This window comes from Pseudoteredinibacter isoporae (assembly GCF_040372805.1).
Lineage (GTDB): Bacteria > Pseudomonadota > Gammaproteobacteria > Pseudomonadales > Cellvibrionaceae > Pseudoteredinibacter > Pseudoteredinibacter isoporae_A.
In genome coordinates this window covers 1-55429 of sequence record NZ_BAABWJ010000011.1, presented here as the reverse complement: position 1 = coordinate 55429, position 55429 = coordinate 1, and the positions used below count along the sequence as shown (strand labels likewise).

The 55429-nt window shown below is 50.8% G+C and carries 67 protein-coding genes, 1 other RNA gene and 1 pseudogene (1 of these 69 cut by a window edge); 29 read left to right on the top strand and 40 right to left on the bottom strand.

Translation table 11 applies throughout. From position 1 onward, the window contains the following. Both ABWW03_RS17855 and ssrA read right to left on the bottom strand, forming a co-directional pair. Positions 1 to 1902: the start of an LCCL domain-containing protein gene (locus ABWW03_RS17855; protein ID WP_353410639.1), read on the bottom strand. Its footprint begins 4125 nt before the window's first position; only the first 1902 of its 6027 coding nucleotides appear in the window; it begins with the start codon at positions 1900 to 1902; the stop codon falls past the left edge of the window. A gap of 282 nt (positions 1903 to 2184) precedes the next feature. Continuing rightward, positions 2185 to 2541, bottom strand: a transfer-messenger RNA (tmRNA) gene (gene ssrA / locus ABWW03_RS17850). Positions 2542 to 2762: 221 nt separating this feature from the next. Here ssrA and ABWW03_RS17845 point away from each other — a divergent pair. Further along, positions 2763 to 3374, top strand: a complete 612-nt coding sequence (locus tag ABWW03_RS17845) for a thiol:disulfide interchange protein DsbA/DsbL (RefSeq protein ID WP_353410637.1) — start codon at positions 2763 to 2765, stop codon at positions 3372 to 3374. 124 nt (positions 3375 to 3498) lie between these two features. Here ABWW03_RS17845 and ABWW03_RS17840 read toward each other — a convergent pair whose 3' ends face one another. Genes ABWW03_RS17840 through pomA form a run of 3 tightly spaced genes read right to left on the bottom strand, consistent with a single transcriptional unit; the run spans position 3499 to position 5928 of the window. After that, positions 3499 to 4104, bottom strand: coding sequence for a PilZ domain-containing protein (locus ABWW03_RS17840; RefSeq protein ID WP_353410635.1), 606 nt, complete (start codon positions 4102 to 4104; stop codon positions 3499 to 3501). A 41-nt stretch (positions 4105 to 4145) separates the two neighbouring features. Beyond that, positions 4146 to 5159: a MotB family protein gene (locus ABWW03_RS17835; protein ID WP_353410633.1), complete on the bottom strand. Its 1014-nt coding sequence runs from the start codon at positions 5157 to 5159 to the stop codon at positions 4146 to 4148. 13 nt (positions 5160 to 5172) lie between these two features. Continuing rightward, the gene (gene pomA / locus ABWW03_RS17830) at positions 5173 to 5928 is read right to left on the bottom strand and encodes a flagellar motor protein PomA (protein ID WP_353410631.1); all 756 of its coding nucleotides are present in this window, start codon (positions 5926 to 5928) and stop codon (positions 5173 to 5175) included. A gap of 239 nt (positions 5929 to 6167) precedes the next feature. Between pomA and ABWW03_RS17825 the strand changes: the two genes are divergently transcribed. The 5 genes from ABWW03_RS17825 (at position 6168) to ABWW03_RS17805 (ending at position 11243) form a co-directional block, all read left to right on the top strand. Further along, positions 6168 to 6413: an exodeoxyribonuclease VII small subunit gene (locus tag ABWW03_RS17825; protein WP_353410629.1), complete on the top strand. Its 246-nt coding sequence runs from the start codon at positions 6168 to 6170 to the stop codon at positions 6411 to 6413. Between the two features lie 24 nt (positions 6414 to 6437). Then, positions 6438 to 7331, top strand: a complete 894-nt coding sequence (gene ispA, locus ABWW03_RS17820; protein WP_353410627.1) for a (2E,6E)-farnesyl diphosphate synthase — start codon at positions 6438 to 6440, stop codon at positions 7329 to 7331. Between the two features lie 158 nt (positions 7332 to 7489). Further along, a complete protein-coding gene (dxs, locus tag ABWW03_RS17815) occupies positions 7490 to 9442 on the top strand; it encodes a 1-deoxy-D-xylulose-5-phosphate synthase (protein WP_353410625.1) in 1953 nt (650 codons plus the stop codon). Positions 9443 to 9489: 47 nt separating this feature from the next. Next, a complete protein-coding gene (locus ABWW03_RS17810; RefSeq protein WP_353410623.1) occupies positions 9490 to 10326 on the top strand; it encodes a hypothetical protein in 837 nt (278 codons plus the stop codon). Further along, entirely contained in the window at positions 10323 to 11243 is a 921-nt protein-coding gene (locus ABWW03_RS17805; RefSeq protein ID WP_353410621.1) for an ABC transporter ATP-binding protein, read from the top strand. Before ABWW03_RS17810 ends, ABWW03_RS17805 begins: the two co-directional genes overlap by 4 nt. 70 nt (positions 11244 to 11313) lie before the next feature. Here the strand turns inward: ABWW03_RS17805 and ABWW03_RS17800 are convergent, their stop codons facing one another. Then, the gene (locus ABWW03_RS17800; RefSeq protein WP_353410619.1) at positions 11314 to 11865 is read right to left on the bottom strand and encodes a winged helix DNA-binding protein; all 552 of its coding nucleotides are present in this window, start codon (positions 11863 to 11865) and stop codon (positions 11314 to 11316) included. A 148-nt stretch (positions 11866 to 12013) separates the two neighbouring features. Then, on the bottom strand, positions 12014 to 13126 hold the full coding sequence (locus ABWW03_RS17795) for an LLM class flavin-dependent oxidoreductase (protein ID WP_353410617.1): 1113 nt from the start codon (positions 13124 to 13126) through the stop codon (positions 12014 to 12016). A 386-nt stretch (positions 13127 to 13512) separates the two neighbouring features. Here ABWW03_RS17795 and ABWW03_RS17790 point away from each other — a divergent pair, with 386 nt between their 5' ends. Beyond that, positions 13513 to 14763 (top strand): DUF819 domain-containing protein, encoded by a 1251-nt coding sequence (locus ABWW03_RS17790; RefSeq protein ID WP_353410615.1) that lies wholly within the window; start codon positions 13513 to 13515, stop codon positions 14761 to 14763. Between the two features lie 61 nt (positions 14764 to 14824). Here ABWW03_RS17790 and ABWW03_RS17785 read toward each other — a convergent pair whose 3' ends face one another. From ABWW03_RS17785 to rpsJ, 29 genes are all read right to left on the bottom strand, one after another. Then, positions 14825 to 16450, bottom strand: a complete 1626-nt coding sequence (locus ABWW03_RS17785) for a methyl-accepting chemotaxis protein (RefSeq protein WP_353410613.1) — start codon at positions 16448 to 16450, stop codon at positions 14825 to 14827. A 194-nt stretch (positions 16451 to 16644) separates the two neighbouring features. Continuing rightward, positions 16645 to 17031, bottom strand: a complete 387-nt coding sequence (gene rplQ / locus ABWW03_RS17780; protein WP_166843514.1) for a 50S ribosomal protein L17 — start codon at positions 17029 to 17031, stop codon at positions 16645 to 16647. A 108-nt stretch (positions 17032 to 17139) separates the two neighbouring features. Next, complete coding sequence (locus tag ABWW03_RS17775; protein ID WP_166843513.1) at positions 17140 to 18129, bottom strand: DNA-directed RNA polymerase subunit alpha; 990 nt, start codon at positions 18127 to 18129, stop codon at positions 17140 to 17142. Positions 18130 to 18151: 22 nt separating this feature from the next. Next, on the bottom strand, positions 18152 to 18772 hold the full coding sequence (rpsD, locus tag ABWW03_RS17770) for a 30S ribosomal protein S4 (RefSeq protein ID WP_353410610.1): 621 nt from the start codon (positions 18770 to 18772) through the stop codon (positions 18152 to 18154). A 15-nt stretch (positions 18773 to 18787) separates the two neighbouring features. Continuing rightward, positions 18788 to 19177, bottom strand: coding sequence for a 30S ribosomal protein S11 (rpsK, locus tag ABWW03_RS17765; protein WP_166843511.1), 390 nt, complete (start codon positions 19175 to 19177; stop codon positions 18788 to 18790). A gap of 17 nt (positions 19178 to 19194) precedes the next feature. Further along, entirely contained in the window at positions 19195 to 19551 is a 357-nt protein-coding gene (gene rpsM / locus ABWW03_RS17760; protein WP_166843510.1) for a 30S ribosomal protein S13, read from the bottom strand. A 175-nt stretch (positions 19552 to 19726) separates the two neighbouring features. Continuing rightward, the gene (gene rpmJ, locus ABWW03_RS17755) at positions 19727 to 19843 is read right to left on the bottom strand and encodes a 50S ribosomal protein L36 (RefSeq protein WP_166843509.1); all 117 of its coding nucleotides are present in this window, start codon (positions 19841 to 19843) and stop codon (positions 19727 to 19729) included. Between the two features lie 33 nt (positions 19844 to 19876). After that, the gene (secY, locus tag ABWW03_RS17750; RefSeq protein ID WP_353410607.1) at positions 19877 to 21199 is read right to left on the bottom strand and encodes a preprotein translocase subunit SecY; all 1323 of its coding nucleotides are present in this window, start codon (positions 21197 to 21199) and stop codon (positions 19877 to 19879) included. A 33-nt stretch (positions 21200 to 21232) separates the two neighbouring features. Continuing rightward, entirely contained in the window at positions 21233 to 21667 is a 435-nt protein-coding gene (gene rplO / locus ABWW03_RS17745; RefSeq protein ID WP_166843507.1) for a 50S ribosomal protein L15, read from the bottom strand. A 4-nt stretch (positions 21668 to 21671) separates the two neighbouring features. Beyond that, positions 21672 to 21857, bottom strand: coding sequence for a 50S ribosomal protein L30 (gene rpmD / locus ABWW03_RS17740; RefSeq protein ID WP_166843506.1), 186 nt, complete (start codon positions 21855 to 21857; stop codon positions 21672 to 21674). Between the two features lie 37 nt (positions 21858 to 21894). Then, a complete protein-coding gene (gene rpsE / locus ABWW03_RS17735) occupies positions 21895 to 22404 on the bottom strand; it encodes a 30S ribosomal protein S5 (RefSeq protein ID WP_166843505.1) in 510 nt (169 codons plus the stop codon). A 10-nt stretch (positions 22405 to 22414) separates the two neighbouring features. Continuing rightward, entirely contained in the window at positions 22415 to 22765 is a 351-nt protein-coding gene (gene rplR / locus ABWW03_RS17730) for a 50S ribosomal protein L18 (protein WP_166843504.1), read from the bottom strand. 10 nt (positions 22766 to 22775) lie between these two features. Continuing rightward, positions 22776 to 23309: a 50S ribosomal protein L6 gene (gene rplF / locus ABWW03_RS17725; protein WP_353410603.1), complete on the bottom strand. Its 534-nt coding sequence runs from the start codon at positions 23307 to 23309 to the stop codon at positions 22776 to 22778. A 35-nt stretch (positions 23310 to 23344) separates the two neighbouring features. Continuing rightward, positions 23345 to 23737 (bottom strand): 30S ribosomal protein S8, encoded by a 393-nt coding sequence (gene rpsH / locus ABWW03_RS17720; RefSeq protein ID WP_353410601.1) that lies wholly within the window; start codon positions 23735 to 23737, stop codon positions 23345 to 23347. Between the two features lie 31 nt (positions 23738 to 23768). Then, entirely contained in the window at positions 23769 to 24074 is a 306-nt protein-coding gene (rpsN, locus tag ABWW03_RS17715; RefSeq protein ID WP_353410598.1) for a 30S ribosomal protein S14, read from the bottom strand. Positions 24075 to 24083: 9 nt separating this feature from the next. Continuing rightward, positions 24084 to 24623, bottom strand: a complete 540-nt coding sequence (gene rplE / locus ABWW03_RS17710; protein ID WP_166843500.1) for a 50S ribosomal protein L5 — start codon at positions 24621 to 24623, stop codon at positions 24084 to 24086. A 17-nt stretch (positions 24624 to 24640) separates the two neighbouring features. Then, positions 24641 to 24958 (bottom strand): 50S ribosomal protein L24, encoded by a 318-nt coding sequence (gene rplX, locus ABWW03_RS17705; RefSeq protein WP_353410596.1) that lies wholly within the window; start codon positions 24956 to 24958, stop codon positions 24641 to 24643. Between the two features lie 33 nt (positions 24959 to 24991). After that, complete coding sequence (rplN, locus tag ABWW03_RS17700) at positions 24992 to 25360, bottom strand: 50S ribosomal protein L14 (protein ID WP_166843498.1); 369 nt, start codon at positions 25358 to 25360, stop codon at positions 24992 to 24994. Positions 25361 to 25395: 35 nt separating this feature from the next. Next, the gene (rpsQ, locus tag ABWW03_RS17695) at positions 25396 to 25662 is read right to left on the bottom strand and encodes a 30S ribosomal protein S17 (protein ID WP_166843497.1); all 267 of its coding nucleotides are present in this window, start codon (positions 25660 to 25662) and stop codon (positions 25396 to 25398) included. Between the two features lie 2 nt (positions 25663 to 25664). Beyond that, entirely contained in the window at positions 25665 to 25856 is a 192-nt protein-coding gene (rpmC, locus tag ABWW03_RS17690) for a 50S ribosomal protein L29 (RefSeq protein ID WP_166843496.1), read from the bottom strand. Beyond that, positions 25856 to 26269, bottom strand: coding sequence for a 50S ribosomal protein L16 (rplP, locus tag ABWW03_RS17685; protein ID WP_166843495.1), 414 nt, complete (start codon positions 26267 to 26269; stop codon positions 25856 to 25858). Before rplP ends, rpmC begins: the two co-directional genes overlap by 1 nt. Positions 26270 to 26281: 12 nt before the next feature. Further along, on the bottom strand, positions 26282 to 26971 hold the full coding sequence (gene rpsC, locus ABWW03_RS17680) for a 30S ribosomal protein S3 (RefSeq protein WP_166843494.1): 690 nt from the start codon (positions 26969 to 26971) through the stop codon (positions 26282 to 26284). Positions 26972 to 26984: 13 nt separating this feature from the next. Beyond that, positions 26985 to 27317 (bottom strand): 50S ribosomal protein L22, encoded by a 333-nt coding sequence (rplV, locus tag ABWW03_RS17675; RefSeq protein WP_353410592.1) that lies wholly within the window; start codon positions 27315 to 27317, stop codon positions 26985 to 26987. Between the two features lie 12 nt (positions 27318 to 27329). After that, entirely contained in the window at positions 27330 to 27608 is a 279-nt protein-coding gene (gene rpsS / locus ABWW03_RS17670) for a 30S ribosomal protein S19 (protein ID WP_166843492.1), read from the bottom strand. A 38-nt stretch (positions 27609 to 27646) separates the two neighbouring features. Further along, a complete protein-coding gene (rplB, locus tag ABWW03_RS17665; protein WP_353410589.1) occupies positions 27647 to 28474 on the bottom strand; it encodes a 50S ribosomal protein L2 in 828 nt (275 codons plus the stop codon). A 13-nt stretch (positions 28475 to 28487) separates the two neighbouring features. Next, positions 28488 to 28784: a 50S ribosomal protein L23 gene (gene rplW, locus ABWW03_RS17660; protein WP_353410587.1), complete on the bottom strand. Its 297-nt coding sequence runs from the start codon at positions 28782 to 28784 to the stop codon at positions 28488 to 28490. Next, complete coding sequence (rplD, locus tag ABWW03_RS17655) at positions 28781 to 29395, bottom strand: 50S ribosomal protein L4 (RefSeq protein ID WP_353410585.1); 615 nt, start codon at positions 29393 to 29395, stop codon at positions 28781 to 28783. Before rplD ends, rplW begins: the two co-directional genes overlap by 4 nt. A gap of 20 nt (positions 29396 to 29415) precedes the next feature. Then, complete coding sequence (gene rplC, locus ABWW03_RS17650; protein WP_353410583.1) at positions 29416 to 30060, bottom strand: 50S ribosomal protein L3; 645 nt, start codon at positions 30058 to 30060, stop codon at positions 29416 to 29418. A 107-nt stretch (positions 30061 to 30167) separates the two neighbouring features. Continuing rightward, complete coding sequence (rpsJ, locus tag ABWW03_RS17645; RefSeq protein WP_166843487.1) at positions 30168 to 30479, bottom strand: 30S ribosomal protein S10; 312 nt, start codon at positions 30477 to 30479, stop codon at positions 30168 to 30170. 255 nt (positions 30480 to 30734) lie between these two features. Here rpsJ and ABWW03_RS17640 point away from each other — a divergent pair, with 255 nt between their 5' ends. The 4 genes from ABWW03_RS17640 to fusA all read left to right on the top strand — a co-directional run bounded on the left by ABWW03_RS17640 (position 30735) and on the right by fusA (position 37577). After that, positions 30735 to 31304, top strand: a complete 570-nt coding sequence (locus ABWW03_RS17640; protein ID WP_353410580.1) for an RNA polymerase sigma factor — start codon at positions 30735 to 30737, stop codon at positions 31302 to 31304. Continuing rightward, positions 31301 to 32308 (top strand): FecR family protein, encoded by a 1008-nt coding sequence (locus ABWW03_RS17635; protein ID WP_353410578.1) that lies wholly within the window; start codon positions 31301 to 31303, stop codon positions 32306 to 32308. The genes ABWW03_RS17640 and ABWW03_RS17635 overlap by 4 nt, the downstream gene beginning before the upstream one ends. A 123-nt stretch (positions 32309 to 32431) precedes the next feature. Further along, a complete protein-coding gene (locus ABWW03_RS17630; RefSeq protein ID WP_353410576.1) occupies positions 32432 to 35293 on the top strand; it encodes a TonB-dependent receptor plug domain-containing protein in 2862 nt (953 codons plus the stop codon). 196 nt (positions 35294 to 35489) lie between these two features. Further along, the gene (gene fusA, locus ABWW03_RS17625) at positions 35490 to 37577 is read left to right on the top strand and encodes an elongation factor G (RefSeq protein ID WP_353410574.1); all 2088 of its coding nucleotides are present in this window, start codon (positions 35490 to 35492) and stop codon (positions 37575 to 37577) included. A gap of 80 nt (positions 37578 to 37657) precedes the next feature. Here fusA and ABWW03_RS17620 read toward each other — a convergent pair whose 3' ends face one another. After that, complete coding sequence (locus ABWW03_RS17620) at positions 37658 to 38377, bottom strand: 4'-phosphopantetheinyl transferase family protein (RefSeq protein ID WP_353410572.1); 720 nt, start codon at positions 38375 to 38377, stop codon at positions 37658 to 37660. Next, the gene (locus ABWW03_RS17615) at positions 38377 to 38811 is read right to left on the bottom strand and encodes an excinuclease ATPase subunit (RefSeq protein WP_353410570.1); all 435 of its coding nucleotides are present in this window, start codon (positions 38809 to 38811) and stop codon (positions 38377 to 38379) included. The genes ABWW03_RS17620 and ABWW03_RS17615 overlap by 1 nt, the downstream gene beginning before the upstream one ends. Positions 38812 to 39126: 315 nt before the next feature. On the opposite strand from ABWW03_RS17615, the pseudogene ABWW03_RS17610 reads away from it, so the two are divergent. The 18 genes and pseudogenes from ABWW03_RS17610 to ABWW03_RS17525 form a co-directional block, all read left to right on the top strand. Beyond that, positions 39127 to 39729, top strand: a pseudogene (locus ABWW03_RS17610) (beta-ketoacyl synthase chain length factor); the annotation flags it as partial. Position 39730: 1 nt separating this feature from the next. Next, positions 39731 to 40492, top strand: a complete 762-nt coding sequence (locus tag ABWW03_RS17605) for a lysophospholipid acyltransferase family protein (RefSeq protein WP_353410568.1) — start codon at positions 39731 to 39733, stop codon at positions 40490 to 40492. Further along, positions 40485 to 40742, top strand: a complete 258-nt coding sequence (locus ABWW03_RS17600; protein ID WP_353410566.1) for a phosphopantetheine-binding protein — start codon at positions 40485 to 40487, stop codon at positions 40740 to 40742. The genes ABWW03_RS17605 and ABWW03_RS17600 overlap by 8 nt, the downstream gene beginning before the upstream one ends. Positions 40743 to 40751: 9 nt before the next feature. Then, positions 40752 to 41006, top strand: a complete 255-nt coding sequence (locus ABWW03_RS17595; protein ID WP_353410564.1) for an acyl carrier protein — start codon at positions 40752 to 40754, stop codon at positions 41004 to 41006. Between the two features lie 3 nt (positions 41007 to 41009). Beyond that, on the top strand, positions 41010 to 41576 hold the full coding sequence (locus ABWW03_RS17590) for a hypothetical protein (RefSeq protein ID WP_353410562.1): 567 nt from the start codon (positions 41010 to 41012) through the stop codon (positions 41574 to 41576). After that, the gene (locus ABWW03_RS17585; RefSeq protein WP_353410560.1) at positions 41560 to 42918 is read left to right on the top strand and encodes an AMP-binding protein; all 1359 of its coding nucleotides are present in this window, start codon (positions 41560 to 41562) and stop codon (positions 42916 to 42918) included. Before ABWW03_RS17590 ends, ABWW03_RS17585 begins: the two co-directional genes overlap by 17 nt. Beyond that, positions 42915 to 43301 carry a 3-hydroxyacyl-ACP dehydratase FabZ family protein gene (locus ABWW03_RS17580; protein WP_353410558.1) on the top strand — a complete coding sequence of 129 codons (387 nt, stop codon included), beginning with the start codon at positions 42915 to 42917 and terminating at the stop codon, positions 43299 to 43301. Before ABWW03_RS17585 ends, ABWW03_RS17580 begins: the two co-directional genes overlap by 4 nt. After that, on the top strand, positions 43294 to 44046 hold the full coding sequence (locus ABWW03_RS17575; RefSeq protein ID WP_353410556.1) for a glycosyltransferase family 2 protein: 753 nt from the start codon (positions 43294 to 43296) through the stop codon (positions 44044 to 44046). Before ABWW03_RS17580 ends, ABWW03_RS17575 begins: the two co-directional genes overlap by 8 nt. Then, the gene (locus ABWW03_RS17570) at positions 44039 to 45025 is read left to right on the top strand and encodes a hypothetical protein (RefSeq protein ID WP_353410554.1); all 987 of its coding nucleotides are present in this window, start codon (positions 44039 to 44041) and stop codon (positions 45023 to 45025) included. The genes ABWW03_RS17575 and ABWW03_RS17570 overlap by 8 nt, the downstream gene beginning before the upstream one ends. A gap of 12 nt (positions 45026 to 45037) precedes the next feature. Beyond that, positions 45038 to 45445: an acyl-CoA thioesterase gene (locus ABWW03_RS17565; RefSeq protein ID WP_353410552.1), complete on the top strand. Its 408-nt coding sequence runs from the start codon at positions 45038 to 45040 to the stop codon at positions 45443 to 45445. After that, positions 45442 to 46011: a LolA family protein gene (locus tag ABWW03_RS17560; protein WP_353410550.1), complete on the top strand. Its 570-nt coding sequence runs from the start codon at positions 45442 to 45444 to the stop codon at positions 46009 to 46011. Before ABWW03_RS17565 ends, ABWW03_RS17560 begins: the two co-directional genes overlap by 4 nt. Next, positions 45998 to 48313 (top strand): MMPL family transporter, encoded by a 2316-nt coding sequence (locus ABWW03_RS17555; RefSeq protein WP_353410548.1) that lies wholly within the window; start codon positions 45998 to 46000, stop codon positions 48311 to 48313. The genes ABWW03_RS17560 and ABWW03_RS17555 overlap by 14 nt, the downstream gene beginning before the upstream one ends. Then, positions 48310 to 49548 (top strand): NAD(P)/FAD-dependent oxidoreductase, encoded by a 1239-nt coding sequence (locus ABWW03_RS17550; protein WP_353410546.1) that lies wholly within the window; start codon positions 48310 to 48312, stop codon positions 49546 to 49548. The genes ABWW03_RS17555 and ABWW03_RS17550 overlap by 4 nt, the downstream gene beginning before the upstream one ends. After that, positions 49514 to 50095 carry a DUF3261 domain-containing protein gene (locus ABWW03_RS17545; RefSeq protein ID WP_353410544.1) on the top strand — a complete coding sequence of 194 codons (582 nt, stop codon included), beginning with the start codon at positions 49514 to 49516 and terminating at the stop codon, positions 50093 to 50095. Before ABWW03_RS17550 ends, ABWW03_RS17545 begins: the two co-directional genes overlap by 35 nt. After that, positions 50092 to 51276, top strand: a complete 1185-nt coding sequence (locus ABWW03_RS17540) for a beta-ketoacyl-[acyl-carrier-protein] synthase family protein (RefSeq protein WP_353410542.1) — start codon at positions 50092 to 50094, stop codon at positions 51274 to 51276. Before ABWW03_RS17545 ends, ABWW03_RS17540 begins: the two co-directional genes overlap by 4 nt. Positions 51277 to 51292: 16 nt before the next feature. Beyond that, on the top strand, positions 51293 to 51748 hold the full coding sequence (locus tag ABWW03_RS17535) for an ApeP family dehydratase (protein WP_353410540.1): 456 nt from the start codon (positions 51293 to 51295) through the stop codon (positions 51746 to 51748). Further along, the gene (locus tag ABWW03_RS17530) at positions 51745 to 52470 is read left to right on the top strand and encodes a 3-ketoacyl-ACP reductase FabG2 (RefSeq protein WP_353410538.1); all 726 of its coding nucleotides are present in this window, start codon (positions 51745 to 51747) and stop codon (positions 52468 to 52470) included. Before ABWW03_RS17535 ends, ABWW03_RS17530 begins: the two co-directional genes overlap by 4 nt. Further along, positions 52470 to 53693, top strand: a complete 1224-nt coding sequence (locus ABWW03_RS17525) for a beta-ketoacyl-ACP synthase (protein ID WP_353410536.1) — start codon at positions 52470 to 52472, stop codon at positions 53691 to 53693. Before ABWW03_RS17530 ends, ABWW03_RS17525 begins: the two co-directional genes overlap by 1 nt. A gap of 69 nt (positions 53694 to 53762) precedes the next feature. Here ABWW03_RS17525 and ABWW03_RS17520 read toward each other — a convergent pair whose 3' ends face one another. Both ABWW03_RS17520 and ABWW03_RS17515 read right to left on the bottom strand, forming a co-directional pair. Then, complete coding sequence (locus tag ABWW03_RS17520; protein WP_353410534.1) at positions 53763 to 54206, bottom strand: hypothetical protein; 444 nt, start codon at positions 54204 to 54206, stop codon at positions 53763 to 53765. A 179-nt stretch (positions 54207 to 54385) separates the two neighbouring features. Continuing rightward, entirely contained in the window at positions 54386 to 55192 is an 807-nt protein-coding gene (locus ABWW03_RS17515) for a CsgG/HfaB family protein (RefSeq protein ID WP_353410532.1), read from the bottom strand. Positions 55193 to 55429: the final 237 nt, after the last annotated feature.

The window sequence follows — 55429 nt, the reverse complement described above, 5'->3', positions numbered from 1 at the left end:
ATCGATTTCAGTGATGTAAACATCACTGTCATACGCAATGTGACTCGTATAGCCGCCCATGTCCTGAATGGAAACCAAGTTCCTTTGGGCGTCATAAGTAAAATTGGCTTCTCGCCCAAACGGGTCCGACACTTTGGATACCAAGCCATTCGCATTGTAGGTAAAGGTTGTCACCCGGCTCTGGGCATCGCTGATGCTGATTAAACGTGCATTACTGTCGTAGGTCAGTGTTAAGCTGAACCCATCCACACTTTTTACTTGGGTTAAAAAGACCTGTTGTGAATTGGTATTCGATGGTGAGCTGTAGGTATATTCTGTACCGTTTTGAGCGCTTAGCACATAGTGTGAGCCACTCACCTTAACCAAATTTTCGGTCTCGCCATAAGGCGCTTCAAACTCACCCGCGCTGTTGTACACAAATACAGAGCGCTGGCCGTCCGGCATAAAAATAGTCGCCGTTGCACCGGGGTCCTCAACCAAATACGTTCCGTAGTTAAATGTCCATTTGTTACCGAAGACTTCATTCTGCGCAATGGAGGACTGCGAGTTGTAGCTCAAATCCAGGCTCACATCCGGACCGTATGGTGCGTCGTACCACAGCGGTGTGTCTGTCACATAGAGGTTGAGGTTTCTATTGTTCACCGCCCAATCGGGACAACCCTGACTTTTACATTGACCTGGACTACCTAAATCATCCTCTGGCCGCTGAACCCCACAACAGCCACCAAAGATTTGTTCCGCATCCGCTTGACTCAGTCTTTCGCCGGGTAACTTTTCTTGTTTATCCGCGAAGACAAGAAGATTCCCTTCCCATTCATTCTCAAATTCATCAATTGATTGTCGGAAGCGACGTTTGTTTTGCTCATCGTAAATGACGACTTGATTATCCGTCGCCTCTTCAATAATCCAATAATGGCCAGAACCTCCAACGCTGTCTCTATTGACCTGGGCGATAGCGGGAAGAGGAAGAGATTGAATGGATTCACCTGAGGTTTTAATGGCTGTGGTTTCATATCCATGAGTTTTAGCAATTTCACTGAGGTCATGCATACTAAAGCCAACACTGGACTCCGGTTTCAAGGATTCCAGTTCACGAGCAGCCTCGACATCACCATTTTTCAGTGCGATTTGGCTCAGTGCTTTTGTCCCGCAATCCGCAAGCATACGACCATCTACGCGAGATCGAGAAATACGCTGCAACCAATTTTGGGCGTAGGTTCGCTGTCGCCAATCCATGCCATTAGCCGCCAACTCTGAAAACAGGCGGCTGGATTCCTCTGGACTGTTTTCCAGCAAGCGCAGAACGGCCAAACGGCTTTTAGCTTTGTCAGACAGCAGCTTCGCAGTTGTGCTTTGCTTACCTTTGTATCGACTAATTAGATCGCTAAATTTTTTGCCTGCTTCATTGTAACGTCCGTTGTAGCGAGCATCACACCCTTGGTGCAGAATAGCTTCACCTGTCCAGATGCCGTTTGGATAAGCTTTGACGTACTCACCCAGCATGTCATAGGCATGATCATAGTTATGCTGGTTCCACTCATTCATGGCTTCGCCAAACATGATATGTTGATCGATAGCATCACTTTTTGAACGGGAGGATTTTGATAATTCAAATGACCGGGCGGCTTTGCGCTTGTTGTGGAAACTGACGTCTTCATCGGGCACCAAGGTGCCGCCAAGTTGGCCCATGGCCATAATGTCCTGAACCGTTGGCTCACGATTCTCTCTTGCCGAGAAACCATCAAAGGCAGGTTTAATGGATTGGATTTCTCGTACAAGCTGCTCTTCAGTGGGCGCCTTGCTTAGAGCTTGAGATGAAAGAGCGAAGAAAGAAAAAGCTACAAACAGAAAACGTCGAACCATAACGTCGGTACCTATCCTTTTGTTGAGTTGGTTATCCATGAGTAATGGAGGGATATTATCCTACCGGTTTCTGGTGCAATCCGAAATATACAACGTCACAAAAGTTGAATGTTAGAGAAATCTCATACCGAGCAGAGAGCGCTTTAACTCGACATTTGTAAGCGACTTTGTGGCCCTGTATTTGTAGCAACCCTTGATTTAGGGTTGCTACAAATACAGGGCGTTACCGAATGCAATAGAATCTTACAGGCACAAAAAAGCCCGCAAACCTAGGGTATTACGGGCTTTTCGAATGATTCGGAACATTACCGAATCTAATGTTGGTGGAGCCGGCGGGATTTGAACCCGCGTCCGTCAGCACTCCGCCAGAGGCTCTACATGCTTAGTTCCGTTTATTGATTTAACCGGAATCAGCCCAACGGGCAGGACGATTCCAAGCGAGCCTGGTAAAAGTGTTAACAGCGCCGCCCCAGACGTGCTTTGCTGCGATCCCATTCTAAGTGACAGTCAGTAGCGCGGTATGGGCACCTTGCTAATGACCGCTAGCGGGCTTAAGCCGCTAGAGCGTAGTTGTCGTCGTTGGCAACTATAAAGTTACAGCTTTGGATTAACGTGATTGGCTGTCATCACGGCATGCACCAAAGGTTTTGTCACCGGCGTCGAATCCTAATCGGCCCCGGAGTTTTAAGTGTTTGAACGACCAAACCTTAAAACCCTCGCTGTGCGAACCGCGATTATAGCCTGAATTGGGGAACTATTTCACGCGGGAATTTCTAATAGGTGATTAAGAATCGTAAGCGTGGGTCCTGCCCTTTGCCCAATTGCGCAAAGCGTTTACACTCTGGCTTTTATTTGGGCACCGCCCTTTTACGCCTTTAAGAACCCTAATGGAGATGCCAATGAAGCGTTTTATCGCTCTTTTCGCAGGATTAACCCTGGGCTTGCTTAGCAGCCTGGTCAGCGCCCAAGCCAAATTTCAGGAACACAAGCACTTTGAGGATGTCGCCCCGGATGTGCCCGCCAAGGACCTGCCCAAAACGGTAACCGGCTTCTTCTGGTACGGTTGTGGACACTGCTATGCCTTCGAGCCGACGTTGGAAAAGTGGTTGGAGCATAAATCCGACAATATTGAGTTTGTCCGCGTGCCGGCTGTCTTGGGTCGCAATTGGGTGTCACATGCCCAGGCCTTCTATGCCACTGAGAAAATGGGCATCAGCGATAAAACCCACCGTGCGCTGTTTGACGCCATTCATAAAGATCGTAAGCCATTGTTTGGCCCGGCTGAAATCGCTCAGTTTTTAGCCGACACCAGTGGCGCTGATGCCGCTGAGATTTTGATGAATATGAATTCCCAGGAAAGCCGTGACGCCATTGCCCAGTCGATTGATACGGCCCAGAAATATCGCCTGCGTGGCGTGCCAGCGCTTCTGGTCGGCGGTAAGTATTTGGTGGATCCGGGCTCTGTCGGTGACGACCTGCAGGCAGTGATCGAGTTTTTGCTGGATCGCTAATCTCACTCCTGCACCCACACTTGGGCTTATTTATAAGCCAATTAAAAAGCCGGAGTCTCTGCTCCGGCTTTTTTGTTTCTGTCTTTCGATTTTTCTGTTTTCCGCTCTGCCTCAGGAATGCACTCTACTCTTCAAGCACATCACCCTTCACTTCGATGCGATTGGGTAGGTCTTGCCGCGCTTCACGCAATTGATCGCCCTGTCGACGCACGATGTGCTGAATCAAGATTTCCTGATCGTGTTCGCTCATATTGGCAAAATTCATACGGACATAAAATTTTTGATTCTCTTCGTTCATGCTGCAAGACACGATGGCGGCATAACATTGAACCAGGTGATTGCCCGGTTTAAGAGACATTTCCAGACTGATGGTGGCCCCTTCCGGCAAAGCCTCATCGGTAAAGAGGGCCATACCACAAGCACTGATATTCACTTCATGAACCTTGTAAGCCACCTTACGCACCAGGTAGCTATCCATTTCCAATTGATTGATCACCGCACTGAGTTTAGCGTTCATGGTTTCCATCAACTCGGCAATCAGGGGTTCGCGTGCTTGCAGCTGCCCGCAGAGGTTTGCAAACTTATTGTCGTAGGAGGCGATCAAATTTAGGGAATCCACTGGTTTGATGTCGCCATCCAGCTGATCGGCCAGCTCCTCGTCACTGAGCAAGCGATAGGCAACCCCAATGCTGTCATCGATGCGGAAAAAACGGCGGCGTTCCTGACTCATAGTGAATATCCAATCTGGATGACGGAACAACCGTCATCGTTTTAAAAAATTTCGTTAGGCTTGAGGTCAAACTGATACTTTGGCGGCTCCAAATCCAGATTGCGCAACAGGTCCTGTCCATCCTGATTCTGCAGTAGCTTCTTATCATCTTCGTTTAACTCATCGTCCAGCCCCTGACTGATCATGATTTCAACCCGACGGTTTTTCGCGCGGTTCTTACGGTTGTTGTTTTCCACTAACGGTTTGGTCGCAGCATAACCCGCCACTTCAAAACGGTTTTCCGCCACGCGCTTGCCGACCATCAAGGCATGGGCCACAGAGACGGCTCGGGCCGTAGAAAGCTCCCAGTTCGAACGAAAACGTTTGGTGCGAATGGGCACATCATCGGTGTGCCCCTGCACTTGAATTCGGCCGGGTTGCTTTGCCAACACTGCGGAAACCTCTTCCAACACTTGGAAGTACTTTTCACTGAGTGTCGCGGAGCCCGATTTAAAAGAGCCCTTCTCCCGAATTCGGATAATGATTTTTCGGCCGATAGTTTCGATTTCAATTTCACCGGTCACGATCTGTGCCTGCAGAGCTTGAGCCAATACGGCCGCATCTCGTTCGGTTTCTTTAATCAGCTCTTCGAGTTTTTCCTCCAGCCGTTCCTGCAACTCTTTGTCACTGGCTTTTTCAACACCGGCTTCCAAGTCTTCCTGACCTTTTTCGATATCAAACTCATTCACCTGATCAAACTCCAGGCTCGACTGGGTGATGTCTTCGGTTTTTTGCCAGATCTCATTGATCGGCGTTGGCTCGGGAATGGCTGGGCTGAATTCCCGCGCAATAATACTGGTGCCCTTGGGTGGATCAGTCACGGCCAATTTGGTTTGCACACCGAACGCCTGGGACAAGGAGCCCGCCAAGCGTTTAAATTTCTGCGCGTCCATTTCTGAAAATGACAACAGCAATACGAAGAAACACATCAACAGGGACATCAAGTCCGCGAAGGTACCCATCCACGGGGGGAGGCCTTCGACGCAATCACAACTTTGCTCTTCTTCATCACTCATGATTCACCCCCAATTAATCCGCCGCTTCGCGCTGGCCTTCCGGCAGATACGTGCGCAACATGGATTCAATAACACGAGGGTTTTGCCCGCCTTGAATGGCCAACAGCGCATCAATCACCAGGCTCTTGATCATCGCTTCTTCGGCAGCACGCAATTTGAGCTTATCGGCCATAGGCTCACAGAAGGCGTTCGCCATCACCGCACCGTACAGGGTGGTCAATAGCGCTACCGCCATCGCCGGGCCAATTGACTTGGGGTCGTCCATGTTCGCCAGCATCGCAACCAGACCAATCAGGGTTCCGATCATTCCCATCGCTGGTGCCATACTCGACATGGACATCATAATGTTGGCGCCTACTTTGTGGCGCTCTTCAGCCAACTTGCGATCATTGCTCAGCAACTGCTTCACTACATCGGCATCGTGACCGTCCACTAACAGCTGAATACCTTTTTGCAGGAAATCGCTGCTGACTTCCTTGCCTTCCAACGACAACAAACCGCCTTTACGAGCCGCATCAGCCAATTCAACAATCTCGTCGATCAGGGGGCCGGGTTGTTCCAGCTTATTGGCCATACCTTTGCCGATGACCTTACCCACACTCAGGAATTGCCCCAGACCGAACTTGGCCATGACCGCAAAGATACTTCCGCCCACAACAATGACCAGCGACGGGATGTTCACGAACATCCCCAGATCGCCACTCATCAACATGGTGACGATGATCAGACCGAAGGCGCCGGCAATACCGACTATGGTTGCTAAATCCACAGATTGCTCCTTAGCGTACACCCTCACATAGCGAGAGGCTGTTTAGATGTTTATCCACTAAGGCTTGTATCGGCCGTTCCTATAACAAGTTAACCCCTTATCTTGAAAATGTAGTACGACCACCAACATAAGCGGGCTATTTGGCGTAGCAATATCCGTTTTAGCGCCCAAACGCGCATTGACCCAGCCATTGGGCTCAGGTAGGGTGGCGCCATTCTTATTGAGCGGCAGCGAGCAGCATGACAAAAGACAAAAGCCCGAGTTTTGAATCCTCACTGGCCGAGCTGGAATCTCTGGTTGAAGCCATGGAAGCCGGTGATATGAGCCTCGAAGACTCCCTGGCAGCCTTTGAAAACGGGGTCAAACTGACCCGCCAGTGCCAGCAGCAACTCAGTGCTGCGGAGCAGAAGGTAGAACTGTTGATGGAACAACAGGGCAAGCTGATCAGCCAGCCCTTTGATGACCAGGACGGCAGCGACGGCTAGTTCTCGCTGAATAAGGTATCCACCGTGAGCTTTGATTTCCCCGCCTACGTGCAGCGCTGCCGAGAGCGCGCTGATTCCGCGATTGCCAAGGCCCTGGCCAAAAGCCAATGCCCCCAGAAACGCCTGCTGGAAGCCATGTCCTACAGCGCCACCAATGGCGGCAAGCGGGTGCGCCCTCTGCTGGTCATGGCCGGCGCGGAAGCCTGTGGCAACAGTGCCAGCCCTACGGTAGACAGTGCCGCGGCGGCCATTGAAATGATGCACGCCTACAGCCTGGTACATGATGACTTACCCGCCATGGATGATGACAAGCTCCGCCGCGGTCTCCCCACCTGCCATATCGCCTTTGATGAAGCCACAGCGATTCTGGCGGGCGACGCCCTGCAGAGCCAGGCCTTCAGTGAACTGGCCGAGCTGCCAAATTGTCCAGATAAGATCAAACTCCGGCTGATTCAGGAACTGGCCAGTGCCGCCGGTGCCGCCGGCATGGTCGCCGGCCAGGCCATCGATCTGGCCTCGGTCAATCAACGCATCAGCCTGGCGCAACTGGAGCAGATGCATCAGTTGAAAACCGGCCGGATAATCCGCGCGGCCATCCGCATGGGGGCCATTGCCTCCGGTCGCAGCCAAGCGTCGCAGCTGCGGGCGCTGGATGATTACGCTGACGCCATCGGTCTCGCCTTTCAGGTGCAGGACGATATTCTGGATGTTACCGCAGACACCGCCACGCTGGGCAAGCAGCAGGGGGCGGATGAGGAACTCAACAAGCCCACCTATGTCTCGCTTCTCGGGCTGGAGGCTGCCAAAGACAAGGCCGAGCAACTGCGTCAAGATGCCCACCAGGCCCTACAGGAATTCGGCCCCGAAGCGCTGGCCCTGAGAGCGCTGGCCGACTATATCGTGCAGAGAGCACATTGATCCTCTGATCGTCTAATAAAGAGCGGCCGCGCTTTGCTTTGCCGGGCCTGGCCGAATACAATGGGCGATCCTCCGCGCCAGCCCAAATAAGGCATGGCCGTGACAACCCTGATAGCTTGACGATGTGGTTGCCTGGCAACCTAGAGACCCTGTACTGAATGTTTAAAGAAATCCCCCTAGAGCGGCCTTCAACGCCCTTATTGGATAGCATTGACTCGCCTGAACAATTGCGCCAGTTGGATGAAGATCAACTGCCGGAATTGGCCAGCCAATTGCGTGAGTTTCTTTTGTACAGCGTCGGCAAAACCGGCGGCCATTTTGGTGCAGGCCTCGGCGTTGTGGAACTCACCATCGCCCTGCACTACATCTACAAGACACCGGAAGATCGCCTGGTTTGGGATGTGGGCCACCAGACCTACCCCCATAAAATTCTGACGGGTCGCCGGGAAGCTATGGCCAGCATTCGCCAGCTGGGTGGTTTGGCCGGCTTCCCAAAACGGGAAGAGAGTGAATTTGATACCTTCGGCGTGGGCCACTCCAGCACATCCATCAGCGCAGCCCTGGGCATGGCGCTGGGTGCCGAACAGGAAGCTCTTCAGAACGACGAAGATCCAGAGCAACGTCGCAAAGCGGTCGCCATCATTGGTGATGGCGCAATGACCGCAGGCATGGCCTTTGAAGCACTGAACCACGCGGCGCACACCGAAACCGACATGCTGGTGGTCCTGAACGATAACAATATGTCGATCAGTAAAAATGTGGGGGGCCTGGCAACCTACTTCTCCAGAATCTGGGCCAGCAAAACGTACAATCAAATGCGCGCCGGCAGCAAAAAAGTTCTGAGCGCGATCCCCCAGGCATGGGAGTTTGCCCGCCGCACGGAAGAGCATATGAAAGGCATGGTGTCTCCGGGCACCTTGTTTGAAGAACTGGGTTTTAATTACATCGGCCCAATTGATGGCCATGACCTGCCACGTTTGATTCATGACCTACGTAATTTGCGCGATATTGAAGGCCCTAAACTGCTTCACATTGTGACTCAAAAAGGCAAAGGTTTTAGCCCGGCTGAGGAAGATCCCGTGGGCTATCACGCGCTGAATAAAATTGAAGCGCCTAATACCACACCGGTCAGCGCAGCACCTAAAGCGCCTAAGTACCAGGATGTGTTTGGTGCCTGGCTCTGTGATCAAGCGGCCGAAGATGAGCGCTTAATTGGTATTACACCGGCCATGTGCGAAGGCTCAGGCATGGTGAAATTTTCCCAGGACTACAGTGAACGTTTTCATGACGTTGCCATTGCGGAACAACATGCCGTTACGTTGGCCGCGGGCATGGCTTGCGAAGGCCAGAAACCGGTCGTTGCTATTTATTCCACCTTTTTGCAACGCGCTTACGATCAATTGATTCACGATGTCGCTCTGCAAAACCTGGATGTCACCTTCGCCATCGACCGCGCAGGATTGGTCGGCGAAGACGGTCCAACACACGCTGGCAGTTTCGATTTGACGTTTATGCGTTGCATTCCCAATTTGGTGATTGCTGCACCGTCCGATGAAAATGAATGCCGAAAACTGCTGAGCAGTGCCTACCAACACAATGGCCCTTCGGCAGTACGCTATCCTCGCGGGAACGGTGTAGGCGTTACTATCGAATCCAATTTGGACACTGTTGCCATTGGCAAAGGTGTCCAAATCAATCGCAGCAAAAACAACGGCATCGCCATTTTAAATTTCGGCACCCGCCTGCAAGCGGTGAAAGAAGCCGCGCGTGAGTTGGACGCGAGCATTTGCGATATGCGTTGGGTAAAACCAATAGACGAAAAGCTGGTGTTGAAAATGGCGGAACAGCATCAAATGCTGGTGACTGTGGAAGAAAATGCCATCGCCGGTGGCGCAGGCAGTGCAGTGACCGAATTCCTAAACAGCAAAGGTGTGAACATTCCGATTCTGCAACTCGGCCTTGACGATCGTTATGTGGAACACGGCAAGCCCCAACAACTGTTGCAAGTTGAACAGCTGGACGCCGAAGGCATTCGTCAATCCATTGAGCAGCGCTGGGCTGAATTGAATCACAAAGAACAACACGATAATAAGCCCCGCAATCTGGCCTGAACTCCAAACGGAATCCTAACGGGCCAAAACAATAACAAGGAAGAGTGTTGAACACCCTACATGCCCCACCCAGTTTTTTACGCGCCTGCTTACTGCATGCAGGCTATGAACTAAAACGACGCTTCAGCAGTTTGAAATGGCTGCTGTTTGGTGGCAGTTTTATTCTGGCCTGGAGTTTGGTGTTGCGTTACATCATCCTCGGAGGCACACGCCTGATTGAAGAAGGTGAAGACAGTGGCCTCAGCCAACTGCTCTTGCACAAACTTGAATTACTCCAACGTTTTGACTGGCCCAGCTATGAACTGGCTATTTGCTGGTATCTCCTGGAACTCTTTCTCGCCCCCATGGTAATGCTGCTCAGCGCCGACATTTTGATTCAGGATCGTGACGCCAGGCGCTTACGTTTTTGGCAAGCACGCAGCCATCGCCTCAGTATTGTGCTCGGCCGCTTTGCCGCCAAAGCGATCATTCTCGCAGGCCTGTTAAGCATCGCAGTGTTTAGCACTCTAGCCGTCACGCTGTTTCGAGAATCCGGCTCAGTGGAAGCCAGCCTGGGCGCCGCCATGGTAATGTGTTTATTGTTGTTCTTTCTTGGCCTGCCCTATATCGCGCTGATGCTACTGAGCAGCGTTTTTTCCTCAAGCCCATTGCGTTCGCTGCTCACCGCTTTTGTTGGCCTTTTATTAATAAGCTGGATCTTGTCGTATCTGAGCAATATCTTCGCGCCTTTTGTTCTGCTGAATGCTGTACTGCCCGGAACGCACAGCCCAGTGCTCGACCAATGCTCGGCCAGCGAATGTTTACCCGCCATTGGCTTGCCCCTGATTCAAACAAGTTGGGTATTGCTGCTGGCCTTGTGGTTTTGGCGGAGGCAAGACATATGAGCTTACTGGAATGCAAAAACCTCAGTAAACGCTTTGGGCAATTTGAAGCCCTTAAGCCAACCAATCTGCGTTTGGAAAAAGGCAGCCCAATTGCCCTAATCGGCCCGAATGGTGCAGGCAAGACAACGTTTTTCAGCTTACTGTGCAATTACATCCAACCCAGCAGTGGGGACGTTCACATTCTGGGCGAGCGCATTGACAGCCCGAACATTCAGGGACGGCTCGGCAGCTTGCCCCAGGACGCACAATTGGATCGTGAGCTGAGCATAGTGCAACAGCTGAGTTTTCTGGCTCGCCTGCAAGGTTTTGGCAAAGCGGCCGCTCGGCAGGAAGCTGAGCGAGTGTTGAGTTTGGTGGATCTGAACGATTCGCTGAATAAAAAACCTCAAGCGCTCAGTCATGGCATGAACAAACGCGTACTCTTTGCCCAGGCTTTGATTGGTAACCCGGAGCTGGTCTTACTCGATGAACCCACCGCTGGCGTTGACCCCAACAACGCCCGTATGATTCGAAACATTATCGAACAACAGTCCCAACATCAGACATTTATCATCAGTTCGCACAATATCGCTGAGCTGGAAAAACTCTGTCAGCGTGTCTTGTACATTGAACAAGGTGTACTTCGCGAGCATCACAGTCAGGAACACAGCAGTGGCAACGTCGCGGTCATTGAACTGGAACTGCGCAATGAACAAGCCCAGCACTTACAAGACAGCCTGCACACACTCACGGCCTTTCAATCCGCCAGCAGCCGAACTCCGCGCCAACTCAGCATTCGCTACGATGCTCAGGAAAAAAAGTTTGACCAACAGCTGCTGGCATTACTCTCGCAACAAGGAATTGAGTATCAACAATTGACGAAAGGGCTGAGCCTGGAAGAACAGTTGTTTGCACAAAAGCCAGACAAGGCTGAATGAAATAAATGAGGTGTAAAACGATGGTGCTGCCATTGATTTACACCTCACGCCGGAGGCGACGGGGCGAGACTTAACTGCCTTTATGGGAAGCAGCAACACAAGCCGCTTGATCGTACATTCCCACCATTAAGTTCAGCGCTTGAGTCGCACCATTCAGCTTACCTTCAAAGCCCGCAATAGAACCGGTGAGGCTCAACAATAATTCCTGTCGATAACGGGCATAGCGGTCGGTGACCTCCATCCCCTGTTCCGTCACCTGATAGGTAACCCCTTTCTTGCTGTCACCTTTCGCTTTTTCGATAAGGCCGGCTTTGCTCATTTTGCGCAAGCTGTACTGCAGGTTAGAGAGGTCATCGCGATTTAGCAGACGGGCGAGATCAGAAATACTTTTGGGGCGATCATGCATCCGGATCATATGCAACAGAGCATTGTCGGTGCCGCTGAAGTTACCTTCTACACAGCAGGCCAGGCAGTCCGATTGCCAGCGTTCAAACGCCTCCGAGATCCGAAAGAGCGCAAACTCCAGCTCTGTCAGAGCAACCTCATGGGCATCCGTAGCCAAGTGCCATTTTTTATCTAATATTTCTTTCGTGGCGCGATTGATTTCGTTGTTATTATTCATTGGCTTCCTTAGGGTAAATACTACGGCCCTAGAATAACCAAAAAGCACAACAGAGGCACCTGCTGTTGTGCTTTTTTGCACATCATTCGACCTTTTACGCCTAGTCCATAATCCGCGAGAACAAGGCTAACTGCGGCCTCTTTCGGGCTTAATCATCGACACGTAAGGGCATACGAATTCCCTTACGCTCCAGGCGAGGCAGCACTTCCTGAATGAAATAAGGCATCTCTTTTACATAGTCGACAAAACCCAAAACGCTGCCGCCAAAACCGGCGTTGTGCAGTGCTTCGAGTCCATTGGCCACGGTGTCAGGGTCGCCGACCAATGGAAAGCCACCGTGACCGGTTGCCATGGCCTGCTTCATTTGAAGAATTTGGTCTTTGGGGAAAGACTCAGCATTTTCGAACATAATGCGCGTGATATTGTCGACCGCGCCCCAGTCGGCGTTTTCTTCAGCGTAATAGCGATGATATTCCTCGGCTTCTTTTTGAGTCGGGCGGCATACCGAGAACGACAGCGTAAGCACACCCACGTCACGCCCAACTTTATTGCCGGCGGCTTTGATGTTGCGAATGTCTTCCGACGTTTTGTCGAGATCCATCGCTGGGGTGAACAGGAAATCCGCGTTATTGACCGCAAATTCTCGCCCCTGAGAAGAACCCGCCGCATTAAAGATGGGCACATTCTGTTGAACCGGGTGCGGCAGAGAGTACGTCTGTTTCAACTTGTGCCACTCGCCTTCATAGTCAAAGGCTTCATTTTCCCGCCACAGGCGTTTCACAATATCGAACCATTCCTGCCCATAGGCATAACGGGTTTCGTGGTCGTCAGGCAACTCCTGCCCCAGGGCTTCATACTCTGGACGGTTCCAACCGCATACTACATTCAAACCAGCTCGCCCCCCGCCAATGTGATCCATCGTGGCCATCTGTTTGGCCAACACTACCGGGTGATTACAGGATGTGTGAATGGTGGAAAAAACGTGAATATTCTTGGTGTGGGCCAACAAGGCGGTCGCCCAGGTAATGGTCTCCAAAACATTGCCATGGAAATTGGTGTCCCCGCCATAACCGATCCAGCGAGCAATCGGCAGCAGAAAATCGAACCCGGCTTCATCGGCCATTTTGGCCATCTGAAGGTTGTTGTCCCAACTGTTGTCCCAACGCTCAGGCACCTTGGTGACAGCTAGGCCACCCGAGCAGTTAGCCGAAAAGGTGCCCAACTTGAAATGATTGCGATGAAAGTAGTGATTTGCGCTCATGACTTACCTCGTTATTTTTATTTTGTTTCAATTTAAGGTTAATTTAACCTTTAAATTAAAACCTTACAAGTAAATCAAGTGACTTTCCCTGCATCAAATCACTCCACCCATGTCGGCTGCGCTCAGCGATGGCCTCAAGTTGATAGTGAGTGCATACATACATTCTGTTTCGGAGCATGTCGAACTCTGAGTTTAGGCGTCATTGGAAGATAAAACGTCCAATCAGCCACAAAAACCCACCCTCATCAGCAGCCAATCGGAGGTTTATGGCTGGCACTTCGTTTATATGCCATAGGCACCGCATGAAGCATGAGATTCGCTGATCGGAACGGGGCCGCCAACAATAAACCACCACAAAGCGGTTCTGTTTTAAGCGAGGTAAAACCATGGATTCAAGTGGACCAATGATTACGAACGACGCCGTCGCATTCGGCTTGCTGGCGCTGTTGCTGGGCCTGATCATGCACACCGCCTACAATGCCGGTCCGAAATGGAAACGCTTCTACAGTGTCGTCCCCATGGTTCTGGTCTGCTACCTGCTGCCCTCTTTGCTGAACACCTTTGGCATCCTGTCTTCAGAGGGCTCCAATCTCTGGACCATTGCCAAGAACTACTTTCTGCCCGCCAGTCTCGTCTTGATGACTCTGAGTATTGATCTGAAAGCTATTTTGCGGCTGGGTGATAAGGCGCTGGCCATGTTTCTCACCGGCACAGTTGGCATCGTTATTGGCGGCCCATTGGCCATCTTAATTGTGTCTTTCTTCAGTCCGGAAACCGTGGGCGGCGCTGGCCCTGAAGCCATTTGGCGAGGTTTAGCGACCTTAGCAGGCAGCTGGATCGGTGGCGGCGCCAACCAGGCCGCGATGCTGGAACTGTACCAGTACAACCCGGCCAATTATTCAGCCATGGTCACCGTTGATATTGTTGTCGCGAATTTGTGGATGGCCTGCCTGCTGTACGGTGCAGCAAATAACGCCAAGATCGATCGCTGGTTGGGCGCAGATACTTCCGCGATTGAAGACGTAAAAAAACGGCTGGAAGAATATCACGGCCGTGAAAAGCTGGAACTGGACATGCCTCGCCTCACCGCGATTTTCGCCATTGCGTTCGGCACCGTGGGCCTCTGTCATTTTTTGGGCGATATTTTGTCTCCCCTGTTTAAATCTATTCCCGCAACCTCAGAAAGCATTCTCGCCAGTCACTTTTTCTGGGTTGTGATCATCTCCACCACTACCGGACTCGCGCTGAGTTTCACCCGCGTCAGCAAGTTGGAGGGCGCAGGCGCTTCCAAGTTTGGCAGCCTGTTTATTTACCTGCTGGTGGTCATCATCGGCACCAAGATGGATATCCGGAAAATTGTGGAGCAACCGGGATTGATCCTGGTTGGCATCATCTGGATGAGCATTCATGTTGGCCTGTTGATTACTGTCGCTCGCCTGATACGCGCGCCGTTTTTCTTTCTTGCCGTCGGCAGTAAGGCCAATGTCGGCGGTGCGGCCTCGGCACCCATTATCGCCGCCGCGTTCCACCCGTCATTGGCACCCGTCGGTGTACTGCTGGCTGTGCTGGGTTACGCTCTCGGCACTTACGGTGCGATGCTCTGCGCCTGGCTGATGCAAATCGCTTCACCGGTTTAGATTCTCAGTGACATCAAAAAGCCCGCTTAGTGCGGGCTTTTCTCTCAACGCCAGTGTTGACTCAGTTCTCCGAGTGTCGATACGCCTGCAGCTGTTCTCGCAACCCTGTCGCGATATCTGAAACCGCTTCACTCGCTTTTGATGAACCTTCTGAAAGATCCGCCGTTTGCTGACTGAGTTGAGATAGTTTTTCCGCCTGCCCACTCAGAGAAGTCGACAACTCAATCTGTTGCCGGGAGTGCTGGGATATATCCTGACTCTGGCCACGAATCAAACGCATACCCTGTAAAATTTCATCGATGATTTCGCCCGTCGACTGGGCCTGATCAACGCTCCTCGATGCCGCCTCAACACTGTCACCGAGTGATGCCGACACTTGCTCGCTGCTTGCCTGAATCGCTTCGACCATCGCCTGGATTTCATTCGTGGAGCTCGCTGTACGCTGCGCCAGCTGACGTACCTCATCAGCGACAACCGCAAAACCCCGACCTTGGTCCCCGGCGCGGGCCGCTTCGATCGCAGCATTCAATGCCAGCAGATTGGTTTGCTCCGCAATTTCTTTGATGACCGACAAGACACCACCAATTGCTTCGCTGCTGCTGGACAACGTATTCATGTCTGATGAGGAACGCTGCACATGTTCTGCCAGCTGATTAATTACGGCGATGGTTTTCCGTAAGCGTTCAGCGCCCACTTCAGCGGCCTCGGTCGCCACCTGGGTTTCTTTTTGGCTCGACTCGACCGCTTTCAAAACGCCTTCTCCAGCTTCAAAGACACATGCCACCGCAGCGTTCACTTCTTTCAGTTCGCGGTTTTGCAATTCCACCTGGCGATCGACATTTTTGGCGCCACTGACGAGAGACTTGGCTGAACCCTGTAAAGTGATCGCGACCGCTTGCAAAGAACCGAGCAACTCATCGAGCACGGATATCATGCGGTTGACGTCGTTGCCCAGTTGCCCCAGTTCGCAATTCGATTCTACGGACACCCGGCGGGAAAAATTCATCTCCTGAATAATCCCAGACACCGAAGCTCGAATGCTTTGCAGTGGACGCAGAATGCTTCGGCTTAACCACAGACTCAAGGCCAACTGCGTCACCGCCAACAACGCCAGCAGCATCAGGATTTGCTGTGTTGTCGAATTCAGGCGCTCGTCGGCTGCCGCTTGCTCTGCTTCGGCCAATGCCGTTTGCTGGGCAATCAGGCGATCCAATGCGCGATACAAAGGCTTAAGGCCCTCATACATTTTAATGTCAACGAACTGCCCCAATTCGTAGTTGGATTTGTCTTCAATCAGCTGCTCCAACTGTGCAATGGTGGCAAACGATTGTTCAATGTCAGGTTTCAATTCCACCAACAGTTGTTTTTCGGCATCACTCTGAGGACGATTTTCGTAACGCCGCCAGATGTCGTGGATAGTTTTGTCAGCGTCAAGCACAGCGTCTTCCGCATCTTGCCAGAAGATCATCTGGGCCCTTAGTTGATGGGCTGTGTCGCTGATATCGTGACTGTAAAGGCGAGACAGATGCTCCAACATCCAGACAGGTTCGAGACGTTGCTTACTGAGGTTTTGCGCGAACGACACTTCCGAGCGGATTTTCGACCATGCCAGAAACGACATGAGAATACACACACTGATCGACATAGCGACGAGCATTCCGAGCCTATGGCTGATACGTAAACTCATAGCGACCTCCCTGTTAATTGCTGACCGTTAAACTCAGCTTTCGGCGCTACTTCGGAATAATCAATATTGTCACAAAAATTTAATGTGGGCGGGAAGGCTCAAGCGAGAATGAAAAGCGTCGGGGAATCACAGTTTGGGCATTTTACAGGCATAAAAAAACCGGCCAATGGCCGGTTTTCTGCAGACGCTTCAGCTTACTCTTCTTCAGCTGCCGCTTCTACTTGCGGGCGATCTACCAACTCAACATAGGCCATTGGGGCCTTGTCGCCGGCGCGAAAGCCGCACTTCAAGATGCGCAGGTAACCACCTGGACGGTCCTGATAACGAGGACCTAATACAGAGAACAGTTTACCTACAGCTTCTTTGTTACGCAGACGGTCGAAAGCTAAACGACGGTTAGCTACGCTGTCTTCCTTGGCCAAAGTAATCAGGGGCTCTGCATGACGACGCAGTTCCTTAGCTTTTGGCAAGGTTGTTTTAATCAACTCGTGCTCAACCAGAGAAGATACCATGTTCTTGAACATAGCCTTACGGTGTGAGCTGTTGCGATTCAGTTGACGGCCACTATGACGATGACGCATGACTCTAAATCCTTCATTTGGGCCCTCGATTCGCATCGAGGGCGCTATTTACGTTGGCATTAGCTTGGCTAATGCCAAACCGATATTACATTAAGCGTTGAATTTGGCTTAGTCGTCAGCACGCAGGCTGGCTGGTGGCCAATTCTCCAAGCGCATACCCAGTGACAAACCGCGAGAAGCCAGAATGTCTTTAATTTCGGTAAGCGACTTTTTACCCAGGTTCGGCGTTTTCAACAACTCTACTTCAGTGCGCTGAATCAGGTCACCGATGTAGTAGATGTTCTCAGCCTTCAAGCAGTTAGCGGAGCGAACGGTCAGTTCCAGGTCGTCCACAGGACGCAACAGAACTGGATCGATCTCTTCTTCTTTCTGCTCAGGCTCAGCTTCTTTCTCGCCTTCCAGGTCGACAAATACGGCTAACTGCTGTTGCAGAATAGTAGCTGCACGACGAATCGCTTCTTCCGGGTCGATAGTACCGTTGGTTTCCAGATCCAGAACCAGCTTGTCCAGATCAGTACGCTGCTCAACACGGGCACTCTCTACGGAGTAAGCCAAACGACGTACTGGGCTGAAAGAAGCATCCAGCTGCAGACGGCCAATAGCGCGAGTTTCCTCGTCATCGCTACGACGCGCATCAGCAGGCTGATAACCACGGCCGCGAGCAACGCTTAACTTCATGCTCAGCTCGACATCACCAGTGATGTTGGCAATGACGTGGTCAGGGTTTTTGATCTCAACTTCGTGATCAACCTGAATATCACCAGCAGTTACGACGCCTGGGCCTTTCTTGCTCAGGGTTAAAACCGCTTGATCTTTACCGTGCATAACCACGGCAACGCCTTTAAGGTTCAACAGGATTTCGATAACGTCTTCCTGGATACCTTCAATTGCACTGTACTCGTGCAACACACCGTCGATTTCAACTTCAGTGACAGCACAACCTGGCATTGAAGACAACAAAATGCGACGCAGGGCGTTGCCAAGGGTATGACCGAAGCCACGCTCAAGAGGCTCTAAAACCACTTTGGCGCGAGTTGGGCCGGTGTCGGTAACGTCAATATGACGCGGGGTCAAAAATTCGTTTACAGCACTCTGCATAGCCATACCTTAGGTTAGTCCGTTACTTGGAGTAAAGTTCAACAATTAGGTTCTCGTTGATCTCAGCAGGTAAATCTGCACGATCAGGAACGCGCTTGAAAGTGCCTTCCTTTTTGTCCGAGTTCACGTCAACCCACTCAACTTCAGCGCGCTGAGCAGCAATTGCCATAGCGTTTTGAATGCGAAGTTGATTTTTGGATTTTTCGCGAACGGCAACAACGTCACCTTCATTCACCTGGTAAGAAGCAATGTTGACTACTTGACCATTAACGGTGATGGACTTGTGAGATACCAACTGACGAGATTCAGCGCGAGTCGCGCCGTAACCCATGCGGTATACAACGTTATCCAAACGAGATTCCAACAGCTTCAGCAGGTTTTCACCAGTAGCACCCTTACGACGGGCAGCTTCTTTGTAGTAACCGCGGAACTGCTTTTCCAGTACGCCGTACAAGCGACGAACTTTTTGCTTTTCACGCAACTGAACACCGTAGTCAGACAGACGACCACGACGCGCACCGTGTACACCAGGTGCGGTTTCAGCTTTACATTTTGAATCCAGTGGGCGAGCGCCAGATTTCAGGAACAAGTCTGTTCCTTCACGGCGAGCCAGTTTACAAGTTGGTCCGATATAACGTGCCATCTTCTTTAAGCCCCCTTATACGCGACGTTTCTTAGGAGGACGACAACCATTATGAGGAATGGGTGTTACGTCCGTAATGTTGGAGATTTTATATCCAACGTTATTCAAGGCACGAACTGCAGACTCACGGCCTGGTCCTGGACCTTTTACTTCAACGTCTAGGTTCTTCAAACCATAGTCCTTTGCAGCTTCACCAGCGCGCTCTGCAGCAACCTGGGCAGCGAAAGGGGTAGACTTACGTGAACCACGGAAACCAGAACCACCTGCGGTAGCCCAGCTCAGGGTATTGCCCTGACGATCTGTGATAGTCACGATAGTGTTGTTAAAAGAGGCGTGGATATGGGCGATGCCATCAACGACCGTCTTTTTTACCTTTTTACGGGTAGTTTTGCTTGGCTTAGCCATAACGATCTTCCTAACCTTTATTTCTTAATAGGCTTACGCGGACCCTTACGGGTGCGAGCATTAGTCTTAGTGCGCTGACCACGAAGCGGCAAGCTGCGACGGTGACGCAAACCACGGTAGCAACCCAAGTCCATCAAGCGTTTGATGTTCATGGAAATTTCACGACGCAGGTCACCTTCTACAGTGATTTTACCTACTTCGGCGCGAATCGCGTCCATTTCTGTTTCAGACAATTCGCCGATTTTAGTCGTTTCTGCAATACCGGTAGCAGCAAGGATCTGCTGTGCGGTGGTCTTACCTACACCATAGACATAGGTCAGAGAGATAACGGCGTGTTTGTTATCTGGTATGTTTACACCAGCTATACGAGCCATCTAGATACTCCACATATCATATAAATTGTAGCGCTGACAGCAATTACCAGCTCCCTCAGCACCAAAAGGCGCGAAAGGATACCGATAAAGCCGCACAAATGCAATAGCCCGGAGGTTTCCCCCCGGGCGACAGTCAACGCCCCCAAAGCAGAAGGCAGTGATGAACTGCTTTCTGTTAGCCTTGACGCTGCTTGTGACGTGGCTCGGCGCTGCAGATTACTCGAACAACACCATTGCGACGGACCACTTTGCAGTTACGGCACATCTTTTTAACTGAAGCACGAACTTTCATGTTTCAACCTCTTTCCGAGACTTGGCGCCGCCCTTAACGGGAATTGCCATAGCCTTTTAAGTTAGCCTTCTTCATCAGTGAGTCGTACTGATGAGACATCAAGTGTGATTGCACCTGGGCCATGAAGTCCATGACCACCACTACTACGATCAGTAGCGAAGTACCACCCAGATAGAATGGCACATTGGCCGCTACTACCAGGAACTGAGGCAACAAACACACCGCGGCAATATAAACAGCGCCGACCACGGTCAAACGCGTCAAGACACTGTCAATATATTTTGCGGACTGTTCACCTGGACGAATACCAGGAATGAACGCGCCGGATTTCTTCAAGTTATCTGCAACTTCCTGCGGGTTAAACATCAACGCCGTATAAAAGAAGCAGAAGAAGATGATCATCGCCGTGAACAGAATAAAGTTCAGTGGCTGACCAGGCCCTAACCAAAGGGCAACTTCTTGTAAAACTTCGGCAGCAACACCTTCTGAGCCTTGACCGAACCACTGAGCAACAGAGGCCGGAAACAACAGAATACTACTGGCGAAAATGGCTGGGATTACACCGGCCATATTAATTTTCAGTGGCAGGTGGCTGCTCTGGGCACCTCGGCCGGGCTGACGCTTGGCATAGTTCACAGTGATACGACGTTGACCGCGCTCCATGCGAACGACAAACCAAATCAGTGCAATTGCCAAAAAGCTAATTGCCAACAACATCAGAATATTGATGTCACCCTGCTTGGCCCCTTCAAAGGACTGCCCGATCGCCGCTGGCAAACCAGCAACAATACCCGCAAAGATCAGCATGGAAATACCGTTACCGATGCCACGCTCTGTCACTTGCTCTCCCAACCACATCATAAAGACTGCACCGGTTACCAATGAGGTAATCGCTACGATGTAGAAAGAGATACCACCACCGCCATAGGCTAGGCCCTGGCTCGCCATACCAACGGTCATGCCTGTGCCCTGAACCAGAGCCAGCGCTACCGTCAAATAGCGGGTGTATTGACTGATCTTGCGACGTCCCGCATCGCCTTCTTTCTTCAGCTGTTCAAGGCTGGGCGATACTGCAGACATCAACTGCATAATAATCGAGGCAGAGATATATGGCATGATACCCAATGCCAGGATACTCATACGCTCTAATGCACCACCAGAGAACATATTAAACAGGCCAAGGATGGTATCCCTGCCCTGATTAAAGAGGTTCGCAACCTGATCTGGGTCGATGCCAGGAACAGGAATATGGGTGCCGATACGATAAACCAGAATCGCTAAAAACAGAAAACGAAGGCGAGCCCAAAGCTCGCCTAGTCCTTTCTGATTCGCTAATGGCATCTTAGCCGTTGCCATCGCTACCTCACTTAGCCGTAAGCATTAACAAAGTTATTCTTCGACCTTGCCGCCAGCCGCTTCAATCGCAGCCTTAGCACCCTTAGTTACTGCCAGACCTTTCAAGGTCACAGCTTTGGTCAGCTCACCAGACAAGAACACTTTCGCGCGCTTCATGTTTTGCTTAACCAAATCAGCAGCTTTCAGAGCGTCCAGATCGATAACTTCAGCTTCAACGTTGTTCAGCTCAGCCAAACGAACTTCAGCCGTTACGCGACCAATACGAGAAGTAAAACCGTATTTTGGCAGGCGCTTTTGCAAAGGCATTTGACCACCCTCGAAGCCTGGACGAACACTACCGCCAGAACGAGACTTCAAACCTTTGTGACCGCGACCACCAGTTTTACCTACACCGCTACCGATACCGCGACCAACGCGTTTACGATCTTTAACGCGGCCAGGAGCGGGGCTTAGAGTATTTAAACGCATAGTCTTACTCTCCCTCTACCTTAACCAAATAGTTCACCTTGTTGATCATGCCGCGAACTGAAGGAGTATCTTCAACTTCTACGGAGTGACCAATGCGGCGTAAACCCAAGCCTGCAACACAGGCTTTATGGGACTGCAGGCGTCCATTAGTGGACTTAACCTGAGTAACTTTAACTGTTTTCTTAGCCATGGTTATTTACCAGCTCTTCATTAACCAAGTTAAAAACTTAGTTCAAGATATCTTCAACACTCTTGCCGCGCTTGGCTGCAACAGACTCTGGAGAAGCCATTGCTTTCAAGCCTTCAAAAGTAGCTCGCACAACGTTTACAGGGTTGGTAGAACCATAGCACTTGGCCAATACGTTCTGAACACCGGCAATTTCCAACACGGCACGCATCGCGCCGCCAGCAATTACACCAGTACCCTGAGAGGCTGGCTGCATGTATACCTTAGAGGCACCATGACGACCTTTGGTTGGGTATTGAATGGTATCACCATTCAAATCAACCTGGATCATGTTGCGACGTGCAGCTTCCATTGCTTTTTGAATAGCAACAGGCACTTCACGAGCTTTACCACGACCGAAGCCTACTTTACCGTTACCGTCACCAACAACTGTCAGTGCAGTGAAGCCGAAGATACGACCACCTTTTACAGTTTTCGCAACACGGTTAACCTGAACCAGCTTTTCCTGCAGGCCTTCTGTGTTGGCGTCTTCTTTTTTACCGTTAGCCATATCTCAACCTTTAAAATTCTAAGCCAGCTTCACGAGCAGCGTCAGCCAAAGCTTTAACGCGACCGTGATATTTAAAACCGCTACGATCGAAGGCCACTTTTTCAACGCCAGCGGCTTTCGCGCGCTCAGCGATCAAGGTACCAACGGCTGCAGCTGATTCAGCGTTACCAGTTTTACCACCACGCAGACTCTTATCCAGAGTCGAGGCGCTGGCCAGTACCTGGCCACCGTCACCGGCGATGATCTGTGCATAAATATGACGTGGAGAACGGTTGACACACAAACGGGTCACACCCAACTCACGAATTTTAGCGCGGGCGCGGCGTGCGCGGCGCAAACGAGATTGCTTTTTATCGCTCATGACCTATGCCCTACTTTTTCTTAGCTTCTTTACGGCGTACATACTCATCCGCGTAACGAACACCTTTACCTTTATAAGGCTCTGGTGGACGGAAGGCGCGAATTTCTGCAGCCGCCTGACCTAGCAATTGCTTGTCAGCGCTTTTCAGAACAATTTCTGTCTGACTTGGGGTCTCAGCTTTTACACCTTCTGGTAAGGTGTAAACAACAGGATGAGAAAAACCCAAAGTCAGGTCTACAGTGTTACCCGCTGCTTTTGCACGATAACCAACACCATTCAGGATTAACTTCTTCTCGAAGCCTTGGCTTGCGCCAATTACCATATTGTTGATCAGTGCACGGGTAGTGCCCGCTAATGCGCGGGACTGCTTGGCGCTATCGCGACCTGCGAAAGTCAGCATGCTTTCTTCCAGCTTAACTTCTACAGAACCGTGAATGTTCAGCGCCAAAGTACCGTTGCTGCCTTTAACAGTGATGTCTTGACCTTTCAGGTCGACAGTCACGCCAGCAGGTACTTCAACCGGACTATTTGCAACTCGTGACATTACGATTTCCTATAAAACTTTTTAAAAAAGTTAAATTAAAATACGGTGCAAAGAACTTCACCACCAATGCCTTGGGCACGGGCAGCGCGATCGCTCATAACACCTTTACTGGTAGAAACAATGGCAACACCCAGACCACCGCGAACGGTAGGCAGGCCATCTTTACCAGCGTAGTTACGTAAACCTGGACGGCTTACACGGTCAAGCTCAGCAATAACTGGCTTACCTTCGAAGTACTTCAGCTCAACAGTCAGCTCTGGCTTAGCGCCTTCTGCAACACTGTAACCGCTGATGTAACCTTCATTTTCTAAAACTTGTGCAACACTCACCTTCAACTTTGAAGAAGGCATGGTTACTTCAGCTTTTGCAGCTTGCTGACCGTTACGAATGCGGGTCAACATATCTGCTAAAGGATCTTGCATGCTCATCGGAATCTGCTCCTAGGTTCAGCGATCTAAATTACCAGCTGGCCTTAACCAAGCCAGGTACATCACCGCGCATGGCAGCTTCACGTAACTTGTTACGACACAGGCCAAACTTGCGGTAAACCGCGTGTGGGCGGCCAGTTACACGACAGCGACGCTGCTGACGAGAAGGGCTCGCATCGCGAGGCAGCTTCTGCAACTGAACCTGGGCTTCCCAAAGTTCTTCTTCAGAACTTTCAGAATTGGCGATGATCGCTTTCAGCTCTGCACGCTTGGCAGCGTACTTAGCCACTGTAGCTGCACGCTTAGCTTCACGTGCAATCATAGATTTCTTAGCCATGACTCTACCCTAGCCTTTGAAAGGAAAGTTGAAGGCTTTCAACAGCGCGCGACCTTCTTCGTCAGTACGTGCACTGGTGGTGATGCAAATATCCAAACCGCGAAGCTTGTCTACTTTATCGTAGTCAATCTCAGGGAAGATAATTTGCTCGTTCACGCCCATGGAAAAATTACCACGACCATCAAACTGTTTAGGGCTGATGCCGCGGAAGTCACGGATACGTGGGATAGCGATAGAAACCAGACGCTCCAGGAATTCGTACATACGATCCTGACGCAAGGTCACTTTACAGCCTACAGGCCATCCTTCACGAACCTTGAAACCAGCAATAGATTTACGAGCTTTGGTAACAACAACTTTCTGACCAGAGATCTTCTCCAGATCAGCTACTGCGTTTTCCAAAACCTTTTTGTCGCCAATAGCTTCACCAACACCCATATTGACGGTGATTTTGGTGATGCGAGGCACTTCCATCACGTTTGCCAGACCAAGCTCTTCTTTCAGCTTGGGGGCAATATCGCTCCGGTAAAGTTCTTTCAACTTAGCCATTTTTTAATACCGTCTGCTTATGCGTCTACGGCTTCGCCGTTGGATTTGAAGATGCGGATTTTCTTGCCATCTTCAAGGATTTTAAAACCAACCCGGTCAGCTTTCTGAGTAGCTGGGTTGAATATCGCAACATTGGAAGGCTCAATCGGAGCTTCTTTTTCTACGATACCGCCAGCAACACCCAACTGTGGGTTAGGCTTTTGGTGCTTCTTAACAATCTGCACACCGGATACGATTAGGCGATCGTCTTGCAAAACCTTAACGACTTTGCCTCGCTTGCCTTTGTCGCGGCCAGCGATAACAATCACTTCATCTTCACGTTTAATCTTACGCATTACCCTGTCCTCAATACCTAGCTTGTCGTACCGTTACAGTACTTCAGGAGCCAGAGAGATGATTTTCATGAACTTCTCACCACGGAGCTCGCGAGTTACAGGGCCGAAGATACGAGTACCCACTGGAGCATCACTGGCATTCAGCAATACAGCAGCATTGTCGTCGAACTTGATCAGAGAACCGTCAGGGCGACGAACACCTTTCTTGGTGCGTACCACAACAGCCTTCATGACCTGGCCTTTCTTTACCTTACCGCGAGGTATGGCTTCTTTTACCGTTACCTTAATGATATCGCCAACAGACGCGTAACGACGGTGTGAACCGCCCAACACTTTGATGCACATTACACGGCGAGCACCACTGTTATCAGCGACATCTAAGTAAGATTCTGTTTGAATCATCGTTCGTCTCCGAAACTCTAACGCACACTACCGAATTAAATTTCAGCAGCGCGCTCTTCGATTTTAACCAGAGCCCAAGACTTGGTCTTTGACAAAGGACGAGACTCAGAGATGGTTACAACATCACCCATCTTGCACTCGTTCTGTTCGTCGTGGGCCTTCAGCTTAGATGACTTACTAACATACTTGCCGTAAATCGGGTGCTTAACGCGGCGCTCAATAAGTACCACGATGGTTTTATCCATCTTGTTACTTACAACTTTACCAGTCAGCGTGCGTACCAACTTTTCTGCTTCTGCCATGGTTAGTTACCTGCCTTTTCGTTCAGCACTGTCTTGATGCGAGCAATGTCTTTACGAGTCTGGCGAATCAAATGAGTTTGATTCAGCTGACCAGTAGACGCTTGCATACGCAGTTTAAATTGCGCTTGCAGTTGAGAAAGCAACTCTTGGTTCAGCTCTTCAACTGATTTTTCGCGGAGTTCTTGAGCTTTCATTACATCACCGAACGTTTAACGAAGGTTGTACTTACTGGCAGCTTACGAGCAGCCAACTCAAATGCTTCGCGGGCCAATTCTTCAGAAACGCCTTCCATTTCATAAAGAACTTTACCCGGCTGGATCTGAGCTACCCAGTATTCGACGTTACCTTTACCTTTACCTTGACGTACTTCCAAAGGCTTTTCAGTAATAGGCTTGTCTGGGAACACTCGAATCCAAATTTTACCGCCACGTTTAATGTGACGAGTCATCGCACGACGAGCCGCTTCGATCTGGCGAGCAGTGATACGACCACGGCCGACAGCTTTCAGAGCGAATTCGCCGAAGCTCACTTTAGAACCGCGATGCGCTAAGCCGCGATTACGGCCTTTCTGCATTTTGCGGAACTTTGTACGCTTTGGTTGCAACATGTGGCGTACCCCTTACTTAGAATTTTTCTTCTTTGGTGCAGGCTTCTTGGCTTCAGCTTGCGCTTCTTCCATATCACCAATCACTTCACCTTTGAAGATCCAAACTTTGACACCAATGATGCCGTAAGTTGTGGCCGCTTCAGCAGTTGCGTAGTCGATGTCGGCACGTAAAGTGTGTAGAGGTACACGACCTTCACGATACCACTCGCTACGAGCGATCTCAGCACCACCAAGACGACCACCAACCTGAATCTTGATACCTTCAGCACCCTGGCGCATAGCGTTTTGTACAGCGCGCTTCATAGCGCGGCGGAACATAACACGACGCTCCAGCTGCTGTGCAACACCCTGGGCTACCAGAGTCGCATCCAGATCAGGCTTGCGAATCTCTTCAATGTTGATGTGGACAGGAACACCCATCTCTTTGCTTACAGCGGCGCGAAGTTTTTCAACGTCTTCACCTTTCTTACCGATCACGATGCCTGGACGGGCAGTGTGAATGGTAATGCGAGCTGTATTAGCAGGGCGCTCGATGTCTACACGGCTAACAGATGCGTTTGCCAATTCTTTTTGAATGTACGCACGTACTTTCAAGTCGGTATTCAGCTTGTCTGCATACTCATCGCTGCCAGCATACCAAGTAGAGGTGTGCTTCTTAACGATGCCCAGACGAATACCTGTCGGATGTACTTTCTGACCCATAACGTCTGTTCTCTTAACTGTCGGCGACTTTAACGGTGATGTGACAAGAACGCTTTAAAATGCGATCTGCACGACCTTTCGCACGTGGCTTGATACGCTTCATTGTTAAGCCTTCGTCTACAAAAATTGTAGAAACGCGTAGCTCATCAACATCCGCACCTTCGTTGTGCTCAGCGTTTGCGATAGCAGACTCAAGCACTTTCTTAATAATTTCGGCGCCTTTCTTTGGGCTAAAAGCCAGAATGTCTAATGCTTCTTCAACGTGTTTACCACGAATCTGATTAGCAACCAGACGCGCTTTCTGAGCCGACAAACGAGCACCGCGCAATTTTGCTGCTACTTCCATCGTCATTACCTCTTAGCGCTTCTTAGCTTTCTTGTCTGCGATGTGACCGCGATAAGTGCGGCTCGCAGCGAATTCGCCCAGCTTGTGACCAACCATCTCTTCATTAACAAGAACGGGCACATGCTGACGACCGTTATGCACAGCGATGGTCAAACCAACCATTTCCGGCATGATCATTGAACGGCGAGACCAGGTTTTAATTGGACGCCGATCATTTTTTTCGATCGCTGTTTCGACCTTCTTAATCAAGTGAAGATCGATGAAAGGACCTTTTTTCAGTGAACGTGGCACTGTTCTTTCCTCTTTCAGCTACTTACTTAGACAAGTAATTATTTCTTGCCGCGACGGCGTACAATCATCTTATCGGTACGCTTGTTCTTACGGGTCTTATAACCCTTAGTAGGCGTACCCCAAGGTGACACCGGATGACGACCGCCAGAAGTACGACCTTCACCACCACCGTGTGGGTGATCAACTGGGTTCATCGCCACACCGCGAACGGTAGGACGAACACCACGCCAGCGAGAAGCACCTGCCTTACCCAGAGAGCGCAAGCTGTGCTCACTGTTAGACACTTCACCCAAGGTAGCGCGACACTCAGACAGAACCTTACGCATTTCACCGCTGCGCAGACGCAGGGTTGCATAAGCACCGTCACGAGCAACCAGCTGAGCCGAGGTACCTGCAGAACGAGCGATTTGAGCACCTTTACCAGGCTTCAACTCGATGCAGTGAACAACACTACCCACTGGAATGTTACGCAGTGGCAATGTGTTACCAGGCTTGATTGGCGCCGCGTCACCAGACACGATTTCTGCACCAGCACTTATGCCTTTAGGAGCGATAATGTAACGGCGCTCACCGTCGGCATAACAAACCAGAGCGATATTAGCGCTGCGGTTTGGATCGTATTCCAGACGCTCAACTTTGGCAGGAATGCCATCTTTGTTGCGCTTGAAATCGATCAAACGATAGTGCTGCTTGTGGCCACCACCAATATGACGAGTCGTAATACGACCGTTATTGTTGCGACCACCAGACTTAGACTTCTTCTCTAGCAGAGGCGCGTAAGGAGCACCTTTGTGCAGCTCAGGATTGACGACACTAACTACGTGACGACGACCTGGAGAAGTAGGCTTACGTTTTACAATAGCCATCTCAACGTCTCCCTTACTCTGCTACTGCAAAGTCAATGTCTTGACCTTGCTCGAGGCGAACGTAAGCTTTTTTCCAATCGCTACGCTTGCCCATACCGTGACGGGTACGCTTGGTTTTGCCCTTAACGTTCAAAACACGTACACCTTCAACTTTAACTTCAAACAGCTGCTCAATTGCCGCTTTGATTTCAGCTTTAGTGGCATCCGTAGTCACTTTAAAAACTACCTGATTGGTAGCTTCGCCAGCCAATGCCGCTTTTTCAGAAATCACTGGACCTAGCAGCACTTTATAAATGCGTTCCTGGTTCATCCCAATGTCTCCTCAAGCTTTTTCAGTGCAGCAACAGTTACCACAACTTTGTCAAAGCGGATCAAAGCTACTGGATCGATCGCTTGCGCATCGCGAACGTCAACCTTGTGCAGGTTGCGTGACGCCAAGTACAAGTTAGTATCGATGTCTTCAGTAATGATCAACGCTTCAGTTAAGTCGAACTGCTTCATCTTACCTACCAGCTCTTTCGTCTTAGGCGCTTCAACAGCGAAAGACTCAACAACTACCAGACGATCTTGACGGTTCAACTCAGACAAGATGCAGCGCATCGCAGCGCGGTACATTTTCTTGTTCAGCTTTTGCTCGTGATTACGAGGCTGAGCAGCAAATGTAACACCACCAGAGCGCCAGATTGGGCTACGGCTGGTACCAGCACGTGCACGACCTGTGCCCTTTTGACGCCAAGGTTTGGCGCCACCACCAGAAACCGCAGAACGGTTTTTCTGGGCCTTAGTACCCTGACGAGCACCAGCCATAAAGGCCACTACCGCCTGGTGCACCAGGTCTTGATTAAATTCACGACCGAAAGCCACTTCAGATACAGAAACTGTACCCTTAGCGCCTTCAGGTGTTGCAATATTTAATTCCATGGTCATCCCCCTAGGAAGCCTTAACCGTTGCTCTGCAGTTTCACAGCAGGACGTACGATCACGTCACCACCTGGAGCACCTGGTACAGCACCCTTAACTAACAGCAGATTGCGCTCAGCATCGATGCGAACCACTTCCAGATTTTGAACAGTTACCTGCTCAGAACCCATGTGACCTGCCATCTTCTTGCCTTTGAACACACGTCCTGGGGTCTGACATTGACCGATAGAGCCAGGAGCACGGTGGGAAATTGAGTTACCGTGAGTAGCATCTTGCATATGGAAATTCCAACGCTTAACGCCACCTTGAAAGCCTTTACCTTTAGAGGTACCGGTAACATCGATTTTTTGACCAGCTTCGAAAGTCTCAACGGTGATTTGACCACCAACTTCGAAAGCTTCTTCGTTGTCGTTGCGAAGCTCCCACAAACCACGACCCGCTTCAGCATTAGCTTTAGCGAAGTGACCTGCAGCAGACTTAGCGACACGGGAGGCACGACGAGACCCTACGGTTACTTGTACAGCGTTGTAACCGTCGGTTTCCACGTTCTTAACCTGGGTGATGCGATTGGGTTCAACCTCAATCACAGAAACAGGGATGGAAACACCATCTTCAGTAAAAATGCGAGTCATACCGCTTTTGCGGCCGACTAGACCAATCGTCATTTTGCTAACCTCTCAGTGTACGGGGCTTTTACCCGCTATGGCCGCCCATCTCAGAGCGTTACACATACCTAGGCATTGAGGCCTAGGATTTCGGCATTATTAAATAATTAACCGAGACTAATTTGAACCTCAACACCAGCAGCTAGATCTAGCTTCATAAGTGCATCAACAGTCTTTTCAGTCGGTTGAACAATATCCAACAAACGCTTATGTGTACGAATCTCATATTGATCACGCGCATCTTTGTTAACATGCGGAGAAATCAATACAGTGAAACGCTCCTTACGAGTCGGCAGCGGAATCGGACCCCGAACTTGTGCGCCAGTACGCTTTGCCGTCTCAACAATCTCCTCAGTAGAAGCGTCGATGAGCTTGTGGTCGAAAGCCTTAAGGCGGATTCGAATTCGTTGATTCTGCATCTGAACCAAACTCCAAAATCGTTAATAAATTTACCCACTTCTCAAAGCCTGACGACCCTGAAAAATGGAAGCGGAATTCTATAGACCTCTACGGGTTCGGTCAAGGCCTATTTGTAAAAAAATTAACCAACCCCTCCAATGCTCCTATACACCCCCCAAACCGGGCTTACAGAGAAACCGAGGCGGACCGCCAAATAGCGCCTCACACCACAAAACCTGTTAGACTGCCGGGCGACTAATAATAAGCGAAAGCACATGAGCCAACCCCCCAACCGCATCAGTCAGGTGTTTCAGAGCTATCGGCAGAAACTCGCCAACCGGATTCGCCACCTGGTCAAACCTCAGGACATTGACGACATTGTCCAGGACACCTTCGTGCGCTGTTATGAAGCCGAGCTCAAACAGGAAATCGAGTACCCCAAGACCTACATGCTGCGTACCGTTCAGCGACTTGCCATCAACCACTTGCAACGCTGGGACAATAGCCGAAGCGAGCATCTGGAGGATTTGGACGAGCCAACTGTCCATCTACTATCGCCCAGCGCCGAGCAGGAGTTTGAGTCAAAAGAGCGCTTTTTGCAGTTCTGCCGCGCCGTTGAGCAACTGCCGGACAGCTGCCGCAAAGCCTTTGTGCTAAAAAAGGTATATGGACTGAGCCAGAAAGAAATCGCCGAGTATCTGCAATTGAGCGAAAGCACGGTTGAGAAGCACATTGCCAAAGGCATGCGCAGCTGCTTCAGCTATATAAAGAACATAGAACAAGGTCACAGCCACGACGCTAAGGCCGAGAACCCCACACTCAGAACAAGCCGCACGAACAAATGAGCAAAGTAAGCCAGCTAACCCCCACTGAAGACTGCCTGGACCAGGCCAGCGAATGGCTCGCCAAGGTCGACCGCGGCCTGAGCGACGAAGAACAGCAGGCCATGCACCAGTGGGTTCACGCAAACCCCAACCACCGACGAAGCCTGTTTGAGATGGCGGCCCTGTGGGACTCCATGAGCATGCTCAGCGAACTATCAGCCATGTTCCCACTCGAAGAAGCCCCGGCAAAACGAACAGCACTTGCCTTTCCTGTTGCGGCGGCCGCCTGCCTCGCGGCACTGGCCATTGGCCTGAGCCTTCTGTGGGTGAACAACAACCTCCTGCAGCAGGCTACGTTCACAACCGCCATTGGCGAACACAGCCAATACAAACTGAATGATGGCTCGACAATCCACCTGAACACCAACAGTCGACTGCGAATCGATTTTGACTTGGGCGAACGCCGGGTATACCTGGAACAAGGAGAAGCACACTTCACCGTAGCACACGATAAGCGCCGCCCCTTTATTGTCGAAGCCGGCGACAACACCATCACCGCCATTGGCACCGCGTTCAACATACAGCTTTCAAATCAGAAAGAAATGGAACTGCTGGTCACCGAAGGCAAAGTGTCCCTGCAAGGCCCACAAACCGCAAGGCTGGCGAGCGACAGTCGCAACACGCTGCCAACGCCCGTCACCACCTACCTGAGCGCCGGACAGAAAGTCGCCTCTAGCGAGCAGAAAATCAGCTCGGTCACCCCCATTGAAAGCGAGACTATTGATGGCGAACTCGCCTGGCAGCGGGGCTTTATTGTTTTTGATGGTGCCCCTTTGCGCCAGGCCATGAGCGAAGTAGAGCGCTACTCGGAACTGTCGTTCACAATGGATGACGACATCCAGGCATTGCAGATCGCCGGCTTTTTCAAAACCAACGACACAGACAAACTGCTCAACGCCCTAGAGGAAAGCTTCGGCATTGTGGCCGAACGCCGCGAGCAATCCATTCATCTTCGCCAACCTTAGACCCAGACCACCATCACAATGGGTTTCTTACACACCTGCAAATTTCTATGGCGGAAATTCCTGAGCCAACTGTCAGCTTCAAGCGAGGCTGACGGACGGCTGCGCAAAACGCTCACCACCTGCATGATTGCCCTGCTTTTGCTGGCCAATCCCAGTGCGGGAAGTAAGCACACAGAGATGGACAAGCTCCACTCTTTTAATATACCTGCGCAGCGCGCCGATCGCGCCCTGACGGAATTTGGACGCCAGGCAGACATCACCATTGTGTTTTCCTTCCAGGCAACCAAACCCTACAAGGCCAATACCTTGCGAGGACGCCACAGTCTTCGACACGGTATACACAAGCTGCTTCACGGCAGTGGACTGGTAGCGCGCATCGGCAAATCCGGACAGCTGAGTATTGATATACAAAGCCAAACGGAGAGAGCAGATACAATGAAAAATAATAAAACCCTACTTGCGGCCGCCGTCGCCAGCGCAATCAGCGCGACCGCCGCCCCAAGTATTGCCCAAGATAGCACCCTGGAAATTGAAGAAGTGACCGTACTGGGTAGCCGCCAGGCCGGCCGCTCAGCAGGCGACTTGCCGGTTCCCGTCGACACCCTGAGCGCAGACGCCCTGTCCAACAGCGGCCAAACTGAGGTGGGCAGAATGCTGCAAGCACTCGCCCCGTCCTTCAACTTTCCCAGCTCATCGATTTCCGACGGAACCGATGCACTGCGCCCAGCTACCCTGCGAGGCTTAGGCCCAGATCAAACACTGGTTCTGGTGAACGGCAAGCGTCGCCACCAAGCTTCCCTGATTCACATCAACACCTCCGTTGGCCGAGGTACCGCTGGCGTTGACATGAACGCAATTCCCGCCGCTTCGATTCAGCGCATTGAAGTACTGCGCGATGGCGCAGCCGCCCAGTACGGCTCCGACGCCATTGCAGGCGTTATTAACATCGTACTGAAAGATGACAATGAAGCCGGCCACATCGGCATTTCCAATGGTGAATACTCGGAAGGCGACGGCAACACCACCAACATCGACTTCTCCAAGGGCTTCACCCTGGGTGATGATGGCTACCTGAACATTTCAGGTAACCTGCGGGATCGCGAGCACACCAATCGCGCCGGTCTGCATGGCTCCTGCCAGTTCAGCGGCTGCGTGGATACCGATGGCAATGGCATTCTCGAAGCAGGCGACCCACGAGAAATCACCGCACCTCGTCAAACGTTCCGTATTGGTGATGCCGAGTCCGAGCAAACCGCCCTCACCCTGAACGCGGGTGTTGAAATTGGATCAGGCGAGCTCTACGGCTTCGCAACTTATTCAAACCGGGACAATGAGTCCGCAGCGTTCTTCCGCCACAATGCCAACAATGGAGGCAACGCCCCACTGGCCGATGGCGACGCCACCATCCCAGCCGGCTTCCTGCCAAAAATCAACAGCGAGATCGAAGACATCTCGGTGAACATCGGCTACCGCATGGAATTCGACAGCGGCGCCACTCTGGATGTGTCTTACACCACCGGTGAAAACACCATCGACTACACCACCAGCAACTCACTGAACTCTTCGTTTGCGAACCACCTGCTCAACAGTACCGACATGAGCGATGCCGACATTCGCGGCAGCGTGCCACGCAGCGCCCGCGCTTACGGATTGGAGCTGGGTCTCGACACCTTCAACGTAGACTTCACTCAATCTTATGGCGATCTGGCTCTGGCTGCCGGTGCCGCAATTCGCAAGGACAGCTACAAGGTGATTCCTGGAGAGGAGTACGCCTACCGTGACTACGACACCCAAAACGGCATGAGCTTATACAGCAGCGACCGCAGTGGCGGTATCCAGGGCTTCCCTGGCATCGGTCCACAATCCGCTGTTGATGAAGAGCGCGATGTGAATTCCCTGTATCTGGATGGCGAATACCAAGTTACCGACGACCTCATGATCAGCGCCGCCATGCGTTACGATGACTACGACGGCTTCGGCAACACCGTCAACTACAAACTGGCGGGCAGCTTCGCTGCCAGCGACACGGTACGTTTGCGCGCCGCAGCCAGCACCGGTTTCCGCGCACCCTCCATGCAACAGCTGTACTTTAATAACGTCAGCACCCAGTTTGTGACGGACGCTAACGGCAATCTGGTTGCCGCTGAACGCGGCACCTTTCGCAACGACAGCGCTGTCGCCCAAGCCATCGGCATCCCCGCCCTGAAAGAAGAAGAGTCTCTAAACCTGAGCTTCGGCATCGTGGCCGACCTGAGCGATCAACTCAACGTCACCATCGACTTCTATCAAGTGCAAATCGATGATCGCATCGTCATCAGCCGCGGTCTCGGACTTGGCCTGAACGATGAGCTGGATGCCGCACTGAACAGCGCAGGCGCCTCTCAGGCGCAGTTCTTCCTGAACGGCGCTGACACCGAAACCAAAGGTGTCGATATCGTCGCTTCTTATGAAGGCATCGAACTCGGTGGCGGTAATCTCGACATCACTATGGCAGCCAATTACACCAAGACCGATGTCACCAGCCTGTTCACACCGGCCAACAGCGGACTGTCAGCCCTGAGCACCGACCAGGTATTCAGCTCTCAAGACATCTCCATCATCGAGGAATGGCAACCCAAAGACCGCATCAGCGTGAGCGGCCTTTACACCAATGACAACTGGACGATGAATCTCTCGTTCAACCGATTTGGTGAATACACCATCGAAGACGGTGGTCGCCAGACCTATGGCGCCGAGATTCTCACGGATCTGCGCGTCGCCTATAACTTCGACAACGGCTTTGGCATCAACTTCGGCGGCAACAACATCTTTGATGTTACGCCGGATGAAAACCAGATTGGCAACTCAAGAAGTGGGGCAATTGAAGATGGCCCTGGTGGAAATCTGATCGTCGACAGCAAAGGAGTGTTTACTTACTCTCGTCGCTCAGCCCCATTTGGCTTCAATGGCGCTTATTACTATCTCGGCGTTACCTACGACTTCTAAGCCCACCCGCCGTCATCAAAGCGGCAAAATACGCGGCAATCAATCAAAGCCATCCCCCTCTGGGGATGGCTTTTTTATATCGGCGAGCAAAAAATCACCATATTTCTTTTAATTTAGGTTCAATAAGGGCGCAAGACTCCGTATAATTGCGCGCTATTTTTTTGGAATTGGACTTGGTTTAACTCGAGAAACAGAAATGTCTGACTTATCACACTACCGTAACATAGGTATCTTCGCACACGTTGATGCCGGTAAAACCACTACCACAGAGCGTATCCTGAAACTGACCGGTAAAATCCATAAAACCGGTGAAGTACATGACGGTGAATCCACCACCGACTTCATGGAGCAGGAAGCCGAGCGCGGTATTACTATCCAGTCAGCAGCGACTACCTGCTTCTGGAAAGACCATCGCATGAACATCATTGACACTCCAGGGCACGTTGACTTCACCGTTGAAGTATATCGCTCCCTGAAAGTACTGGACGGCGGCGTAGGCGTATTCTGCGGTTCCGGTGGTGTTGAGCCTCAGTCTGAGACCAACTGGCGTTATGCGAACGAATCTGAAGTAGCCCGTATCATCTTCGTTAACAAACTGGACCGTGTTGGTGCTGACTTCCTGCGCGTTGTTGGCCAGGTTGAGAAAGTTCTGGGTGCTAACCCACTGGTTATGACTCTGCCCATCGGCCGTGAAGACGGCTTCGTTGGTGTTGTTGACGTACTGAACGAAACCGCTTTTGTATGGGACGATTCTGGCCTGCCTGAGAACTTCGAAGTTGTCGACATCCCAGCTGACATGGTTGATCTGGTTGCTGAATACCGCGAGAAGCTGGTTGAAACAGCCGTTGAGCAAGACGACGACCTGCTGGAAGCTTATATGGAAGGTGAAGAGCCTTCTATCGAAGACCTGAAGCGCTGCATCCGTCAGGGCACCATCAACTTGGACTTCTTCCCAACGTTCTGTGGCTCTGCGTTTAAAAACAAAGGTGTTCAGCTGGTACTGGACGCGGTTGTTGATTACCTGCCTAGCCCAACCGAAGTTGATCCTCAGCCTCTGACCAACGAAGAAGGTGAAGAGACTGGCGAGCACGCTATCGTTTCCGCTGAAGAGCCACTGCGCGCGCTGGCATTTAAGATCATGGACGACCGTTTTGGCGCCCTGACCTTTATCCGTATTTACTCTGGCGTAATGAAGAAGGGTGACACCATCCTGAACTCTTACACCGGTAAAACCGAGCGTATCGGCCGCATGGTAGAAATGCACGCCGATGAGCGTACTGAGCTGGACAGTGCACAAGCGGGCGACATCATCGCCGTTGTTGGCATGAAAAACGTTCAGACAGGTCACACCCTGTGTGATCCTAAGAACCCTTGTACTCTTGAGCCAATGATCTTCCCAGAGCCAGTAATCTCTATCGCTGTTGCACCTAAAGACAAAGGTTCTACCGAGAAAATGGGTGTTGCGATCGGCAAGATGGTTGCAGAAGATCCATCTTTCGTTGTTGAAACCGATGAAGATTCCGGTGAGACCATCCTGAAAGGTATGGGTGAATTGCACCTGGATATTAAAGTAGACATCCTGAAGCGTACCTACGGCGTTGAGTTGGAAGTCGGTCAGCCACAGGTGGCTTACCGTGAAACCATCACCATGCCAATCGAAGACAGCTACACACACAAGAAGCAGTCTGGTGGTTCTGGTCAGTTCGGTAAAATCGACTACCGCATCAAGCCTAATGAGCCTGGCACTGGCTTTACGTTCGAATCCACTGTTGTGGGCGGTAACGTACCTAAGGAATTCTTCCCAGCGATTGAGAAGGGCTTCAAGGGTATGATGGACGAAGGTCCATTGGCTGGCTTCCCTGTACTGGACGTTCACGTTGAATTGTATGACGGTGGCTACCACGCCGTTGACTCCTCGGCAGTAGCGTTTGAAATTGCAGCGAAAGGCGCGTTCCGTCAGTCTATGCCTAAAGCGGGTCCACAGCTGATCGAGCCTATCATGCACGTTGACGTGTTCACTCCAGACGATCACGTTGGTGATGTTATCGGTGACTTGAACCGTCGTCGCGGCATGATCAAAGATCAAGAGCCTGGTGCCACCGGTGTTCGCATTAAAGCTGATGTACCTCTGGCTGAAATGTTTGGCTACATTGGCCACCTGCGTACCATCACTTCAGGCCGTGGCCAGTTCTCCATGGAGTTCAGCCACTACCTGCCTTGCCCACAGAACGTGGCAGAAGAAGTGATCGCTGATGAAAAGGCCAAGAAAGAAGCTAAGAAGTAATTAGCGCTTTCAACGCCTAAAAAAGCCCCGCCAGCTCAGCTCGCGGGGCTTTTTTTCGCCTACTCGATGCGATCGGTTCATTACGCCTCGACGAGAAAGACCTTCTTGCTCAAATCCACATCAAGCGGCAAAAAATTAAAACACCGCTCAGAACAATCAAGCAGATACAGACGAGGGATCATATTGGCCTCACTGGCAAGTGCAATTGAATATTCCCGATATTGACCGGCATAACTGTTAAACAAAGGCCCTTCCGGATCTTCCAATACATTCTGCGGACAACAGCGCGACATAAAATCGGAAAACACACTTCCTTTCGCTAACTTCAAACCCGCCTCCAGCCTCACCCAATATTGATAAAACACAGCCTCCAAGTCATTCCCATCCAACACATTGATCTCAGTAAACACCCTGGGGTGAAAATACGTATTTGAAAATTCAAGAAAATCCCGACCGCGATGCCATTCGACATCAACGGCTATGGATGCTGACCTGGAGACCGCCAACAACACAACATCACGACTGTGGGAAATGGAAAAATAAAGATCGGCAGGAGGATCTAATAAAGGCGGCAATCCATCTTGTCTAAGCAAAGACATCCTTGAAGGCTCTGCGACACCGTACAGGCCAGATAGAATCACCTTCAGGTAGAAACGCGACAACAAATACTGATTGCGCCGCCGCCCTTTCAATACGCTCAGCTCATGGAGCTCTGATGCCTGCAAAACCAAAGAGGCCAGCTTTTCAGCCGGCCTCTCGGTCCCCTCATTCAGCGGAACAACGAATAACTCGCAAGTCATTACTTCTTCAGTTTGACGATATCACCCTTCAAGGCAACACCCGCCATAATCGCGCCTGCATGACATTCGTATTCTGTCTCGCTGCTGCGCTCGTTCTTTTTGTAGTAACTCACGATATTGGTGACCGCGTCTGCCCCTTCTTTCACGGCACGATCCTGCAAAGCAATCATTGCGGATAGAAACACCCACTTACAGGCTTTCTCATCGGACTTGCCAAAGGCATTGGTTTTGCGATTTGCCACGGCCGAGGTGATCACCTTTGCCCCCGATGGACTTGAGGCGAAATGAAACGTAATGCCCGCATTCAACTTTGCTTTTGCATCCGATGAAGTCATTGCTTCTTCAATAGGAAAAAAATGCGTCGTATCCCTTGCCAGACACACCGACGAAAACAAAGCCAACACAATACTCGCCACCGCAACTACGCGCCCCATGATTACCTCCAATATAAACCATAAAATAAGCATTCAGTGATATGAGTGTACTCAAGCCAACCGGGAAGGTAAATATAGCCGTGCCTAAAGTGAGGAAATCTCGCCACCCACATGCTATTATTAGCGCCAACTTATAAGGCTCACGCTTACCCAAGAGTTAACGCATACTGCGACTCTATAGACCCAATGATTAAAATAACATTTAGCGTAAACGCATGGACTGCTCAAAGCCCAACCATTCGAACATATGAAGAATGGCAAACATGGAGTCAAGGGCAAAGTCTTGTACCTCAAGAATCGACACCCAGCCCCCAAAGCATCCCCGCAATGCTAAGGCGACGCCTCAGCCCCCTGGGAAAACTTGCCCTGAGCTGCTTTGAATCCCTGCCAGAAAACCGTGCAGATACCGCCGTATTTTGCTCAGAGCACGGTGAGGTCGACCGAACCGTCTCCTTACTGGATGCCATTGCTCGACACGAAGACATGTCGCCAACAAATTTCAGCTTATCCGTGCACAATGCCATCGCCGGTATTTATTCCATTGCCCACAAATACAATGGGGCAATAAATGCAATCTGCGCGGGCTCGAACAGTCTGTTCACAACGCTGATTGAAGCCTATGGCTTATTGGAAGCTGGACACGAAGAAGTCGCCTGCCTTATTTACGACGAACCCCTACCCAATATATACACACCGCCCCATCGCCTGGGCCGCGAAGCCTTAGCCATTGCCCTGCTCATCACAAAAGCAACACCGGGCGAAGAACACTTTGAATTGTGCGGGACATCACAGCTGACAAGTGAAAAAGGACAAACAAGCTTCCCGGGAGAGGAATTCATCAAGTGCCTGCTGCGTCCGGAAACGGGCATGAGTTACCTCAGCGATAGCCACCAGTGGACCCTACGCCGCGTAAACTGAAATGAACATACTCAATTATTACTGGCGCCTTATCGCGACCGCCATTAGCTTCCTCTGCTTCGGGCTTGGGGGTCTGCTAATGCCACTCATTGTCTGGCCAGTCAAGCTTTTCACCCGAGACAGCGGCCAATTGGAAAGACGCATCAAGTGGATGATTCACAAATCATTCTATCTGTTCATGCGTTTAATGCGAGGGCTCGGCGTCTGCACCTTTGAGGTGGATGGGGCTGAAAAACTTGATCGCGAAGGCCTGCTGATTCTCGCCAACCATCCGACGCTCATTGATGTAGTCTTCCTGATTTCCATGCTGCCACGGGCCGATTGCGTGGTGAAATCCGCTCTATTGAAAAACCCTTTCACACGAGGTCCAATCAGCGCTGGGCGCTATATCGCAAACGACAACGCGGAAGATACCATTGTCTCGGCAAAAGCCTCCCTGGATCGAGGCAACAACCTCATCGTTTTCCCGGAAGGTACTCGCACCCAGGTCGGTAAAGCGATGAAGCTGCAACGCGGGGCCGCCAACATCGCCGTTCGCACCGCTAACAATATTACGCCGGTTATCATAAAATGCTCTCCTTCAACGCTCACAAAACAAGAGAGTTGGTACAATATCCCGCCTCGCCGTTTTCACATCAGCATCAGCGTGAGAGACGACATCGAGATTGCCCCATATCTGGAAAGTGTACCCTCTGTCGCAGCGCGAGAGCTCAGTAAAAACCTAACAGATTACTTTGAGAAGGAGATAATAAGAGATGAGTAATCTCGAACAAGAAATCAAACAACTCATCATTGACAGCCTGGATCTGGAAGACGTCAGCTGTGACGATATCGACAGTGACGAAGCACTGTTTGTCGACGGGCTTGGACTGGATTCCATTGACGCCTTGGAATTGGGCCTCGCCATCCAGAAGCAATATGGCATCAAGCTGGACTCTGATTCCGAAGAAAACCGAAAGCACTTTGCCAATGTTAAATCACTGGCTGCTCTGGTCGCCACGCATCGTTCGTAAGGAGGAGATATGAGCAGTTATACTCAAGATCAAATCACAGAAAAAGTTACCGATGTTATCTGCACTTTATTCGAGCTGGAAGCCGAAGAAGTCACTCCGCAGGCCCATCTGTATGACGACTTGGATATCGACAGCATTGATGCCGTTGATCTCGTGGTTGAGCTCAAAAAGTGGAGTGGTAAAAAAATTCAGCCCGAAGACTTTAAAAATGTTCGAACCGTGGAGGATGTTATTCAAGCGGTCACCGAATTACTGCAAGAGTAACACTTGAGCAAGCTGAATAAATTTCTGCTGATTATCCTGAGCATAAGCTACCCAATTTTGGTGTTTTATGGGCTCAGGGAATTTGGCGTGCACAGCTTAATTGTCTTGATGCTCCTTATAGCAGCGATGCACAGCTACAGTTATTTAAACGGCGACAAAAAAAGTCTCATCTGGGTTGTCAGCTGCTTATTTCTAGCCCTATTCTCCTGGTTAAGTAATAACAGCCTTGGACTCAAATTTTACCCGGTGATGATCAATCTGGGTATGCTCGGCCTATTTGGCTGGAGCCTGATCAACCCACCCCCAATCATCGAGCGCCTTGCCAGACTGAGCGAACCGGAGCTACCCGATTACGCCATTCATTACACTCGCATGGTGACCATCGTATGGCTGGCATTTTTCGCCATCAACGCCACCGTCGCAGGGGCACTGGCACTCTTTGCCAGCGATGAACACTGGGCACTTTATAATGGCGGCATTGCCTATTTGATCATCGGTTTGATTTTTATTGTCGAGCGTTTGTACCGTAATTACTATCGATCAAAACACGAACATGAAAGCCGCAGCTGAGTTAAACGGGCTACTGAATACTCCGAGAGCGGGAGACGAGCTTGTCGCGTACCGAGGGTCTGAACACCTGTACTGGGGTGATTTTACCTCCGCTTGCAATGGCTATATCCAGCGATTCTCTCAATACCCCAAAGGCTCCTGGGCATTATATGACGACGATGCCTTTCGTTTTGTCTGTCAGCTCATGGCGCTGTGGCAACTTGGCAATACGGTGTATCTCCCCGGAGACAATCTGCCAGCAAACTGCCAACGGTTGAACGATAAAGTGCTCGGCTTTATCGGTGATTTTCCAAGGCTATCATCACCCTTTTGCGAAGCACCAGAACCCCAAGTATCTAGACCAGTCGAACCAATCGACAATGACGCCATATCCATGGTCATCTTTACATCGGGAAGCAGCGGAGAACCCAGCGAGGTTCCCGTGAGTTTACGACAGCTCAATGCCGAAGCCGCCACGCTGGAGTTGCAGTTCGGCCAGCAGCTCAATAACTGCGCCATCGCCAGCACGGTAAGCCACCAGCACCTCTATGGTTTTACATTTGCCTTACTGTGGCCACTGCTTTATCGACGACCTTTCCCCTGTCAGCGAACACACTACATAGAAGAATTGCCCAGTATTTACCGGCACCACCCGGAAACCATTTTAATCAGCACACCCAGCCACTTAAGCCGATTACCCCCCAATATTGAGGAGCAGTCTGTACGAGATTCGACCCAATTAGTCTTTTCTTCTACGGCGCCACTAGCGAAACCCGACAGCGATACAACACGTCAGTATTTTCAGTCAGACGTTATCGAGATTTATGGCAGCTCTGAAACCGGAGCGATCGCCTGGCGAAACCAGGCTCAACAGCCCTACTGGACAACACTGCCGAACATTCAAATCAAAGACGACAAGCAACGCTTGAACATTAAAAGCCCACATTGCTTCGATACCGATTGGCAACGCGGCAATGATAAAATACAGCGTATCGACGATGGCCGATTTGAACTCATCGGAAGAATTGACAGAATCGCCAAGGTTGAAGGCGTTCGAGTATCTCTCACAGCCATGGAAGCTCGCATCGAGCGTCAAGCCGACATTCGTCGAGCCAGAGTACTCGGTATTAATGAAACAGGCGGCCTGGGCGCGGTGGTGGAACTCAATGCAAGCTCCCTACCAGATACCCATACCCGCAAAACACTGACACAACGCCTCAAACATGCCCTGCTTGAGGAATTTGCTCTACCAACCGTTCCGAAGAAGTGGCGTTTCGTTGAGCGCTTGCCAGAAGACAGTCAAGGGAAAGTACGCATGAGCGCACTGCTACAACTTTTCCACCGAAAGGATCCAAACCCATGAACACGCTTTTCCCAACCATTCTGAACAGCACATCGGAATCGAACAGCGTAAGTTTGCATTTGGATATTTCAAGCGAGCTCGCCCACTTCGACGGACATTTCCCGGAGCACGCTATCCTCCCGGGGGTCACTCAGATATTTTGGGCGGAGCACTTTTCCAGACAATATCTGGGCACAACCATCCCGGACGAAGCGTTTTTTTCCCATCTCGAAGCCGTCAAATTTCAGCAACTGATTCGTCCAGGAGAACAGGTTGAGCTGACCCTTGAGTACAAGGCTGACAAACAGAAACTCTATTTTCAATACCGCAATGACGAACAACAATTCTCATCGGGCCGGCTGGTATTTGCCGACACGCCCAATAAGGCGATGAGCGATGTTTAAACCCTGTGCGGTCATTCCTGTTTACAACCATCCGGATACGATCAGCGACACGGTAGCCGCCGTGCTTGCCCAGGGCCTCGACATTATTCTCGTCGATGATGGCTCAGATACACATTGCGCGGAGGTTCTGCAACAACTCTCCGAACAACACAACAACACTCACCTCGTTACATTACCGACCAACCTTGGCAAAGGGGGGGCTGTAAAAGCAGGCTTAATCGCAGCATTCAATGCATCCTATACCCATGCCTTGCAGATTGACGCTGATGGGCAACACAATCCACAGGACATTCCTGTCTTTCTCAACGCCGCCAGAGACAAACCCGACACGCTGATATCCGGCTTACCCCGATATGACGAGTCTGTTCCTAAAGTGCGTTTCTATGCACGTTACCTCACCCACGTTTGGATATGGATTAACACCTTGTCTCTGGATATTAAAGATTCCATGTGTGGATTCCGAGTCTATCCGCTTGCTAGAGCCCATGCATTGATCAACCGGAGCCACATGGGAAACCGTATGGATTTCGATCCTGAGTTTATGGTGCGCTGGCATTGGGCCCATCCCGACATACAGCATATAGAAACCCAAGTGGACTACCCTCTTGACGGGGTATCTCATTTTCGGGGTCTGGAGGATAATTGGCTGATCAGTAAAATGCACGCCAAGTTGTTTTTCGGCATGCTGACCCAACTCCCCACGCGATTGTTCCAGCGCTTCAGAGGTGAGTCATCCAATGGATAACCAACATTGGTCCGAATTGAAAGAAGCGGGCGCCCTGAGCGGCATTCGTTTTATGTTCTTTGTGTACAAATACTTTGGCCGCCTGCCCTTTAAGTTAGTGCTCTACCCAGTGATCTTGTATTTTTATGCAAGACGTCATGAAGCCAGAGCAGCTTCACTGGAATATCTGGAGCAACTTAATAAACAGCACGCCGCCCTAGAACCCAGCAAATGGCTTAGCTTTAAACATTTCCTGGAGTTTGGTGAAAGCCTGCTGGACAAGCTCGCGGTTTGGCAAGGTGACATTTCACTGGACGATATATTGTTTCACCCCCGCGATGCATTCCTATCTTGTTGTGAAAAAGGGCAAGGCGGCATACTCATCGGCTCCCACTTGGGGAATCTGGAAATCTGCCGAGCACTGTCTTTACAGCAGAAAAACACCCGCATCAATGTGTTGATGCACACTTCCCACGCGGAAAATTTTAATAAGATCCTGAAACAACTCGGCAGTGAACAACTCAGCATTATTCAGGTGAATAGCATTAACCCCGCCACCGCTATGATGCTGAATGAAAAGGTTCAGCAAGGCGAGTTTATTGTCCTCACCGGAGACCGAACCCCACCCTCGGGAGATAAGAACAGCTCGGTCGTGAATTTCCTTGGTCGGGAAGCGGATTTTCCGAATGGACCAATGATACTCGCCTCTCTGTTGAAATGTCCGGTCTTTACCCTCTTCTGTTTCCGCAGCCAGCGACCGGATTACCGTTATGAAATTTTTCTGGATGAGTTTTCCGAGAAAATTGTGCTGCCCAGGAAAGATAAGCAATCGGCCTTGAATCAGTACAGCCAATCGTTTGCAGACAGGCTGGCCAGTTTTTGCAAACAATTTCCGCTGCAGTGGTATAACTTCTACTCTCTTTGGAAAGCACAGGCACACCGAAACCCCCATAAAGCACAAGAACACATTCTGCCGACGTCCAGGCAAACGGATTCGTAAGAAGAGACCATTATGATCAGTGTTGACACAATTATTGACGTACCGTTTCACGACGTGGATCTCATGGGCGTCAGCTGGCACGGCCACTACATCAAGTACTTTGAAATCGCCCGATGTGAGCTCCTGGATGCCCTAGATTATAATTATATGCAAATGCAGGACTCCGGTTATGCCTGGCCTGTAATTGACTTGAGAGTTCGCTATGCAAAACCTGCCAGATTCCAGCAAAAAATCTGCGTCAGTGCAACTCTGGTTGAGTGGGAACACCGTCTGAAGATTAACTATGTTATCCGAGATCTGGACAGCGGGGAGCGATTAACCAAAGCCTATACTGTTCAGGTCGCCGTAGACATCCGCAATGGGGAAATGCTGTATGCATCCCCTCAGTTGTTGATCGATAAAGTGGAAGCGCAATCATGAAAATGCTGCTCACGAGCCTACTGACAGGAGTGTTCTTCTTAAGCGGCACCGTCTGCAGTGACGATATTCAAACCAAGTTGCAACAGCAACTTTCGGGAATTGAAATGTCGCCGCAAGGCCAGTTCCGTCAGGAAAACCAATTGCAGGGCATTCCCTTCCCCATCAAGTCCAGCGGCCAGTATGAGTTCTCGGCCGGAATATTGAGCTGGAAAAACCTCAAGCCTGTCGAAAGCATGCTCGTACTCACCGAGAACAAGGTTGAACAATACATAGCTGGTGAAAAGAGTTTTTCGGTTCGCGCCGAACAACAACCCATTCTTCGAACAATCAACCAATTGTTTCTGAGCTTGTTCGAGCATGACTGGCAAGCCCTATCAGAGAACTTTGAGTTACAACTTATCCAGCACGGCGAACAGTGGGAAGTTCAAATGCATCCTAAACAAGATGCGCTGAAAGCCGCTATTTTGTCTGCTCGCGTGTATGGTGACGTAAAAATTCGACGCTTTGAGTTCACCAAGAGCAACAACGATCAAACTCGCATTTGGTTTTCGGATGAAAACAAGTAAACGCCAACAACTGTTATTGGTATCCTGGCTGGTCGTAATCGCTGCCAGCGCCTGGATTGTCGGATTCCATATTCAACAGGGGAACCACTTTGAGACAAATGTTCTCAAGTTGTTGCCCTTGGATGACTTCAACCCCACTGTCCAAGCGGCTGAAAACAAGCTCAATGAAAGCTTGTCCCAACGGGCCATACTTATTCTTCCTGAAGCGGACGACCCAACCAAAACATTAGAAAGTCGAACACTCATCAAAGAAGAATTGGTAGACAGCGCCCTGTTTCACAGGGTCGAGGATGGCTCTGGCATTGAACTCTTGCAAGAGCGTGCGACCTTCTATAAGCCTTATCGCTATCAACTGCTCAGCGCAGACGACAGGCGGGCAATACAACAGGACCGCGACGCATTTCTCGAGCAAGCCATTGTTCAGCGAAGCGGGCTATTCAACTTTTCACAGGGCAGCAACATTCTTGAAGACCCGGTGCTGACGTTTCAAAATTGGCTTTCACTGTTAGAAATGTCGAGCAATTTACGAATCGACAGCCATGGTTTTATCGCCCGCAACGGGGACCAGAATTACCGAGTGATCCTGCTTCAGCTTCAACAATCGCCATTTACCCAGAGCTACCAGGCAAAGGTCATGAAAGCGCTGCTAAGCGCTCAACAACGGGCCAGCGCCCAAAACCCCGACATCACCATTATTCACTCTGGCTTGCTCTTTCATGCGTATCACGCAAGCCAGCAAGCACAGACCGAAATATCCACTATTGGTTTGGGATCAATGCTCGGAGCCGTCGTGTTACTGCTCCTGGCCTTTCGTTCTGGAAAACCAATTTGCCTCAGCATTGGAGCAATAGCCTTTGGGTTTCTTGGCGCCCTGGCGACATGCCTGTTGATTTTTGACGACATTCATCTAATCACTCTGGCCTTCGGCGCCAGTTTAATCGGTGTGTCCATCGACTATTCCTTCCATTATTTCAGCAGCCAACAAAAGAACAGCGAGGCATTATTGCAGCGAATACGACCGGCGCTGCTGCTCGCACTAAGTTCTTCTGTGTTAGCGTATCTGGCGCTTACGCTTACTCCATTTCCGGGACTCCAGCAGATGGGTGTCTTTTCCGCTGCCGGACTGGCGGTTTCTTGTTTGACCGTATTGGCGATTTATCCGCTGTTCTCTCCGATTCCCTCACGAACCGCGCTAGGTTTTTTTCAAAGCGTAAAGCAATCAAGTCGACCAGCCCTGCCGATCACTCTGTCTACCGTCGGTGTACTGTTGTTACTTGGCGCCATGGTGACACCCTGGGAATTTGAAGACGACGTTCGCCTTCTGAACAATTCCCCGGAGCAGTTACTCCACAATGAAAAATTGAGTCAGACACTGATCGGCGGTTTCGACAGCAGTCGTTACCTAATATTCCAAGGCGAAAGCTGGCAATCGATATTGGAAGAACAGGAAACCGTTCAGCGACGAGCCGAGGAACTTATCGACAATGGCCAGTTGGGCGGAATACAACTACTAAGCCAACACATTCCCTCAAATCACCAGCAGGCTTTGACGCGAGTGTTTCTCGAGGAACGCATTTTCAATGAAGCTAACCTGACCTCATATTTCGACAAATTGGGCATCCCGAGCGAAGCCGCAACACAAAGCATGGCGCTCTTCCTCGAAAATGAAGACGTACAGCTCAACTGGAAGCAGTGGTCACAATCCGCTACGGCACAATCCATGTCTCACCTTTGGGTGCAGGACACATCATCCAACAAGGCTGCCATCGCTCTACTGGCACAACCTATTGACGCCAGCGCCCTTCAAGCTCTCAATTCAGACAGCATTCGCTACGTCGACAAGGTATCGGACATCTCCAATCTTATGCAGGAATATCGCCAGGAGATTAGCCTACTGCTTGGCCTGAGCTACGGCCTGGCTTTACTGGTTTTGCATATGCGATTCAAGCGCCAGGCATTCGCCATTATACTGGTCCCCTTGTTGTCGACGCTTTGTGCCTTTGGCCTCATGTCTGCTCTGGGAGCATCACTGAATATCTTCAGCGTGTTGGCCAGTCTTTTAGTGCTCGGTATCGGCCTCGACATGGGCATTGTTTTAAGGGAGTCATCGCACAGTGAATACGCTTGGCAAACGATCAGCCTATCCGCCGGCACCACAATGCTGGCATTCGGTTTATTAAGCTTGAGCGAAACCCCCGTACTCTATCACTTCGGATTGACGATTTTACTCGGCATTACGTTCAATTGGTTTTTTAGCTGGTTGTTGTCAAGCAAGCAGCATTGCAGAGAAAGCATTTCATGAAAAACGAACACCACTTTGAGGCGGACGTCATTATTATTGGCGCAGGCCCGTCAGGATCGATCGCCGCCGCGCAGTTATGTCAAAAGGGATACGATGTTGTTGTTCTGGAAAAACAACACTTTCCCCGGTTTTCGATCGGCGAAAGTCTTCTTCCTCAATGCATGTCATTTATCGAATCCAGCGGCATGCTACCTGCCGTAGAAGAGGCGAACTTTCAGTTTAAAAACGGCGCGGCCTTCCGGCTCGGGGATCAATACACCGAATTTGATTTTACGGAAAAATTTTCTCCCGGATGGGGCACAACCTTCCAGGTACAACGAGGTAAGTTCGACCACATTCTGGCCCAGCAAGCTGAACAATGCGGTGCCCGAATGTTTTATGGGCATGAAATAACAGCCGTCAACACAGGAAACGAGCCCACCTTACTGGTCTCGACCGATCAGGGCGACAGTCACACAGCCAAAGCCAAGTTTATTCTGGATGCGAGCGGTTTTGGCCGAGTACTGCCCCGCTTCTTGGACTTGGAATCGCCCTCAAGCTTCCCTGTTCGACAATCATTGTTTACCCATATTGAAGATAACATTCAAGAGGGGCTTGAACGCAACAAGATCCTGATTACTGTGCACCCCCAACATCGCGATGTGTGGTATTGGCTAATTCCGTTTTCCAATGGCCGCTGCTCAGTTGGTGTGGTTGCCACACCGGAATTTCTCAGCCAACGCTCAGGCGGCCCAGCAGAAAAATTGAAACAGCTTTGCCAGGAAGATGCTTCACTGAACGCACTTCTGACCAATAGCGTGTGGGACACGCAGGTTCAGGAGATCCAGGGCTATTCATGCGACGTTAGCACACTCTGGGGAGAAGGCTTCGCCTTGCTGGGCAATGCCGGGGAATTTCTCGATCCCGTATTTTCCTCCGGAGTAACCATCGCCATGAAATCGGCCAGCCTTGCAGTGCCTGTTCTCGACAAGCAATTGCGTGGTGAAGACGTGTGCTGGGAAAGTGAATACGCCATTCCCCTAAAACGAGGCGTCGATACGTTCAGGACATTTGTCGAAGCTTGGTACGACGGACGTTTTCAGGATGTTATTTTTTCACGCAACCAATCCCCATCTATTCGCGCCATGATCAGTTCTATTCTGGCGGGCTATGCCTGGGATCTCGACAACCCTTATGTAAAAGACAGTGAGCGACGTTTAAATGTATTGGTGGAAACCTGCAGACAAGCGGTTTAATTCAGCGCTTGCGATTGCCCTTTTGAGCCTCACCGCTTGCGCCCCCTTGCGCCCGCAGTCTGATGCCCAACTTCCCTTACTGCCGGCGGATAGCTGGGATTCAACGTTTCAGTTGAACCAGTCCGCTGCCATCAAGGGGCAACGCAATGCATTGCTGCTTGTTCTTATCAAACGCAAAGACACGCTCGAAGTTAATGTCCTCAGCAGCCTGGGGCAACGACTGCTGCAACTCACCCACGACACCAACGGTCTTCGCACTGTCGAACACTGGCCAGAAATCACGCTGCCGGCCGACACTATGCTAAGACAATTGCAAGCAGCCTTATGGCCAATCGAGACTCTGAGGGCCCACTATCCTGCACCCTGGAAAGTGAAAGAAAGCGATTGTCAGCGCCACATAACTTATCGCCAAACGTTGCTTCTTACGGTAAATTACTGCGCGCACCAGCAAGGCGATCATCACCACCGTTTGGAAGGTGCAACGATCAGTGATCACTCGAGCGGCATCGTCATTGATATCCAAACCCATGAGCTAGTCCCGTTATGAGCACACAAGCGACTTACCTATCCAGACCCGGAATGATCTGTGCACTGGGTGCGAATGCCGATGAAATTTCTGAACAGCTCTTTTCGGATACACCTAAGCCACTGGGCATTGAAAACCATCAAGATCTCCAGGCCGATGAGTCTCCAGTCGGCCGGGTGAACGCTTTGCTGCCTGATCTGGAAAACCTTCCGCTGGCTCACCGAACTCGCAACAATCAACTATTGCTGAGCGCCATGGAACAGCTGGAGCGCGAGCTCCACACCGCGGTCGAGACATTCGGAAAAGACAGAATTGGCGTTATTGTCGGGACCAGCACATCCGGCATTGCTGAAGCCGAAGCGGCCATATCACACAGGCTGGAACACGAAGAATGGCCCGACACTTTTGATTATCAGCAACAGGAAATTGGTGCCCCGGCGCAGTTTATCGCCGAATATTTTCAGCTTGGTGGACCCAGCTATACCCTTTCTACCGCTTGCTCCTCTGGCGCGAAAGCACTGGCAAGCGCCAGACGTCTGTTGAATGCAGGCCTATGCGATGCCGTTGTTTGCGGAGGCGCAGACAGCTTATGCCAACTAACGAAGCAAGGCTTCGCTTCTTTAGGCGCGGTAAGCAGTGAAATCTGCCAACCCTTCAGCCAAAACCGCAAAGGCATCAATATTGGCGAAGCTGCCTGCCTTTTCTTGATGAGTCGCGAGCCCACTTTAGTCGCCCTTGCCGGCGCAGGCGAAAGCTCGGATGCTCACCACATATCCGCACCACAGCCAGAAGGTCTGGGCGCCTCTGCCGCGATGGAGAAAGCGCTCACCGATGCACAAAAATCCCCAGCCGATATCGACTACCTCAATCTGCATGGCACCGGAACCGAGCAAAATGATAAGATGGAAAGTCTGGCCGCCGCGCGAGTACTGGGTGAACACTGCCCATGCAGTTCAACCAAAGCGCTGACCGGACATACACTGGGCGCCGCGGGTGCTCTTGAGGCCGGTTTTTGTTATCTCAGCCTCGAACAAAATTTACTGCCGGCCCAATGGGGTGATCAACAATGGGACCCAGCCCTGCCCACTTTGAATTGGCTGAGCTCAGTGAAAAGAGACAGCAGAATAACAACGGTAATGAGTAATTCCTTTGCCTTTGGTGGCAACAACATCAGTTTGATTCTGACAAAACTCAAGTACTGAACGACTGTAGAAAACCATGTACACGATAGAACAATTAATCAGCCATCGCGGCACAATGAGTCTTCTCGACAAGGTGACTCATTCAGAGGAAAAGCGATTAAAAGCCATGGCCACCGTCAAACCCGGCAATCCTTTTTTGGTCAATGGACATCTGCCGATCTGGGTCGGTATTGAATATATGGCCCAGGCCGTGGCAGCTTACGCGGGCATTGATGCTCGGCAAAAAGGCGAAGAAGTCAAACTCGGGTTTCTGGTTGGCACCCGTAAATATAAAAGCCAGGGAACTCAGTTGGCGATGAACAGCACTATTCACATTGAAATTGAGGAATCACTTTGGGGCGAAAACGGTTTGGGTGCGTTTCAATGCGAGCTCTCAGGTCAGGACCCCCTCGGCGGCCGCTGCACCGCGCAGGCCAGCCTCAACGTCTACCAACCCAATACCCTAGAAGACATGATTAAGGGGGAAGCGTGAACAATACCGTTCTTGTCACTGGATCAAGCCGAGGCATCGGAAAAGCCATCGCTTTACGAGCGGCCCAACAAGGCCATGATATTGTTCTGCATTGTCGAAGCGGCATTGACGCTGCCCAAAGCGTTGCTCAGGAAATCGAAGACTTGGGGCGTCAGGTTCGCATACTCTGTTTTGACGTTGCCAACCGGGAAGCTTGTCGAGAGATTTTGGAACACGATGTGGAAGAACACGGCGCTTATTACGGTGTCGTTTGCAACGCCGGCATCGCTCGAGATAATGCCTTTCCCGCCATGCCAGACAATGAGTGGGACGAAGTCATTCACACCAATCTGGATTCCTTTTACAACATCCTTAATCCGCTGATCATGCCGATGGTTAGGCGCCGAAAAGCGGGGCGCATTGTTACATTGTCGTCAGTCTCTGGACTCTCCGGGAACCGAGGGCAAGTCAATTACAGTGCATCAAAAGCCGGCATTATCGGGGCAACCAAAGCGCTCGCAATTGAGTTGGCAAAACGTAAGATCACGGTTAACTGCGTTGCCCCAGGGCTGATCGAAACCGACATGGTGAGTGAGGCCCCGGTGGAAGAGGCTTTGAAGCTGATCCCTGCCCAACGCATGGGGCAACCTGAAGAAGTCGCCGCAGCGGTGTGCTTCTTGCTGTCTGAAGACGCATCCTACATCACCCGCCAAGTCTTGTCGGTGAACGGAGGCATGGTCTAATGAGACGAGTAGTCGTAACCGGCATGGCCGGCATCAGCCCCATCGGTAATGATTGGGCGACCGTCGCCGAGAATTTGAAGTCCGGCAATACCGGTATTCAAACCATGGAAGACTGGGAAAAGTACAGCGGGCTCAACACAAGACTCGGCGGCCCCTGCGATTTCACCAGACCGAAACACTACAGTCGCAAAGATGTTCGCAGCATGGGCCGGGTCGCCATTATGGCAACCCGAGCCAGTGAGCTCGCCTTGGAACAAGCTCAGCTGCTGGGCCACGACAAAGTTACGGATGGCAGCACAGGCATCGCCTATGGTTCCTCAGCCGGCACGCCGGAAGCGATCGGTGATTTTGGCAATATGCTGTTGAATCACAACACCGACGGGCTCAATGCAACGAGCTATATCAAAATGATGGCGCATACCGCAGCGGTGAATATTGGCGTCTACTTCGGGGCGAAAGGCCGTGTGATTACAACGTCCAGTGCCTGCACCTCGGGCAGCCAGGGTATTGGTTACGCTTATGAAAGCATCAAGTACGGCCAACAAGATATCATGATCGCAGGAGGCGCCGAGGAGCTGTGTGCAACCGAGGCCGCTGTGTTTGACACTCTCTACGCGACCAGTACCAAAAACGATACCCCCGGTCTTACACCATCGCCTTTCGATGTTGACCGAGACGGATTGGTCATTGGTGAAGGTGCCTGCACACTCATACTCGAAGAATATGAGCACGCCTGCGCGAGGGGCGCCAACATTCTGGCTGAAATCGTAGGCTTCGGAACCAATTCCGATGGCAACCACGTCACCCAACCTTCCTCGGACACGATGGCCAATGCCATGCAGCGTGCATTGGATGACGGGCAGCTCAATCCCGAAAGCATTGGGTATATCAGTGCCCACGGCACCGCGACCGACCGCGGGGATATCGCCGAAAGCCACGCCACCGCAAAAATTTTCGGCCATAAAACCCCGATCAGTGCCTTTAAAAGCTTTACCGGCCACACACTAGGCGCTTGTGGCGCTTTGGAAGCCTGGGTGGCCATTAACATGATGAACGAAGGCTGGGTACACCCAACGGCCAATCTCAACAGCATTGACCCGGAGTGCGCTCAATTGGACTATGTAACCAATGACATTCGCCCCCTTGATTGCGAATACGTGATGAGCAACAACTTCGCCTTTGGTGGCATCAACACGTCACTCATTTTCAAACGCTGTCGCTAAAAGATTGGCTCAAGTCAACGCACCCAGCTCATAAAGATGGGTGCGTTGAAGCTTCGTGACAAACAACGTTTAAAAAACCACTTCCACTTTTTTGCCGTCCGATAATTTGCACTCGCCGATGCCGCCATCGTCGATGCCACCACGCGCGGAAGAAAACTGGAATTCGCACTTCATACTGCGTCCCTTGTCTCCCAATAACAAGGCTTTTGCACTGGACGAACGCTGCTCACTGTCCATCAATACCCAAGAATCATCATTTGAAGACTCACCAATACGGATTTCGTCACCATCAGTAGACGTAGAACCCTGGACAAACTTTCCTTCAAAGCGCTCACCATTTGGCATGATCAACGTCAGCTTGCCGTCGTTATCAAAAAAGCCTTGTTGATATTCCATTCGCACGACCTCACCACGACTCACGCCTTCAATCACCCCATTGGATTCGCATGCGGCCAAGCCGATCACTGAGGCCATGAGTAGAATATGTGCACCTGATTTTTTTAGATTTAGCATAAGAACTCCTCCATTAAAAATACGATTGTGGAAGATCCAGCTAAATCAATTCTGAATTCTAAATTAACTGCAGATTAATCAGGCGATTCAACAAACGAATGAACGGACAAGAGAAAGGAAACAGCAGACACAAAAAAGCCGGCTCAAGGCCGGCTTTTCAAACTCGAGTCAGTGAAGCTTTACTGACCGACTTTCAGCTTGCCGCCTTTACCCAGGCCGCCCTTAACGGTTTGCGCTTTGTAGTTGCGCAAGGCTTTCACCATATTGTTGTATGAGTCTGCAAATGAAGCAGCGATGATCTTACCTTCCGGCGTATTGGTGAAACCGCCTGCACCACCGACAGCACCGGCGAAAAAGCCGCCGAACAAATTGAAATCATAATTCTTGGCATTCCCCACCGCCGCCGAAATCTGCACACCAGAACGGTTGTCGATTAACAGCAAGGTAGTTGACGCCTCATTCTTCTTTAAGCCGCCCGCAATGACGCCAACGGTGGAGCCAACCAGGCCACCCAACAAACCACCGACACCACCGGTGCCTTTTTCAGAGAACTGAATCGATGGGTTCATGGTGTAATCTGCAGCCACCATCTGGCCTTTGCCAAAGTTACTGCCCGAGCGCATTTCACCTGAGTTCATCAACTCACGCTCTGTGTTCATCGCCTGCATTGCGCGCCCCCGCTCAACAACGACAAAGCAGTTTGACTGCTGAATCATGGTGCGAATAACGGGAATGGTACTGCCCAGCTGAGGATAACGAGAAGCGTAAACATTCCACCAAGGCAAAGTGCGATCTTCAAATACCGACAGTGTCCCCAAAGGCTCCGAGCAGCTTTCCAGTGCGGTATTTCTGTTTTCTGCATTGGCACCACCAGCGGCACCAGAAACTGTGTTGCCACCGGCATTGCCCATGGTAGGCGTGGTGCCATTACAAGCGGCTAAGGTAAGCGCTGTTGCGCTGATTGCTGCAGTCAGTAACTTTTTCATGATTTATGTCTATACCCCATATCCGTATTTAAGTGATACCAAAACAATGAGTCTAATTTAGCCCCTATTAAAACACCATATAAGCTAACTACTTTTAGTAATAACGGGTACAGAATTAGATTTAGATCAACCCACTTAACATAAACAACTCACAGATTTGTTCAATAACAGCGAATTACCGGCATAAAAAAACCGGGGCAAAAGCCCCGGTTTTTCAAGATTTCGACAATCGAGTTA

Coding starts and splice junctions, on each gene's coding strand:
- ABWW03_RS17535 (WP_353410540.1), top strand. CDS start 51,293: ATGTACACGATAGAACAATTAATCAGCCATCGCGGCACAATGAGTCTT.
- rplW (WP_353410587.1), bottom strand. CDS start 28,784: ATGAACCAGGAACGCATTTATAAAGTGCTGCTAGGTCCAGTGATTTCT.
- ABWW03_RS17540 (WP_353410542.1), top strand. CDS start 50,092: ATGAGCACACAAGCGACTTACCTATCCAGACCCGGAATGATCTGTGCA.
- rpmD (WP_166843506.1), bottom strand. CDS start 21,857: ATGGCTAAGAAAACAGTTAAAGTTACTCAGGTTAAGTCCACTAATGGA.
- rpsC (WP_166843494.1), bottom strand. CDS start 26,971: ATGGGTCAGAAAGTACATCCGACAGGTATTCGTCTGGGCATCGTTAAG.
- ABWW03_RS17640 (WP_353410580.1), top strand. CDS start 30,735: ATGAGCCAACCCCCCAACCGCATCAGTCAGGTGTTTCAGAGCTATCGG.
- ABWW03_RS17800 (WP_353410619.1), bottom strand. CDS start 11,865: ATGAATAATAACAACGAAATCAATCGCGCCACGAAAGAAATATTAGAT.
- rplQ (WP_166843514.1), bottom strand. CDS start 17,031: ATGCGTCATCGTCATAGTGGCCGTCAACTGAATCGCAACAGCTCACAC.
- rpmJ (WP_166843509.1), bottom strand. CDS start 19,843: ATGAAAGTTCGTGCTTCAGTTAAAAAGATGTGCCGTAACTGCAAAGTG.
- ABWW03_RS17585 (WP_353410560.1), top strand. CDS start 41,560: ATGAAAGCCGCAGCTGAGTTAAACGGGCTACTGAATACTCCGAGAGCG.
- ABWW03_RS17835 (WP_353410633.1), bottom strand. CDS start 5,159: ATGAGTGATGAAGAAGAGCAAAGTTGTGATTGCGTCGAAGGCCTCCCC.
- rpsN (WP_353410598.1), bottom strand. CDS start 24,074: ATGGCTAAGAAATCTATGATTGCACGTGAAGCTAAGCGTGCAGCTACA.
- ABWW03_RS17555 (WP_353410548.1), top strand. CDS start 45,998: ATGAAAACAAGTAAACGCCAACAACTGTTATTGGTATCCTGGCTGGTC.
- rplP (WP_166843495.1), bottom strand. CDS start 26,269: ATGTTGCAACCAAAGCGTACAAAGTTCCGCAAAATGCAGAAAGGCCGT.
- fusA (WP_353410574.1), top strand. CDS start 35,490: ATGTCTGACTTATCACACTACCGTAACATAGGTATCTTCGCACACGTT.
- rpsM (WP_166843510.1), bottom strand. CDS start 19,551: ATGGCTCGTATAGCTGGTGTAAACATACCAGATAACAAACACGCCGTT.
- ABWW03_RS17550 (WP_353410546.1), top strand. CDS start 48,310: ATGAAAAACGAACACCACTTTGAGGCGGACGTCATTATTATTGGCGCA.
- ABWW03_RS17570 (WP_353410554.1), top strand. CDS start 44,039: ATGGATAACCAACATTGGTCCGAATTGAAAGAAGCGGGCGCCCTGAGC.
- ABWW03_RS17580 (WP_353410558.1), top strand. CDS start 42,915: ATGAACACGCTTTTCCCAACCATTCTGAACAGCACATCGGAATCGAAC.
- rpsE (WP_166843505.1), bottom strand. CDS start 22,404: ATGGCTAACGGTAAAAAAGAAGACGCCAACACAGAAGGCCTGCAGGAA.
- rplN (WP_166843498.1), bottom strand. CDS start 25,360: ATGATTCAAACAGAATCTTACTTAGATGTCGCTGATAACAGTGGTGCT.
- ABWW03_RS17630 (WP_353410576.1), top strand. CDS start 32,432: ATGATTGCCCTGCTTTTGCTGGCCAATCCCAGTGCGGGAAGTAAGCAC.
- ABWW03_RS17635 (WP_353410578.1), top strand. CDS start 31,301: ATGAGCAAAGTAAGCCAGCTAACCCCCACTGAAGACTGCCTGGACCAG.
- rplR (WP_166843504.1), bottom strand. CDS start 22,765: ATGAGCGATAAAAAGCAATCTCGTTTGCGCCGCGCACGCCGCGCCCGC.
- rpsD (WP_353410610.1), bottom strand. CDS start 18,772: ATGGCACGTTATATCGGACCAACTTGTAAACTGGCTCGCCGTGAAGGA.
- rplX (WP_353410596.1), bottom strand. CDS start 24,958: ATGCGTAAGATTAAACGTGAAGATGAAGTGATTGTTATCGCTGGCCGC.
- rplO (WP_166843507.1), bottom strand. CDS start 21,667: ATGCGTTTAAATACTCTAAGCCCCGCTCCTGGCCGCGTTAAAGATCGT.
- secY (WP_353410607.1), bottom strand. CDS start 21,199: ATGGCAACGGCTAAGATGCCATTAGCGAATCAGAAAGGACTAGGCGAG.
- ABWW03_RS17600 (WP_353410566.1), top strand. CDS start 40,485: ATGAGTAATCTCGAACAAGAAATCAAACAACTCATCATTGACAGCCTG.
- rpsQ (WP_166843497.1), bottom strand. CDS start 25,662: ATGGCAGAAGCAGAAAAGTTGGTACGCACGCTGACTGGTAAAGTTGTA.
- dxs (WP_353410625.1), top strand. CDS start 7,490: ATGTTTAAAGAAATCCCCCTAGAGCGGCCTTCAACGCCCTTATTGGAT.
- rpsJ (WP_166843487.1), bottom strand. CDS start 30,479: ATGCAGAATCAACGAATTCGAATCCGCCTTAAGGCTTTCGACCACAAG.
- ABWW03_RS17515 (WP_353410532.1), bottom strand. CDS start 55,192: ATGAAAAAGTTACTGACTGCAGCAATCAGCGCAACAGCGCTTACCTTA.
- rplF (WP_353410603.1), bottom strand. CDS start 23,309: ATGTCACGAGTTGCAAATAGTCCGGTTGAAGTACCTGCTGGCGTGACT.
- rplB (WP_353410589.1), bottom strand. CDS start 28,474: ATGGCTATTGTAAAACGTAAGCCTACTTCTCCAGGTCGTCGTCACGTA.
- rpsK (WP_166843511.1), bottom strand. CDS start 19,177: ATGGCTAAGCCAAGCAAAACTACCCGTAAAAAGGTAAAAAAGACGGTC.
- ABWW03_RS17560 (WP_353410550.1), top strand. CDS start 45,442: ATGAAAATGCTGCTCACGAGCCTACTGACAGGAGTGTTCTTCTTAAGC.
- rpmC (WP_166843496.1), bottom strand. CDS start 25,856: ATGAAAGCTCAAGAACTCCGCGAAAAATCAGTTGAAGAGCTGAACCAA.
- ABWW03_RS17620 (WP_353410572.1), bottom strand. CDS start 38,377: ATGACTTGCGAGTTATTCGTTGTTCCGCTGAATGAGGGGACCGAGAGG.
- ABWW03_RS17615 (WP_353410570.1), bottom strand. CDS start 38,811: ATGGGGCGCGTAGTTGCGGTGGCGAGTATTGTGTTGGCTTTGTTTTCG.
- rpsH (WP_353410601.1), bottom strand. CDS start 23,737: ATGAGCATGCAAGATCCTTTAGCAGATATGTTGACCCGCATTCGTAAC.
- ABWW03_RS17605 (WP_353410568.1), top strand. CDS start 39,731: ATGAACATACTCAATTATTACTGGCGCCTTATCGCGACCGCCATTAGC.
- rplE (WP_166843500.1), bottom strand. CDS start 24,623: ATGGCTAAGTTGAAAGAACTTTACCGGAGCGATATTGCCCCCAAGCTG.
- rplC (WP_353410583.1), bottom strand. CDS start 30,060: ATGACGATTGGTCTAGTCGGCCGCAAAAGCGGTATGACTCGCATTTTT.
- ABWW03_RS17840 (WP_353410635.1), bottom strand. CDS start 4,104: ATGAGTCAGGAACGCCGCCGTTTTTTCCGCATCGATGACAGCATTGGG.
- ABWW03_RS17795 (WP_353410617.1), bottom strand. CDS start 13,126: ATGAGCGCAAATCACTACTTTCATCGCAATCATTTCAAGTTGGGCACC.
- rplV (WP_353410592.1), bottom strand. CDS start 27,317: ATGGAAGTAGCAGCAAAATTGCGCGGTGCTCGTTTGTCGGCTCAGAAA.
- ABWW03_RS17595 (WP_353410564.1), top strand. CDS start 40,752: ATGAGCAGTTATACTCAAGATCAAATCACAGAAAAAGTTACCGATGTT.
- ABWW03_RS17525 (WP_353410536.1), top strand. CDS start 52,470: ATGAGACGAGTAGTCGTAACCGGCATGGCCGGCATCAGCCCCATCGGT.
- ABWW03_RS17845 (WP_353410637.1), top strand. CDS start 2,763: ATGAAGCGTTTTATCGCTCTTTTCGCAGGATTAACCCTGGGCTTGCTT.
- ABWW03_RS17825 (WP_353410629.1), top strand. CDS start 6,168: ATGACAAAAGACAAAAGCCCGAGTTTTGAATCCTCACTGGCCGAGCTG.
- ABWW03_RS17575 (WP_353410556.1), top strand. CDS start 43,294: ATGTTTAAACCCTGTGCGGTCATTCCTGTTTACAACCATCCGGATACG.
- ABWW03_RS17785 (WP_353410613.1), bottom strand. CDS start 16,450: ATGAGTTTACGTATCAGCCATAGGCTCGGAATGCTCGTCGCTATGTCG.
- ABWW03_RS17790 (WP_353410615.1), top strand. CDS start 13,513: ATGGATTCAAGTGGACCAATGATTACGAACGACGCCGTCGCATTCGGC.
- ABWW03_RS17565 (WP_353410552.1), top strand. CDS start 45,038: ATGATCAGTGTTGACACAATTATTGACGTACCGTTTCACGACGTGGAT.
- ABWW03_RS17775 (WP_166843513.1), bottom strand. CDS start 18,129: ATGCAGAGTGCTGTAAACGAATTTTTGACCCCGCGTCATATTGACGTT.
- ABWW03_RS17545 (WP_353410544.1), top strand. CDS start 49,514: ATGTATTGGTGGAAACCTGCAGACAAGCGGTTTAATTCAGCGCTTGCG.
- ABWW03_RS17520 (WP_353410534.1), bottom strand. CDS start 54,206: ATGCTAAATCTAAAAAAATCAGGTGCACATATTCTACTCATGGCCTCA.
- ABWW03_RS17805 (WP_353410621.1), top strand. CDS start 10,323: ATGAGCTTACTGGAATGCAAAAACCTCAGTAAACGCTTTGGGCAATTT.
- rplD (WP_353410585.1), bottom strand. CDS start 29,395: ATGGAATTAAATATTGCAACACCTGAAGGCGCTAAGGGTACAGTTTCT.